At 42.3% G+C, this 56,218-nt stretch carries 67 protein-coding genes and 5 pseudogenes (2 of these 72 only partly in view); 1 reads left to right on the top strand and 71 read right to left on the bottom strand.

The annotated features are described in order from the left end of the window. From JCM10519_RS04095 to JCM10519_RS04075, 6 genes and pseudogenes are all read right to left on the bottom strand, one after another. Positions 1–1,569, bottom strand: the 5' portion of a protein-coding gene (locus tag JCM10519_RS04095) for an ABC transporter transmembrane domain-containing protein (protein ID WP_054738049.1). Its footprint begins 267 nt before the window's first position; only the first 1,569 of its 1,836 coding nucleotides appear in the window; the start codon lies at positions 1,567–1,569; the stop codon falls past the left edge of the window. Next, a pseudogene (locus JCM10519_RS04090) lies at positions 1,566–3,320 on the bottom strand (ABC transporter ATP-binding protein). The gene JCM10519_RS04095 and the pseudogene JCM10519_RS04090 overlap by 4 nt, the downstream one beginning before the upstream one ends. 97 nt (positions 3,321–3,417) lie before the next feature. Continuing rightward, a complete protein-coding gene (locus JCM10519_RS04085) occupies positions 3,418–3,759 on the bottom strand; it encodes a MarR family transcriptional regulator (RefSeq protein WP_054738048.1) in 342 nt (113 codons plus the stop codon). After that, entirely contained in the window at positions 3,756–3,905 is a 150-nt protein-coding gene (locus tag JCM10519_RS26170) for a hypothetical protein (RefSeq protein WP_347843065.1), read from the bottom strand. Before JCM10519_RS26170 ends, JCM10519_RS04085 begins: the two co-directional genes overlap by 4 nt. Positions 3,906–4,189: 284 nt before the next feature. Further along, entirely contained in the window at positions 4,190–4,936 is a 747-nt protein-coding gene (locus tag JCM10519_RS04080) for an SIS domain-containing protein (RefSeq protein WP_054738047.1), read from the bottom strand. Between the two features lie 206 nt (positions 4,937–5,142). Beyond that, positions 5,143–6,525 (bottom strand): 6-phospho-beta-glucosidase, encoded by a 1,383-nt coding sequence (locus JCM10519_RS04075; RefSeq protein WP_054738046.1) that lies wholly within the window; start codon positions 6,523–6,525, stop codon positions 5,143–5,145. Between the two features lie 622 nt (positions 6,526–7,147). Between JCM10519_RS04075 and JCM10519_RS04070 the strand changes: the two are divergent. Beyond that, positions 7,148–8,484: pseudogene (locus JCM10519_RS04070) on the top strand (MATE family efflux transporter). Positions 8,485–8,509: 25 nt separating this feature from the next. Here JCM10519_RS04070 and JCM10519_RS04065 read toward each other — a convergent pair. From JCM10519_RS04065 to JCM10519_RS03775, 65 genes and pseudogenes are all read right to left on the bottom strand, one after another. Beyond that, positions 8,510–8,725, bottom strand: a complete 216-nt coding sequence (locus JCM10519_RS04065) for a DUF6485 family protein (RefSeq protein WP_054738045.1) — start codon at positions 8,723–8,725, stop codon at positions 8,510–8,512. A gap of 868 nt (positions 8,726–9,593) precedes the next feature. Then, complete coding sequence (locus tag JCM10519_RS04055) at positions 9,594–9,923, bottom strand: hypothetical protein (protein ID WP_054738043.1); 330 nt, start codon at positions 9,921–9,923, stop codon at positions 9,594–9,596. A gap of 232 nt (positions 9,924–10,155) precedes the next feature. Continuing rightward, complete coding sequence (locus JCM10519_RS26165; protein WP_347843064.1) at positions 10,156–10,302, bottom strand: hypothetical protein; 147 nt, start codon at positions 10,300–10,302, stop codon at positions 10,156–10,158. A 37-nt stretch (positions 10,303–10,339) separates the two neighbouring features. Continuing rightward, positions 10,340–10,792, bottom strand: coding sequence for a hypothetical protein (locus tag JCM10519_RS04050; RefSeq protein WP_054738042.1), 453 nt, complete (start codon positions 10,790–10,792; stop codon positions 10,340–10,342). 76 nt (positions 10,793–10,868) lie between these two features. Next, the gene (locus tag JCM10519_RS04045; RefSeq protein ID WP_054738041.1) at positions 10,869–11,285 is read right to left on the bottom strand and encodes an immunity 22 family protein; all 417 of its coding nucleotides are present in this window, start codon (positions 11,283–11,285) and stop codon (positions 10,869–10,871) included. Between the two features lie 142 nt (positions 11,286–11,427). Next, complete coding sequence (locus tag JCM10519_RS04040) at positions 11,428–16,794, bottom strand: RHS repeat-associated core domain-containing protein (RefSeq protein WP_347843215.1); 5,367 nt, start codon at positions 16,792–16,794, stop codon at positions 11,428–11,430. Beyond that, positions 16,763–17,512, bottom strand: a complete 750-nt coding sequence (locus JCM10519_RS04035) for a hypothetical protein (protein ID WP_054738039.1) — start codon at positions 17,510–17,512, stop codon at positions 16,763–16,765. The genes JCM10519_RS04040 and JCM10519_RS04035 overlap by 32 nt, the downstream gene beginning before the upstream one ends. Beyond that, positions 17,509–18,771 carry a hypothetical protein gene (locus JCM10519_RS04030; protein ID WP_054738038.1) on the bottom strand — a complete coding sequence of 421 codons (1,263 nt, stop codon included), beginning with the start codon at positions 18,769–18,771 and terminating at the stop codon, positions 17,509–17,511. The genes JCM10519_RS04035 and JCM10519_RS04030 overlap by 4 nt, the downstream gene beginning before the upstream one ends. Positions 18,772–19,041: 270 nt before the next feature. After that, positions 19,042–19,359: a hypothetical protein gene (locus JCM10519_RS04025; protein WP_054738037.1), complete on the bottom strand. Its 318-nt coding sequence runs from the start codon at positions 19,357–19,359 to the stop codon at positions 19,042–19,044. Beyond that, a complete protein-coding gene (locus JCM10519_RS04020) occupies positions 19,352–19,588 on the bottom strand; it encodes a hypothetical protein (RefSeq protein WP_054738036.1) in 237 nt (78 codons plus the stop codon). Before JCM10519_RS04020 ends, JCM10519_RS04025 begins: the two co-directional genes overlap by 8 nt. Positions 19,589–19,769: 181 nt before the next feature. Next, positions 19,770–20,477: a hypothetical protein gene (locus tag JCM10519_RS04015; RefSeq protein ID WP_054738035.1), complete on the bottom strand. Its 708-nt coding sequence runs from the start codon at positions 20,475–20,477 to the stop codon at positions 19,770–19,772. Continuing rightward, a complete protein-coding gene (locus JCM10519_RS04010; protein ID WP_054738034.1) occupies positions 20,449–20,718 on the bottom strand; it encodes a hypothetical protein in 270 nt (89 codons plus the stop codon). Before JCM10519_RS04010 ends, JCM10519_RS04015 begins: the two co-directional genes overlap by 29 nt. Positions 20,719–20,730: 12 nt before the next feature. Continuing rightward, complete coding sequence (locus JCM10519_RS26160; protein ID WP_347843063.1) at positions 20,731–20,901, bottom strand: PAAR-like protein; 171 nt, start codon at positions 20,899–20,901, stop codon at positions 20,731–20,733. Then, on the bottom strand, positions 20,886–21,131 hold the full coding sequence (locus tag JCM10519_RS04005) for a hypothetical protein (RefSeq protein ID WP_054738033.1): 246 nt from the start codon (positions 21,129–21,131) through the stop codon (positions 20,886–20,888). Before JCM10519_RS04005 ends, JCM10519_RS26160 begins: the two co-directional genes overlap by 16 nt. Beyond that, the gene (locus tag JCM10519_RS26155; RefSeq protein ID WP_347843062.1) at positions 21,112–21,255 is read right to left on the bottom strand and encodes a hypothetical protein; all 144 of its coding nucleotides are present in this window, start codon (positions 21,253–21,255) and stop codon (positions 21,112–21,114) included. Before JCM10519_RS26155 ends, JCM10519_RS04005 begins: the two co-directional genes overlap by 20 nt. Then, positions 21,243–21,779 carry a hypothetical protein gene (locus JCM10519_RS04000; protein ID WP_054738032.1) on the bottom strand — a complete coding sequence of 179 codons (537 nt, stop codon included), beginning with the start codon at positions 21,777–21,779 and terminating at the stop codon, positions 21,243–21,245. The genes JCM10519_RS26155 and JCM10519_RS04000 overlap by 13 nt, the downstream gene beginning before the upstream one ends. Then, positions 21,769–22,635, bottom strand: a complete 867-nt coding sequence (locus tag JCM10519_RS03995; RefSeq protein WP_054738031.1) for a pentapeptide repeat-containing protein — start codon at positions 22,633–22,635, stop codon at positions 21,769–21,771. Before JCM10519_RS03995 ends, JCM10519_RS04000 begins: the two co-directional genes overlap by 11 nt. Before the next feature lie 109 nt (positions 22,636–22,744). Beyond that, positions 22,745–24,154, bottom strand: coding sequence for a contractile injection system protein, VgrG/Pvc8 family (locus JCM10519_RS03990; protein ID WP_054738030.1), 1,410 nt, complete (start codon positions 24,152–24,154; stop codon positions 22,745–22,747). 118 nt (positions 24,155–24,272) lie between these two features. After that, the gene (locus JCM10519_RS03985; RefSeq protein ID WP_347843061.1) at positions 24,273–24,917 is read right to left on the bottom strand and encodes a phage baseplate assembly protein V; all 645 of its coding nucleotides are present in this window, start codon (positions 24,915–24,917) and stop codon (positions 24,273–24,275) included. A gap of 142 nt (positions 24,918–25,059) precedes the next feature. Beyond that, positions 25,060–25,617, bottom strand: a complete 558-nt coding sequence (locus tag JCM10519_RS03980; RefSeq protein ID WP_054738028.1) for a contractile injection system protein, VgrG/Pvc8 family — start codon at positions 25,615–25,617, stop codon at positions 25,060–25,062. Beyond that, positions 25,583–25,903, bottom strand: a complete 321-nt coding sequence (locus tag JCM10519_RS03975) for a hypothetical protein (RefSeq protein WP_054738027.1) — start codon at positions 25,901–25,903, stop codon at positions 25,583–25,585. The genes JCM10519_RS03980 and JCM10519_RS03975 overlap by 35 nt, the downstream gene beginning before the upstream one ends. A gap of 43 nt (positions 25,904–25,946) precedes the next feature. Beyond that, positions 25,947–26,234 (bottom strand): hypothetical protein, encoded by a 288-nt coding sequence (locus JCM10519_RS03970; RefSeq protein WP_054738026.1) that lies wholly within the window; start codon positions 26,232–26,234, stop codon positions 25,947–25,949. 88 nt (positions 26,235–26,322) lie between these two features. After that, on the bottom strand, positions 26,323–26,451 hold the full coding sequence (locus JCM10519_RS26150) for a hypothetical protein (RefSeq protein WP_347843060.1): 129 nt from the start codon (positions 26,449–26,451) through the stop codon (positions 26,323–26,325). A gap of 77 nt (positions 26,452–26,528) precedes the next feature. Next, the gene (locus JCM10519_RS03965) at positions 26,529–27,026 is read right to left on the bottom strand and encodes a hypothetical protein (protein WP_054738025.1); all 498 of its coding nucleotides are present in this window, start codon (positions 27,024–27,026) and stop codon (positions 26,529–26,531) included. A 300-nt stretch (positions 27,027–27,326) separates the two neighbouring features. After that, complete coding sequence (locus tag JCM10519_RS03955; RefSeq protein WP_347843059.1) at positions 27,327–27,698, bottom strand: hypothetical protein; 372 nt, start codon at positions 27,696–27,698, stop codon at positions 27,327–27,329. 36 nt (positions 27,699–27,734) lie between these two features. After that, positions 27,735–28,160, bottom strand: a complete 426-nt coding sequence (locus JCM10519_RS03950; RefSeq protein ID WP_054738022.1) for a hypothetical protein — start codon at positions 28,158–28,160, stop codon at positions 27,735–27,737. Beyond that, positions 28,111–29,025, bottom strand: a complete 915-nt coding sequence (locus JCM10519_RS03945; protein ID WP_054738021.1) for a hypothetical protein — start codon at positions 29,023–29,025, stop codon at positions 28,111–28,113. Before JCM10519_RS03945 ends, JCM10519_RS03950 begins: the two co-directional genes overlap by 50 nt. Before the next feature lie 252 nt (positions 29,026–29,277). Then, positions 29,278–29,535 carry a hypothetical protein gene (locus tag JCM10519_RS26145; protein ID WP_347843058.1) on the bottom strand — a complete coding sequence of 86 codons (258 nt, stop codon included), beginning with the start codon at positions 29,533–29,535 and terminating at the stop codon, positions 29,278–29,280. Continuing rightward, positions 29,504–29,806, bottom strand: a complete 303-nt coding sequence (locus tag JCM10519_RS03935; protein ID WP_054738019.1) for a hypothetical protein — start codon at positions 29,804–29,806, stop codon at positions 29,504–29,506. Before JCM10519_RS03935 ends, JCM10519_RS26145 begins: the two co-directional genes overlap by 32 nt. 231 nt (positions 29,807–30,037) lie before the next feature. Further along, a complete protein-coding gene (locus JCM10519_RS03930; protein WP_054738018.1) occupies positions 30,038–31,645 on the bottom strand; it encodes a hypothetical protein in 1,608 nt (535 codons plus the stop codon). Beyond that, complete coding sequence (locus JCM10519_RS03925; RefSeq protein ID WP_054738017.1) at positions 31,642–32,286, bottom strand: hypothetical protein; 645 nt, start codon at positions 32,284–32,286, stop codon at positions 31,642–31,644. The genes JCM10519_RS03930 and JCM10519_RS03925 overlap by 4 nt, the downstream gene beginning before the upstream one ends. Continuing rightward, entirely contained in the window at positions 32,240–32,500 is a 261-nt protein-coding gene (locus JCM10519_RS03920; protein WP_054738016.1) for a hypothetical protein, read from the bottom strand. The genes JCM10519_RS03925 and JCM10519_RS03920 overlap by 47 nt, the downstream gene beginning before the upstream one ends. A 17-nt stretch (positions 32,501–32,517) precedes the next feature. Next, positions 32,518–33,009, bottom strand: coding sequence for a hypothetical protein (locus tag JCM10519_RS26140; RefSeq protein ID WP_347843057.1), 492 nt, complete (start codon positions 33,007–33,009; stop codon positions 32,518–32,520). Between the two features lie 418 nt (positions 33,010–33,427). Continuing rightward, positions 33,428–33,793, bottom strand: coding sequence for a hypothetical protein (locus JCM10519_RS03910; protein WP_054738014.1), 366 nt, complete (start codon positions 33,791–33,793; stop codon positions 33,428–33,430). Further along, entirely contained in the window at positions 33,759–34,307 is a 549-nt protein-coding gene (locus tag JCM10519_RS03905; protein ID WP_054738013.1) for a hypothetical protein, read from the bottom strand. The genes JCM10519_RS03910 and JCM10519_RS03905 overlap by 35 nt, the downstream gene beginning before the upstream one ends. Next, positions 34,288–35,154, bottom strand: coding sequence for a protein phosphatase 2C domain-containing protein (locus JCM10519_RS03900; RefSeq protein WP_054738012.1), 867 nt, complete (start codon positions 35,152–35,154; stop codon positions 34,288–34,290). Before JCM10519_RS03900 ends, JCM10519_RS03905 begins: the two co-directional genes overlap by 20 nt. After that, positions 35,151–35,648: an FHA domain-containing protein gene (locus tag JCM10519_RS03895; RefSeq protein WP_054738011.1), complete on the bottom strand. Its 498-nt coding sequence runs from the start codon at positions 35,646–35,648 to the stop codon at positions 35,151–35,153. Before JCM10519_RS03895 ends, JCM10519_RS03900 begins: the two co-directional genes overlap by 4 nt. 23 nt (positions 35,649–35,671) lie before the next feature. Beyond that, positions 35,672–35,899 (bottom strand): FHA domain-containing protein, encoded by a 228-nt coding sequence (locus tag JCM10519_RS03890; RefSeq protein ID WP_347843056.1) that lies wholly within the window; start codon positions 35,897–35,899, stop codon positions 35,672–35,674. Between the two features lie 23 nt (positions 35,900–35,922). Next, entirely contained in the window at positions 35,923–36,225 is a 303-nt protein-coding gene (locus JCM10519_RS03885; protein ID WP_054738009.1) for a hypothetical protein, read from the bottom strand. 77 nt (positions 36,226–36,302) lie between these two features. Next, positions 36,303–36,719 carry a hypothetical protein gene (locus tag JCM10519_RS03880; RefSeq protein ID WP_054738008.1) on the bottom strand — a complete coding sequence of 139 codons (417 nt, stop codon included), beginning with the start codon at positions 36,717–36,719 and terminating at the stop codon, positions 36,303–36,305. A 245-nt stretch (positions 36,720–36,964) separates the two neighbouring features. After that, entirely contained in the window at positions 36,965–37,447 is a 483-nt protein-coding gene (locus tag JCM10519_RS03875) for a DnaJ domain-containing protein (RefSeq protein ID WP_347843055.1), read from the bottom strand. A gap of 51 nt (positions 37,448–37,498) precedes the next feature. Continuing rightward, complete coding sequence (locus JCM10519_RS03870) at positions 37,499–37,924, bottom strand: hypothetical protein (protein ID WP_024291088.1); 426 nt, start codon at positions 37,922–37,924, stop codon at positions 37,499–37,501. A 33-nt stretch (positions 37,925–37,957) separates the two neighbouring features. After that, positions 37,958–38,385: pseudogene (locus tag JCM10519_RS03865) on the bottom strand (membrane-associated protease 1). Between the two features lie 188 nt (positions 38,386–38,573). After that, positions 38,574–40,742 carry a hypothetical protein gene (locus JCM10519_RS03860; RefSeq protein ID WP_054738007.1) on the bottom strand — a complete coding sequence of 723 codons (2,169 nt, stop codon included), beginning with the start codon at positions 40,740–40,742 and terminating at the stop codon, positions 38,574–38,576. 106 nt (positions 40,743–40,848) lie between these two features. Continuing rightward, complete coding sequence (locus JCM10519_RS03855) at positions 40,849–42,870, bottom strand: VWA domain-containing protein (RefSeq protein ID WP_054738006.1); 2,022 nt, start codon at positions 42,868–42,870, stop codon at positions 40,849–40,851. A 535-nt stretch (positions 42,871–43,405) separates the two neighbouring features. Beyond that, entirely contained in the window at positions 43,406–43,849 is a 444-nt protein-coding gene (locus tag JCM10519_RS03850; protein ID WP_054738005.1) for a GHKL domain-containing protein, read from the bottom strand. Positions 43,850–43,893: 44 nt separating this feature from the next. Further along, positions 43,894–44,400, bottom strand: coding sequence for a hypothetical protein (locus tag JCM10519_RS03845; RefSeq protein ID WP_347843054.1), 507 nt, complete (start codon positions 44,398–44,400; stop codon positions 43,894–43,896). Positions 44,401–44,467: 67 nt separating this feature from the next. Continuing rightward, positions 44,468–44,707 (bottom strand): hypothetical protein, encoded by a 240-nt coding sequence (locus JCM10519_RS03840; protein WP_054738003.1) that lies wholly within the window; start codon positions 44,705–44,707, stop codon positions 44,468–44,470. 3 nt (positions 44,708–44,710) lie between these two features. Next, positions 44,711–44,887: a LytTR family DNA-binding domain-containing protein gene (locus JCM10519_RS26135; RefSeq protein ID WP_347843214.1), complete on the bottom strand. Its 177-nt coding sequence runs from the start codon at positions 44,885–44,887 to the stop codon at positions 44,711–44,713. Between the two features lie 194 nt (positions 44,888–45,081). Next, complete coding sequence (locus tag JCM10519_RS03835) at positions 45,082–45,426, bottom strand: response regulator (RefSeq protein ID WP_347843053.1); 345 nt, start codon at positions 45,424–45,426, stop codon at positions 45,082–45,084. 614 nt (positions 45,427–46,040) lie between these two features. After that, a complete protein-coding gene (locus JCM10519_RS03830; RefSeq protein WP_054738001.1) occupies positions 46,041–46,316 on the bottom strand; it encodes a hypothetical protein in 276 nt (91 codons plus the stop codon). A gap of 541 nt (positions 46,317–46,857) precedes the next feature. Next, positions 46,858–47,466 (bottom strand): histidine phosphatase family protein, encoded by a 609-nt coding sequence (locus tag JCM10519_RS03825; protein ID WP_347843052.1) that lies wholly within the window; start codon positions 47,464–47,466, stop codon positions 46,858–46,860. A 136-nt stretch (positions 47,467–47,602) separates the two neighbouring features. Further along, complete coding sequence (locus tag JCM10519_RS03820; RefSeq protein WP_347843213.1) at positions 47,603–48,265, bottom strand: Gfo/Idh/MocA family oxidoreductase; 663 nt, start codon at positions 48,263–48,265, stop codon at positions 47,603–47,605. Beyond that, positions 48,239–48,394: pseudogene (locus JCM10519_RS26130) on the bottom strand (Gfo/Idh/MocA family oxidoreductase); the annotation flags it as partial. The pseudogene JCM10519_RS26130 and the gene JCM10519_RS03820, both read right to left, overlap by 27 nt. A 45-nt stretch (positions 48,395–48,439) precedes the next feature. Then, positions 48,440–48,565, bottom strand: coding sequence for a hypothetical protein (locus tag JCM10519_RS26125; RefSeq protein ID WP_347843051.1), 126 nt, complete (start codon positions 48,563–48,565; stop codon positions 48,440–48,442). Positions 48,566–48,653: 88 nt separating this feature from the next. Continuing rightward, positions 48,654–49,277, bottom strand: a complete 624-nt coding sequence (locus JCM10519_RS03815; RefSeq protein WP_054738000.1) for an HD domain-containing protein — start codon at positions 49,275–49,277, stop codon at positions 48,654–48,656. A gap of 178 nt (positions 49,278–49,455) precedes the next feature. Beyond that, on the bottom strand, positions 49,456–50,817 hold the full coding sequence (locus JCM10519_RS03810) for an MFS transporter (RefSeq protein ID WP_054737999.1): 1,362 nt from the start codon (positions 50,815–50,817) through the stop codon (positions 49,456–49,458). 323 nt (positions 50,818–51,140) lie between these two features. Then, entirely contained in the window at positions 51,141–52,157 is a 1,017-nt protein-coding gene (locus JCM10519_RS03805) for a serine hydrolase (RefSeq protein ID WP_054737998.1), read from the bottom strand. A gap of 4 nt (positions 52,158–52,161) precedes the next feature. Beyond that, positions 52,162–53,072, bottom strand: a pseudogene (gene murQ / locus JCM10519_RS03800) (N-acetylmuramic acid 6-phosphate etherase). Positions 53,073–53,081: 9 nt separating this feature from the next. Then, entirely contained in the window at positions 53,082–53,936 is an 855-nt protein-coding gene (locus JCM10519_RS03795) for an SIS domain-containing protein (protein ID WP_054737997.1), read from the bottom strand. A 26-nt stretch (positions 53,937–53,962) separates the two neighbouring features. Further along, complete coding sequence (locus JCM10519_RS26120; protein WP_347843050.1) at positions 53,963–54,130, bottom strand: hypothetical protein; 168 nt, start codon at positions 54,128–54,130, stop codon at positions 53,963–53,965. After that, positions 54,130–54,438, bottom strand: coding sequence for a PTS sugar transporter subunit IIB (locus JCM10519_RS26115; RefSeq protein WP_347843049.1), 309 nt, complete (start codon positions 54,436–54,438; stop codon positions 54,130–54,132). The genes JCM10519_RS26120 and JCM10519_RS26115 overlap by 1 nt, the downstream gene beginning before the upstream one ends. Positions 54,439–54,461: 23 nt before the next feature. Next, positions 54,462–54,887, bottom strand: coding sequence for a PTS fructose transporter subunit IIA (locus tag JCM10519_RS03785; RefSeq protein WP_054737996.1), 426 nt, complete (start codon positions 54,885–54,887; stop codon positions 54,462–54,464). 35 nt (positions 54,888–54,922) lie between these two features. Beyond that, positions 54,923–55,654 (bottom strand): PTS system mannose/fructose/sorbose family transporter subunit IID, encoded by a 732-nt coding sequence (locus tag JCM10519_RS03780; RefSeq protein ID WP_347843048.1) that lies wholly within the window; start codon positions 55,652–55,654, stop codon positions 54,923–54,925. Positions 55,655–55,755: 101 nt separating this feature from the next. Then, positions 55,756–56,218, bottom strand: partial view of a PTS sugar transporter subunit IIC gene (locus JCM10519_RS03775; protein ID WP_054737994.1) — the 3' portion only. 326 nt of this gene lie beyond the right edge of the window; only the last 463 of its 789 coding nucleotides appear in the window; its start codon lies off the right edge, out of view; its stop codon occupies positions 55,756–55,758.

The following is a 56,218-nucleotide window of genomic DNA, read 5'->3' as shown; positions in this document are numbered from 1 at the left end:
CGTCCTTGCAATGGTCAAAAGCTGCTTCTGCCCCTGGGATAAGTTGCTGGATTCCTCGTTGATCACCATGTGATAGCCTCCCGGCAATGCCCGGATGAATTCATCGCAGTGGGCCGCTTTTGCAGCCTCTATGACCTCTTCATCTGTTTTATCAAAATTTCCATACCGGATATTATCCATAATGGTGGCATTGTACAGCCATGTTTCCTGAAGCACCATACCGAACATGGACCGTAAATCCCCTCTTGTAAAATCCAGGGTATCATGACCGTCGATCAGAATATGCCCGGAATTTAATTCATAAAATCTCATCAGCAATTTCACCACCGTTGTTTTGCCCGCTCCTGTGGGTCCTACGATGGCGACCATCTGGCCGGCATTTATGGCAGAGGAGAAATCGTGGATGATCATTGTATCCGGCGTATAGCCAAAACAAACATTTTTAAATTCCACATTTCCATGGACCTCCTTAAGCTGGATCGGCGCCTTACATTCCGGTACCTCATCCTGCTCATCTAAAAACTCGAATACACGCTCTGCCGCAGCGGCTGTGGACTGCAGCGTGTTAGATACATTGGCGATCTGGGAAATAGGCTGCATAAATGAACGCATGTATTGGATAAACGCCTGGACATCTCCGATCTCAATCACCTTTTCCACCGTCAGATATCCGCCCAGCAGACAGACACAAACATAGCCCAGGTTACTGATAAAGGACATGATAGGCATCATCATTCCTGATAAAAACTGGGACTTCCATGCCGAACCGTATAATTTGCGGTTGATCGCCCCGAATTTTTCGATCGCTTCCTTTTCTCCGTTAAATATCTGCACCACATTATGGCCGCTGTATATTTCTTCAATATGGCCGTTTAAGTGTCCCAGACTTTCCTGCTGACTCTGAAAATATTTCTGGGATTTCTTTACCACCGCCATGATTAAGGCCATGGAAATGAAGAGGACCAATACAGCCACCAGGGTCATCCGGATGCTGATGGATATCATCATGATGACGATTCCCACCAGGGTCGTCACAGAGGTAATGATCTGGGTGAGGCTCTGGTTCAGCGTCTGGCTCACCGTATCCACGTCATTGGTGATCCTTGACAAAATCTCTCCGTGGGTCCTTGTATCATAATAATTAAGGGGGAGACTGTTCATTTTTGTGAAATATTTTTTTCTCAACTCATAGGTGACCTGCATACTGATGCCGGACATGATATAGCTCTGCAAATAAGAAAATACGGCAGATACCACATATAGCACAACCAAAAGCAGGAGGCGGTTCCGGATGTAGCGGAAATCCGTTAATAATCCAGTGCCCATCATCCAGGCAATCAGACCTTCAAACAGCTTTGTCGTGGCTTTTCCTAAAATCTTAGGCCCTGCAATGGAAAACACGGAGGAACAGCAGGCAAACAGGATTACCACAAATACCGAGCTTTTATATGGCTCTAGGTAACGGGCCAGATGAAGCATGGTTCCTTTAAAGTCCTTTGCACTCTCCGCTTTGCCCTGCATTCCACCGCTCCCGCCCATGGGGGAACTGGATGATTTCTTTTCTGTCATTTCAATTCCTCCTCGCTAAGCTGTGATAATGCAATTTCCCGGTAAACTTCGCAGGTTTTCATCAATTCCCGGTGGGATCCTTTTCCTGCAATCCTGCCATGTTCCAAAACAATGATCTGGTCCGCGTTCATGATGGTACTGATGCGCTGCGCCACTAAAAAGATGGTGCTGCCACCGGTTTTTTTCACGAAGAGCAGCCCGAAGCTTTGCATCCGTTTTAAAATCCAGGGCAGAAAAGCTGTCATCGAACACATTCACAGGTGCTCTTTTTACAAGTGCCCTGGCAATGGAAAGCCGCTGTTTTTGTCCGCCCGATACATTTCCTCCTCCCTGGGCAATGGTTGTTTCAAAGTTCTCCGGCTTTGATTTGATAAATTCCATGGCCTGAGCCGTATCTGCCGCTTCTTCAACCTGTTCCCTGGTGGCATTCCGGTCACCGTACATTAAGTTGCTTTCAATGGTTCCAGAAAACAAAATCCCCTTTTGGGGGACAAATCCTATGATATTACGCAGCTGATGGACCGGCCAATTCCTGATATTGACTCCGTCAATGAGGATCTCCCCTGCTGTCACATCATAAAATCTGGGAAGAAGGTTCACCAGTGTACTTTTTCCGCTTCCAGTAGCGCCGATAAAGGCTGTGGTATGTCCTGGCAGCGCCGTAAACGTGATGTTGTGCAGCACGTCTTCATCTGCATCCGGATACCGGAAGGATACGCCCCGGTATTCCACAACGCCTTTTGGAACCCCTGGGATTTCAGCCGCATCCTCAGGGTCTGCAATGGAAGGTTCTGTCTGGAGAACTTCCACAACACGCCTGATGGACACGATAGCTCTTGGAATCATGATGAACATCATGGTCATCATCAAAAATGCCATGATGATCTGCATAACATACTGCATGTAAGCCATCATATCTCCCACTTCCATCCGGAAGGAGGATACTGCCTTTGACCCCACCCATATGATCAGGAGGTTGGTCAGATTCATGATTAACATCATGGCCGGCATCATGCCGGAGGTGACACGATTGACAAACAAATTTGTCTGAGTCAGCCTTAAATTCACCTTTTCAAACCGTTTTTCCTCAAATCTCTGGGTGTTAAAAGCCTGATCACCAGGGTCCCTTCCAGGCTTTCCCTTACTACCAGGTTCAAACGGTCAATGAGCTTTTGAACAAATTGGAAACTGGGCATGACAGCTGCAAGCATGCTGAAGACCACCACCAGCAGTAATGCCACGGAAAGTGCAATGATCCATGACATTGATTTGTTTTTGTCCAGCGCGTGTATTACACCTCCGATTCCCATGATGGGAGCATAAAATACAATGCGGATCACCATAACGATCAGCTGCTGGATCTGGGTGATATCGTTGGTTGTTCTTGTAATAAGGGAAGAAGTGGAGTATTTCTCCAGTTCCGCATTGGAAAAGCTTTCTACCTTGGCAAAAATGTCCTGACGTAGATCTCTGCTGACACCGGCTGCGATCCTGGCGGCAATAAGACCGACTAGAATCGTACAGCAGGCACTGATTAAGGCTATTCCAAGCATTTGAAATCCAATTTTAAGTATGTATGAGGTATTACCCGTTGTAATTCCCTTGTTTACAATATCAGACATAAAATCAGGAAGTGACAAATCGCAGGTTGCCTGACCAAACAGCAGCGCCACTGACACTGCTATAAATAAAAAATACGGCTTAAAATATCGGAAAAATAATTTCAAATTTATCCCCTCCTTTCCGTTCATCTCTCATACTTTTTTTTAAGTTTTGTAATCCTGTTTGTTTTTTCAAAATCTGTCCTTATCTTCCTCTGTCCTTATCTTCCGCAACTTGCTCTTTTCCTCACAAATCCTTTTCTTTCATCATTAGATCCACTTCTTTTTCCATTAGTTCAGAAAACTTTTTCCATAATTCAATCAATTTGCTTGCTTCTTCTTCTCCCATGCCAATGATTACCCGTTCCAGCAAATCACTCATACTTTCTGAACACTTCTTCCATAGTTTCTCTCCCTCTTCCGTTAAGGAAACACAGATATTCCTGCGGCTTTTAGGATCTATTTCCCTGCAGATCAAGCCCCTTTCTTCCATTGAGTTCAGCATCCGGGATGCTGCCGATAATGCGATATTCATCCTTTTTGCCAAGTCAGATACATGAATCCCCTTCTTTTCCGGATTTTCATTCATGCTGGTCCGTATTTGATGCAGCGCAAAAATTCGCTTCGTGTGACGCCTTCCGGTACGCAGTTTCTATGGATGTTTTGTTTTCTTCCCATCATCGTGGCTAATTCTGATTTAAACTTCTTTATGTATTCTTCCTGTCCAGCCTTCATAACAAAAAAACCCCCTATTTTTTCTTTACTTAACATTGTTAACAATTTTCAATGTTTATCATTCTACATCCGTTTAAATCATGTGTCAATTATTTTTTCCGTTAAAATTTAATTAATAAATGGGAGAGCAGCCAGCATTATCCTTACTCTGGTCTTTGATTTCTTTCCTTCATTATCCTGGCCAGGGATTTATTAACTGACACAAAAAAAGGGACTGCCTGCGGTAATACCCAGGCAAATCCCTTTTCTGAATCTATTGTAATATTAAGCTTTCTTTTCTATTTTCAACCCTGTTTTCTCTGCACCGTTAACTTAGCCAGTGCTTCCACAATATAAACTGCCGGTATCTGAGAGGTTATATCCACCTTCATCTTCTTATAATCCATACGTTCCCCCTGGATATAATAAGAGATATTGTAATCAGAAATCCTGGCCAAGGTACTGTTCTTACGGTTGGTAATGGATACCACTGTACTATTGCATTGTCTGATGATCTCCGAATTTTCAATAAGTATGTCCGTTTCTCCCTCCACAGAAAGAATGATAATAATACTTTCTTCCGGAAATTCCAGACTGATAGGAAACATGGGATTATTGATCCCTGTGGCAAAAATTCCGATATTGCAGAAATACCGGCTTGCATATTCGGCAATAATTCCCGAATTGCCTATTCCAAGAAAAATAATCTGTTTCTTTTCTGCTATAATATTGGCGATAGACTTAAGCTGTTCATGAAAGGACTCTGTCCCGATCTTTTGAAAAAAATCCAGGATTGAGCTGGAATCAAATCCCTGACGGATTGTTTTTGTACTCTCCTGCTCCATCTTAAATCTGATCTTAAATTCAGAAAATCCATTGCAGTTTACTTTCCTGCAGAACCGGGCTATGGTCGTTGTGGAAACATGAGCCTCATTGGCAAATTCCCGAATGGTCAAATAAGGAATCTTCTCACTGTTTTTCAATATAAAATTATAAACCTCATAATCAAGTTCACTAAACTGGTTCAATACCTGATTGGAAAACATCATCATATTCCGCTACCGCCTTTTATATTTATTAATCAACATCTGATATTCCAATTTACCGCTGCAGGTTGTCTCTTTTATTTTAACATAAAAAGGGGGTATTTTCAATGAACAGGAATTCCTTAACCACCAAAAGAAGCCATTGCAGCTGACTTTTATATCAGCATGCAACGGCTCCTTTCACAGCAGAAAAGTAATAGAAATATGGTAATTTAGCTGTTCTTGGCTTCCAAACGATCAATCGTCTCTTTAAACTGCGGTAAATGTTCCTTATGGGCGATTAGCAATTCATCCAGCACTGTCTTGGCAATTTTGCCGCTGGGAACCAGAGGATTTATGGTAAATGCCTGCTGGGCGGTTCCGTAATCTCCGGTTACCGCCGCTTTAATGGTAGTTAACTCCATGTCTTTCATTAACTGCAGCAGACCTCTGCTGGAAGGATCAAAGGAACCCCAGGAAATCGGAACCGGACCGCCTGATGTTATGATACTGCTTACTTCCACTACCACATCATCGGGCAAATCTGAGATGGCTCCATTATTTCTCGTGCTGACTACCATATGGGTACGCTTGTCATTAAAGATGGAATTAATTAACTCACAGGCTGCATCTGAATAGAAAGCTCCGCCCCGTTTTTCTAACTGAGGCGGTTTAACACTCAGCTCAGGATTTTTATACAGCTCAAATAATTCGGCTTCCGTACGTTTTACCAGTTCGGCACGGGTCTCGCCTTTTGCAAAGGCTTCCAATTCCTCCTGCAGCATATCATCTGTAATATAATAATATCTGTGGTACATACAGGGGATAATTCCCAGATTTAAAATCTGTTCCGGTAAAAACGAGATATTGGGGATATTTTGTACACCTGAATTTGCGCTTGTAAAGCTTTTCAGCGCATTTTTCATATTTTCAACACTGGTATAAGCCGTTTCAAGTACCTCTTTGGTCTTTTCCTCACCGGTTTTGTCCCATACTCTGTGCCAGTGAAAATGATTCAGGCCTCCAAAACGGAAGAACAGATCCTCCTCGTTCTCCTTTAAAGCTCCTGCTGCGATCTTTCTGCAAAGAATGGGAACATTACACAGACCTACTACCTTATTCCAGTTGCCATAACGCATAACAGCTTCTGTTACCATGCCGGATGGGTTGGTAAAATTAACAAGCCATGCATCGGGACACAGTTCTTTCATGTCCTTTACAATATCTAAAATAACCGGAATGGTACGGAATGCCTTGAACATTCCACCGGCGCCATTGGTTTCCTGGCCCAGAATTCCGTGGGATAATGGAATTCTCTCATCTTTAATCCGTGCGTCCAACAGGCCGACGCGGAACTGAGTGGTAACAAAATCAGCATCTTTAAGAGCTTCCCGCCGGTCTAATGTCAGATGGACCTCCCAGTCAAGTCCTGCTGCCTTTACCATGCGCTTTGCCAAATTGCCGACGATCTCAAGTTTTTCTTTTCCTGCTTCAATATCTACCAGCCAAATTTCTTTTATGGGAAGGTGATCTTTTCTCTTAATAAACCCTTCCATTAATTCAGGAGTGTAACTGGAACCTCCTCCAATGGTTACAATTTTAATTTTTTTGTTCATATATAAGCCCTCCTTTTTATAAGAGAATTATAATACAAAAAAAGAAGGCAGGAAAACAGAGGCAGCGCATTCAGTGACATTACAAACCGTTTAGGTACATGTTTCTCACAAAAGACACCTTGTATTTTTTCTGCAGGAATTACTTGATATACGGTAACATCAGACTATTAAATTTCATTTGGTGAGCCAAATGCCCTGGCAAAATATTATTTAAATTCAGCTTCGTTCCTCAGCCAAAGCCCTTGGCAAAACCATTAGGCATTTAATTAACATTATTGCTAATTGGTTTTCAATCTCATAGATTTGTTTTTATACTTTACATATATAAAATGGCAGACGTATGCTTTTGCTGGTATACTATTCAAATGATAAAATTGTCAAATATCGTAAGGCAGGATGAAAGTGAAAATGAATCCAGGCAAGAAAAAAGATGTTTATTTCTAAGTGTCCGGTCAAAGGAAAAGAAGTGTGATTTCACTATATTTGTTTCTATAGTAACAATTTCGTGCTTATTGACAAAAGGAGGTTCCAATGGTACCCTTTAGGCATTGCGTAAAATTTTTGTTTGCCAAATGAATTTCCCTGCCGCAATTAACAAATTGAAAGGATTTTATGGATAAACATGAATACTACAAGAGATCTGATCAACGGCAATGAAACAAAGGTCATGATAAATTTCGCCATTCCCATGATCATAGGAAACATATTTCAGCAATTATATAATGTTGCAGATACAGTGATTGTGGGAAAGTTTATTGGTTCCAATGCTCTTGCTGCAGTAGGCAGTTCATTTTCCGTTATGGTTTTGTTGACCTCTATCATCATTGGGTTCTGCATGGGCAGCAGCATGGTGTTTTCCATGATTTTTGGTGCAAAGGAAATTGATGAACTAAAAAACTGTTTTTTTACAGCTTTTATTTTCATTGGAATCGTGACCGTTGTTATCAATGTTTGCTCCATCCTTTTTATTGATGAAATTTTGGCTTTTATCAATATTCCTGAGGAAATTTTCTTGGACGCAAAAACTTACCTGCAGATTATTTTTTATGGGATCAGCTTTACATATATTTATAATTACTTTAGCGCTGCTATGCGGAGCATAGGTAATTCGGTAGTGCCGCTTATCTTTCTTATCCTATCTGCTGTTATCAATATTGTGCTGGATATCATATTCGTTGTTCCTCTTCAGATGGGGATCGCCGGTGCTGCCTATGCCACTATTATTGCACAGGGATTTTCAGCCATTGGCATTGCTCTTTTTTGCATACTGCGTGTTCCTTTGATCCGTCTTAAACGGGAGCATTTATATTTTAATAAAAATATTATAAAGAAAATATCCAATTTCTCCATACTCTCCAGCATCCAGTATTCAGTTATGAATTTTGGAATTTTGATGATACAGGGTTTGGTGAACAGCTTCGGTGTTTCTGCAATGGCAGCTTTTGCAGCAGTCGTTAAAATAGAAAGCTTTGCTTATATGCCGGTTCAGGATTTTGGCAATGCTTTTTCTACCTTTATCGCACAAAATATGGGGGCAGGAAAGCAAAAGCGTATTTACACTGGGATTCGCTCCGCAGTTAAAATTATAACTATTTACTGCGTTATGATTTCCGTCTTAATATTATTGTCTGCAAAGCCTTTGATGTACATTTTATTAATAAAAATGAAACAGAAATATTGAGAATTGGTGTACAATACCTTTCTATTGTAGCTGGTTTTTATTGCCTGATCGGGTATTTGTTTATGTTTTATGGCCTATTCCGCGGGATAGGAAAGCCAGGGGTATCCATTATACTTACCGTTGTAAGTCTTGGTTCCAGAGTTATCCTGGCTTATATACTATCCGCTGTAAACTGGATCGGAATTGTTGGGATATGGTGGGCGATTCCTATTGGGTGGGCTCTGGCAGATGTGATCGGTGTTATTTTAATCAGGTATTATTATGTGAATAATCGCTGATCCGGTTACGGCTTGGCAACAGGTTTTATTCTTTATTATTTAAATAGAATTGGACAAAATTATTGATAGAAAATTCCTTAAGTTGTGATATATCGTCACTGATCATATGAAAGAAGCATCCTGGGATTTCTCCTTCTTTTAAATTCTTTCGGATACATGGATCACAGCCCAGATTGTGATTGCTTGGGTTTAGTTTGCAGGTGGTATCTGTGCAGGTGCAGAAATGTTTTTGGTTTGTCATTGGTTTCGTTCCTCCAGGTTGTATTTTAGTAGTGGATCAGAAAATGCTTGGTGGCATTTTATTCTATAATAAATAGAAACTTTCCAGAGTGCCATTCCAAACATTTAATCAGAATATTCTTCCTTTCTTGCATACCTGGGCGCTATCATTGGATAATCAATGCGAGTAATATTATAATTCCACAAAGAACGATAACGCCTCCTGATACTTTTATCATAACCGGCGATATTGCGTTTGGGAAATAACTTTTAAATTTATCGTATGGAACAAGTAACAGATACAGGCCTGCTGCCAAAAATAATAGACATTTTATTATATTAATTATAGTTCTCATAATTCTCCTTTTTAATTATTAATAGTTTTACTGTTGCACCTTAATTTTTTTATAATTAGACATTAATTTGATTTAAAAAAATTGTATTAATTAATACGAACCCTCAGTTGGGGTACTGGGGTATCCGACTAATAAAAATCTTTATTCAATTTTAAAAATTATAGTACGTCTTTGTTCTAATATAAAAATTACTGTTCTTCTTGAATCACTTATACAAACTACCCCTTTCGAATTCTTTGTTTAGAAATTTACACTGATAAAGTTGGGTTTTTATAATATTATATCAAAAAAACCGCGCATCAAATTACTTGATACCGGCGGAAACATAAAAAAACGAGATTTCTGTGTATCCGGTACGTTTTTTAACCATTTTAAGCCCTGTACACTGTATGTGTATAACGGTTTTAAAAATTCCAACTACAACATCGCATAATCAGGATTTTCTTGAAACAGATTCATTAGTAAACTTGTGGGGATGTCCTATTGCTGTTTAACATAATTCTTTTTATGTCTACTTTTCTATGACTTATCCAATTATATGCCAGCTTTTTTATCTACTAATTTTGTTCTCAATAATTCCAAGTTTTCTAATATAATATTTCCTTTTACTTCATAACGTTTGGAATCCAGATTAATGCTCTCAACGACAAGCTCTTTAACTTTATTTTTAAAGCTATCGGAACAATTACACAACATATGAGAAAATTGTAGAATCGCCTCTTCACTATAACTATTAAGTAACATTCTCAAATACATTCCTACTAAAAACTCTTTTACCACCATGATTTCTCCTAACCCCTTTATCAATTCAGGGAGAGCTAAATTTATCCCATATTCGTTAATAACAAAATAAACCATATCCATAATCTTAGATTCCTGATGAGGTTCCATATAAGGGGAATTTTGTATCTATAGTTCACATTAAGAAACGATATCCTCTAACCGAAATGTATAATTGCCCTCCGTAATACCATAAGAAATTCTATCGAAATTTTCCAAATCTTCGACTGTCTCGTTTCTAGCATATTGATAAAGACATTTTATATCAACAATTTCCTTCATTTCCTGTTTCCTTTCTTTAATAATATTATGGTTATTAACATTTAGTGCCCTCGATTTTCTCCGCTTCTGTTTTCATTGCAAGATCATACTGCTCTTGTAATTTTTGTTCCACAATAGCGTTTGGAACATTCGGTCCAGTTCTTGCATTAATATCTTGGATATCAGCTCTATCAAATTCCAACCTATCTGCGTAAGTTAATGACTCATATAGTGCATTATCATATGGTCTTGAGCTTTCGCTTAACCCATAAGTAAATGTACCTGTGTGTACTCCCCATTACGTTAAGGCAAGAACCATCACTATGATCAATAACATCCATACCTATGAAATAAGTAGACGGCATATAATAAGGAGTTACACCATCACCCGTTCTTGGTACTGTGCTGTATGAATCAACTTCTAACTCATTTGTTCTCAATGGAGTATCAGAGACAACTAACTTACCATTATCCACCTCTCCCTGAACATACTCTTTTTGCCTGGCATACAATGCATCTATCTTTTCATCATACGTCATTCCAGACACAGTAGAAGCCAAACTTTTTTTACGAGTCAGGCCCACTAGGATCAAATACATCACAGGGTTATTATGGAAATAAGCATACAGATTCTGGAATTGTAAAATGAAAAATGGAGATACTGTCAAATACCTATAAAACAGTCTCTCCATATTTTTCACTTATCTTATCTGAATACTTTTCCTACCAAGGAGATAGTAAACCCAAATTTAAACCTACTGTTCATACTTATTCTTCTCGTAACGCACATAAAAATTTAAAATGCCCAAATTCATTATTTTGTATTTCTTTAATGTCACCTTCATAGTTTAATTTTCCCACTACAATAGCAGCATTATAAAAATCCTTCAAATTATTAGGATAACTTGCTTTAAGCTTATCAATATCAAATACCTTTGCTTTTGAAAATATTTCCTCTATATTATTTGAGGACTTTGTATTTACAACTGCAACTAAGTAATCTTCATCATAAGTATTTATTCCAAAATCAATCCCAAATTCAGAACCAATGCAATCAACTTCCAAAAGTTCATAATCTTTTTTTAAATACCTATTAAGTAACTCTTGCGAATTACAATTTCCAACAAAAACAGAAACGAATTCATCATTGCTATAGGTATAATTTTTTTGCTCAACTTCTCTCATATTTCATTCTCCTTATTATTTTTATAAAATTATATTTTCATTTAATATGTCACAAAAAATATCGATAATTTATTCACAACTCCGATTGAAATCATAGCCTTTAACATGACTGAACAATTATAAACTTCATATCTTTTATCTACTATCTCAATACAATTTCAATTATCACATTTTTCTTTACTTTCTTCTTTCTGATTTTTTTTAAATGTTCAGGTATCTCCTCTCCTCGTTTAAAATATCCAGGTAGCTCCTCTGCACCACCATCAATATGGACATCAGCCCAATTTCTTACCTTTTCTACATATTCATCATAATTATTACTTGTTTGAAATAATTCATTTAATTCTTTATGAGCATAAGAACTAGCCGAAGTACCTGTGTGTGCTCCGCTAATCAACTCTCCCGTTTTAGGATTCAAAATATCCTTAAACTCTAAATCTTTTGTTGGTGTAACATTATCCATAATATCAGAGGCTTTTAATCCATATTCTTTAAATTGATCTGCATTAGCTACCATATTCCATTCATGATTTCCACCATCTCCTCGAAGTCGATCTTTTATAACATCTTTGGTAGTCTGCGTCTTATAAAGTTCATCCAACTGCCCCGTTGTTAAACCATCGAACCAACCTCGAAATCCATCATTGTTAGTAGGAATATTAGGCGACCCAGTAACCCTACTAGCAACAATTGCTTTTTCAGGCCATTTGCTTGGATCGACCTTGGTATAATCAATAGGCTTTCTAGCAAATCCACTCGGATCAATATACTTAATTGGATTATTTCTACAGTACGCATAAAGATTTAATCCATCTCCGCGGTACACATCTTCCTGCATAAATCCACCTAGTACTGGATTATAGTATCTCGCCCTTAAGTAATACTGCCCCGCTTCCTTATCATACTGCTGTCCAGTGTACAGAATGCGATTTCGTAAATCTCCTGCCTGCCCTCTTAAATTACCAAAAGAATCATAGGCATAGGCACTTTCTACCAAACCACGATTTCCTGTGATGTACATTGTGCTGATCTGCTCATCCAGATGATAGGCATGGTAGCCGGACTGTTCTTCCACCTCATTAGCTGCCACTCCATATCCCAAGATATATCGGCTTCTGAATGCTTCCCCGCTTCCAGATTCCGTCAGTAGTTCTCCATTGTAGAATACAAAATGGGCACTGTCTTCCTTGGCCGTTATCCCTGCCCTCAGTCCTTCCCCATCATAGCGGTGTTCCTGGACATATCCGTAACAGTCTTCAATCTTTATCTGCTGATTGAATGAATTATAGGAATATCTCCTATTCCCTGCTCCTGTCTCTTCTATCAGATTCCCCTGAAGATCGTAGAAGAAAAACATTCTATCTTTTGAAGTGGTATGTTCTATAAGCTGGTTTCTTTTATTATAATGGTATGTTTCCTGTTCGGCAAGGCTTTCCTTCTTCAACCGGTTTCCGCATAGGTCATATCGGTAGCAAATCGCTTCCCCATCATATTCCTCTTCCAGCAGACGGTTCATGCTGTCATAACGATATTGTATTACTGTATCCTTAATGCTGTCCTCTCCTGGGAAAAGACAGGCTCCTGCTTTTGCTGTACGGTTTCCATTTAAGTCGTATTCATACTGGAAATAGCATAAAGGTTGACCAGAATTTAATAGCGTAACCAGGCGGCTGATGTTTCCGTCCGTATCATATTCATAAGAGGTTCTCACTCCATTAAAATGCACGATCTCTTTTAGCTTTCCATCCGGATAGTGGAGATACTGGACAATCATTGTTCCTGCTTCATCCGTAATGGATGCCAGTTTTCCCCTCCAGTCATATCCGTAACTTACCGTTTTCCCGCTTTCATCCGTTAAAGTCTTTAAGCTGCCATCTTCATGGTAGGTACAGGAAACAAGAATTCGTCCCGATGCCGTTTTTTTAAGAAGCTTCCCATCCGGTCTGTATTCGTAGGCATAGCAGAATCCTCCTGCCGCTGATTTTTCCAACTGGCCAAAGGTATCGTATTCCCAGCTTCTGCTTTCCCGGTTCTTTCCTTCCTTGTCGCATCCAATCTCCAGGACACGGTTGGAGTCCATATTGTAGGCAGTCTTTACCTGGTTTCCGTTGCGGTCAGTGTGCAGAGTCATCCGGCCTTCCTTATCGTAACGGAACGTTTCACTGTTCCCTTCCTGGTCGATGATCTCACAGACTTTCCCCTGGCTATTATAACGGTAGGTGATGACTCCGCCATTGGCATCAGTCGTACTGGTAATGTTTCCGGCATAGTCATAGGTGCAGCCTTCTTTTCCTCCGTCTGCTCCCTGTATCCGGCATATTCTTCCCCAGTGGTCTACATCGTAACCGGTCCGGTTCTGGTTTCCATCAGCCAGTCCGGTGATCCTTCCTCTGGAATCATAGGTGTATGTTTGTAACGCCCGTCCCTTTTCCCGGCTTCTTAAGGTATGGATTTCTGTCTCCTGCCCATTGGCGCCGTATATGAAATTCAGTTCATTTCCATCTGCAGTGATTCGTCTTGATAGATTCCCATCTGGAAGGTATTCGTTTTTCTCTAATACGGTTCCTGCCATATCAGCCTTTTCCAGCAGGTTTCCGGTAAAATCGTAACGGTAAAGGTAACCCCTTTGCTGCTCATGCTTCTCTCCCGCCTGTGGTTGAATTTCTTTCCGGGTCCGGTCATTTTTATCATATTCATATTGGAATACCGGGCCAAGGCAGTCCTTCACATGGGTAATCCGGTCTTTTAGATCATAGGAATAGCCGATCTCCCATGCTTCCTTTCCTTTTCCCTGACGGGCAACCTTTGTGATATTCCCTGCCTTGTCATAAGAGATATGGACGGTTCTGTCAATTCCATTTGTCTTGTCCACGCTTCGCTCTGATATCAAGCGGTCACAGGAATCATACTCTCGTAGGATATGATATCCTTCCGGCGTTATAATCTCTGTACGGTTTCCGTTCTCATCATAACGGTAGCGGGTGACGGCAAACCGTTCCTCTTTGGGTATCGGTGCCAACCCACTGCTTAATTCTTCCTTCTGTTCAACCAGACGTCCAGCTTTGTCATATTCATAGCAGATGACCTGCTTAACCTCATCACTGATCTGCCTCTCCTCATAAACGCGGTTTCCTCTTGCATCATAACGGTAGCGGACCACAGCACCCAAGCCATCTTTTACATCGGTTAAGCGGTTCCGGCTGTCGTAAGCAAAGGACAGGCACAAATCTGTCCCCTCTTGGGAAACCAGTTTTCCTTCTTTATCCCAGTACCCTCCATGTCGGACTTCCTTCTTTTTGTTTCCCTTTTCATCGTAAGAAAAAGTTATGCGCTGATAAAGGATTCGAGTTCCTTCTTCTTTTGCAGGGTGCAGCATCTGAATCAAGTGGTTCTGGAAGTCGTACTGGTAAAAGGCAATGCGGCCCATGGCATTCTGATGAGAAAGCACGTTTCCGCATAGATCATAGGTATATTCCGCTTCTGTATTCTCTTCCGGAGCCACGATTTTTGCCAGGTTACCAGCAGTATCATATTCATAGCAGTAACCAGTTCCATCATCTGTCTCTTCCTGATATGCTTCCGGCAGGACATGCTTAATTCGTTTTCCGGCAGCATCATAGAAAAACCGTTCACACCCTCCGTCAGGATAATGAATGCGGATCTGGTTTCCGTCACTGTCATACTCATAACGGATTCCTTCCCCATCATCGATTTCCTTTTCATAGGCATTAGGGTGCACTTTCTTAAGGATGTGTCCTTCCCCATCCCGCATCTGCCTCTCATGGCTTCCATCCGGACGAATGGTATCAATCAGGCGGTCCAGAAAATCATACTGGTAGCTGTACTCCCCTTTCTGTTCCTTCCATGCCTTGGGAGGATACATGGCTAAGAGCCTTCCCATACCGTCATATAAGTAACGGGATTCATTTCCTTCTCCATCCCGCACCATGGTCCGGAAGTTTTTAGCATTGTATCCGTACTCCATCCGGCCGCAGTCATCCTCTTTTGCCATCAGCCTGCCCATGATATCGTATTCAAATCGGCCCTCTTCCCCATCCGGGTAGGTAATAACAGAGGGTTTTCCGGAAGCCTCTTCATAATGATAAAGGGTCGTATTTCCCAATGCATCCCTTTCCTCCAGGAGCCTTCCTTTCCGGTCATAGATATAGGAGCAGGTAAGCCATTCCCCCGCTTCTCCCGCCTTTTCCTTTGCTTCAATCAGGTTATGGCTTCCGTCGTATTCATAGAGGAACTTCCTGCCGGCATTGTCTGTCTTTTCGACCAGGTCATCGGCTTCATCGTAACGAAAACTCGTCTTAAGCCAGCCCACTCTGCCTTCCTTTATGACCCGCCCTGCTTCGTCATAGGACCATTCTTTCCCATATCCCAGGCGGTCTGTTTCCCGTATCCGGTAGCCTTCTTCATTATAATCATATCGAGTCGCACTTCCATCCTCATAAAGGACCGACAGGATCTCCAACTTTTTTCCATACTCATAGACAATCGTCTGATCTCCTACGCTGCTGTGTACCCTGACTTTCCTTTCCTCATCCAGATATTCCGCTTCATAGGTATCTCCGTTGGCAAGAGTTTGAAGCACCATTCTTCCTCTTCCATCATACCGGTTTTCCAGATAGGTGACCTTTGCCTGGTCTACCGCTTTGGTTAAATATCCCTTTTCATCGTACTCATAATGAGTGATTCCCTGATCCATGTGGATTACGTCGGTTAAATATCCGTTTTCATACCGGTACTGCATGGTTCGCCCCATGTTATCCTTCATCTGAACCAGACGCCCATTTCTCATAGTCAGGCTTAAATGATAACCGAGAGCGGTGGTGATTCCCTCTAAGCCTTCCCCATGATAAGTAAACCGGACAGCCTGTCCGTTCCTGTCCGCAATGGACTGGAGCACCCCATGGGGATTATAACGATAAGTCCTGTGCTCTTTCCGATCCTTAATAAACCAGCCTTCCTTGTCCTTTATAAGCTGGAACCAGCCGCATCCATGAGTCACATTACAGGCTTTTTCCCCGTCCCATTCAAATATCACATGGTATCCGGAATCAAGTACCGTATGAAGCTTTCTGCCATCCTGATAAAGCTTTCCTTCGTATGGGAAGCTCCACCCGGCTCCCAGTATCCCTTCCTGAATGTTGGTGGAGTTGTACTTCCTCTGAATCCGGATTGCTTCCCGGATATCTGACAGGACAAAATCCGTAGCAGTGATCAAAAACGCGCCGGAAGCCACATCCACCGGTTCGGCAAAGAGCTGGCCAAGCCCGCTGGCAATCAGGTTATTCTGGAATGACTGTTTTAAATTAACCTCTCTGCCAGGGAGCAATGCATCCGCAGTAACATCTACAGCCGTACCAAATACGGTTCCTACCGCAGTTCCCACCAGCTTGTTTACAATCTTGGAATCGCTTCCCAGTAATTTTTGTGTCTTTCCTATCAGTGATGTTCCTGCCGATCCTTTAAACATACCAAGTGCCATATTGGTTACCATGTTCTGCACATTGACGGAGCCTGTAGTCTGGTATTCTGTGATTGCCCCAAATATGACAGAGCCTCCCGTCTGTGTAACAAAATTGGCCACCTGAGATTTGGGACACATGAACTTGCTGAACTTTCCTGCGGCAGCAACATTTTTTTAATGCCTTTCCGGTAACAACATCAAACACAATATCAGTTACCATGGACGCAATGTTATAGGCATCTTCATTTCCCTTAAAAACCGTATCCCTTAAAAAGTTTGCCGGCCTGGAGGCATCCAGTGCATTCACCTTGCTGTATCCGTCAAGCCCTTCCGCCATATCCGCCACGGCAAAGGTTGCCTTTACACCTGCTGCAACCAGCAGGGGGGCAGTTGCGCCTCCGGTACATACAGTCAGTGCTGTCAGACCAACTACCGTGGCAATACTTATTACCCCATTCAAAAACTTCTGCTTGCTCTGTTGTTTTCTTGCTACAAGCGCCGAGGTCAGGGCACTGTTATTGGCCTCACGGTCAGCCGCATCGTTCTTTGTTAATTCTGCTTCCAACTCCGCTGCCGATGGTACTGCTTCCGGAAAAGAATCCGCTTTATGGGTTACAAGGCCTGACTTGATATCCGTCTTTTCCTCTAAAGTGACCACATCATCGCCGCCATCTCCAACCTGAAGCACCACCTTATTCTCTCCGGAGATCATCAGGTTCCGTACCGGGGTTTCTCCTCCGGCCATCATCCCTTTCTGGCTTTTATATTGATGTTCTTTCCAGTCAGGGATAGGAATCCTCCCTTATTTAAGTTCAGCAGAATGGAACCACTGGAATCCGGAGCATAGCTTAACGTATCGGAAGTCATGTTCATGGCGCTTCCGCTTGGGTCGGAAAAGCTTTTATTTTCAGGATTTTTGCTTTTTCCCCCGCCGCTTCCGCTTCCAATGGCATGAACAGCGACTGCACTTTGTTCATCATGCTCTGGAAAATAAATATGTACCCTGCTTCCCTCTACCGGCATGCAGTAAAAACTGCTGCTCTCAATGGCATAGGTGAAATACTTTGTCCCAGACCCAGCCTCATAGACCGGATCAATATCAAAATGCACCCGGATCTGGTTTCCGTTCCGCTCTTTTACAGTTGCCGGAATGCTCATTCCATAGATTCTGGGATTCTTCTCCTTTTCTCTCCTAAGACCTTCCCGTCTGGAAAGTGAATACCAATAAACCAGCTCCCCGTTTGTAGTGAAGATTTTCATTCCAGTGACCCAGGTCAGTATTTTATTAAAAGAAACTGCTTCTCCCATCTGCAGATACCGGCGTGTCTGAATATTCCACTTAGAGGCCTCCTGGGATAAAACCCCCAATGGCTCCAGAATTCTTGAATAGTGAAACAGATCCTTTTCCAGAATATAGTCTTCTTTGCGAAGCTCTGTCCCATAGTTGATATCCGGAATGCCAAAATACACCTTTCCGCAGTCGGCAGAAGGCTCAACAAGAAGGCTGGTTCCAAAATGGCTGGCAAGCCTCCGCAGGAAAACCCAGTCGCTTTCCTCATACTGCAAAAGCATTTCAGGGATCAGAGCGTTCCCTGTGATCTCATCCTTAATGTCAAACCGTCCATAATCAGCAAGTACCTTTCGTGCCACATCCATATAGGTCATGGACCCATTCAAAAAGCTTCTGCTCTTTTCCGTACGCTCCCAATCTTTCGTATAGGAATAAGCTTCCAAATACAAAAATGGCAGTCCTTTCTCCACTTTTGTATAGACCGTTTCCATCTTTCCCTGGAAAATCACCCTGCCCCCGGTACATTTGGTTTCCCGGATTATCACTGGAAGGATAGAAGCCATGTTTACAAAATTCTCCGCTTGCTCTCCATCTACCAGCAGTTTCATGGTAAGGAATGCATGGCTGTTAAGTTCCTGTGTAAGCCGGAAGGTTTCCACTTGAATCACGCCTTCCAGTGCCAGCTCAATTTCTAGTTCTTTATACTCCAATATCATATTTCATTGCCTCCTTTATCATGAAATAGAAGGTCATTCTCATCATTTGGCAGCTATATCACACTTTTTTTTAATATTTTCAGTTGTTCTTATTCCTCAACTTTATTCATTGTCTTATTTTGGTATCAGTATACTTCGAACCACCTTCACTTCACTCGAACCTAATTCCATTTCTACCCACTGCTGTGCTTGCCTATTTATAGAGACTATTTCTGTTCTCTCATCGCGAGTAAAACATTACTCTCTCCTCTCCTTTCCACGATTCCAGCTTTACTCAGGAAAGGTAAATGTATGATCAATAAATGTACAATTTTTCATTTTCTCTCGTTCTTTTTCTTTGTTTTTTCCTTGTGCATCTGACCAGGTATTGACTACCACGTCAAATAACATATATTCCTGATACTCTTTGATATTCTGCTCAGTGACTTCATATTTTTTCAGAAGTTCGTATATAGTTTTTGAATCATGATAATGAGTGCCTAATTCTTCTCCCGGCTGGTAGTAAATATCAAGCGGTTCTAATGTCATGACCCTGTTTTTGCGGTCATAGCTCATATACATAATAATAATCATAGTTTCATTAGCCATGTTTACATTTCCACGTATCTTTATCGTATCTCCTTTTGAAGGAAAAAAATAAATCAACTTCAAAATTTTCTTTTAAGTATTCTTGCTTGTACGGAATGGAAAGTCCGCCAAAATTTTCAAAATCGTACAAATCTTCATAATTTACCCATTTTAATTCTGGCACTTTGTGAAATAATTCAAACGCATTTTTTTTGGTTGCCGCCTCATAAATTTGGTCCATAACATTCATACCATTCACCCTCCATAAAAAATGTTGGAATAACCCTATCATCAACAAGCTTAACAATATAAGTACAATTTTGCGCTTCGAAAAATCTTCATCTTTCTTTTTTTAACATGCTTTCTCCCTTTATTTTTTTTCTTAAATTTTTTTTAACTTTATGAGAAAATCGTATGTTCCCTTATATGTTTCATTGTCTTTCAGATCCTCCACGTTTTTTCTTACCATCATGATTTTTATCCTCTGACATAATACGGTCAAAAACAGCTTTCTCTATATCCTCATACGAATTATTTTCAAGAAATTCCTTTGTTCTTAATTCATCTTGATTTCCCGATGAAATATCGCTGTAATACTGTTCCATACAATCCAACAATCCGGTATCATCAGCCGTCCTATATGCAATGTTATCCGCATCTAAGTCTACGATATAATCATCCATTCCAAAAGAAATTTTATTATTATCCCCAGTGTATACTGCATCTCCAAGCCAACCAGTTACATCTTTGCGTTCCTCCGCATTCTTCCAGGAAAGAGACTTTGCTCCTATATTGTTCCATTTATTATCCACTTTATGGCGATTGTCATTTAAGTTTGCAGCGATTGTATACATCATATGGGAATAATCGCCTTTTCCTCCAAAACTCTGATAAAGTTCTTTATAATAATCTAAATATTCCTGGTCAGAGAACGTTTTTCCAGTAGCATTCTCCATATTGCTTTTCCATGTATTGAAATCATCAGTCTTTTTTTTATGTTTTTGCTCTAATGCATCATAGCTGTATTTCAAAGGATCACTGCTCATAAAGTGCTGCAGGCGGACCATCTGTCTTAAATATTGATAATCTTCTTTTTTTATTCCTAAACTTTCAATAAAAAAACTTTTCTTCCTTATCATATTTGTATGCCCACCCTGCTCCTTTCCTCCATGCATGAGTTTCTATTTTAAGAAATAATACATTAACCGTCTTATTATTATAATCCCCCAGCTGACTAATCGCTCTTGCAAACAGCCAGTTCCGTTCCATTTGAGACAATTCTTTGTATTTCTCCTGAATTTTATCATAAACCTCTTTCATGGTTTTAGATGCTTTCTCATCAAATCCAAATTGTCCCTGCATAAAATCAGCATTGCCCATTGCCGGATTATTCTAAGGCATGGTCGATGTCCCGCTTCCTGCCTCAGGCTGTCCCGGATCAACAATTTCAATCTCTCCCCCATATATGCAATGCAGCTTGGCTCCGCCCATCAAAGGATGTTTTTCATCCGTCTCCACCCCGTCCTTACCATAGTCCCATTCCGAAGCTATAATACGGAGCATACATTCTCCCAATACCTGAGGAACTCCTTCCTCCGCGGGCGCAGCTCTTCCTTCTTTTTCTTCCCTCCAGTGAAAAAACCCATTACTTTATCCAGAAAAGTATTCGGGCAGGCTTCCTCTACATCCTTACGCACCTTTTCCGCCGCCTCCTGTGTTTTAGGATTCTCCATGCTGTAGCATCCTCCAAAGCAGATCACATGATCATTTGCCTTACAGTCCTCCACCGTCATCTGAGCCTGCTCTTTTAAGAAAACTCCGTGTGTTTTTTTGAAGAACAATCTGGCTTGGCCTCATTCCCATACTACAGGTCGCACATGCTCCATGGACAACAAACGTATCCTTTAGCTCCGCCATTCTACCTCAGCCTCCTTCCAAGTAATTCCGATCACTCCCCTGCGCAGCAGGCTCTCCACAACCTCTAAACTTACAAAAGGATTAGGAAATCGTTTATCATTTAACAAAAACACTTTGTGTTGCCCAATCTTTTTCGAATCCAAAACCAACCTTTTTATGCTTCCATTGGAGTAAAACTCCGTCTGATCGGAAAACATGTCCATGCGGTCTAATAGAAGATGGTGGTAAACCATAATTGTCTCCCGTTCTTTACTTGCAATGGTCACTGTCTTGAACACCATCTCATCCTCATACATATCAAGTACCTTTTTCACCTTATCCGAAACTAAATACACCGGACTCTGTATGAAATCAGGTGCTGCTTCCCCGCAGTCTGGCGTCAGGTACATCATATTGGAATCGTCTATTTCCGCTGCATCTTCTTTATAGAAAATATGCCTGGGACCGCAGATATCAAAATCCCGGAATTGGATCATATCCTGCAGGGATTTATCCTGCTCCATGGTAAAAACCTCATTCCTCACCCCTCCTGTCGATCAAAATGGTTTGAAGCTGCTCTGGATCCAGGTGAAGAAAAGGTACATCCTTCTCCATAAAGATGGAATACTCCAGGTCTGCTCCTTTAAAATCATTATCCTCCCACCGGCAGTTCACGAAATCAGCCTGGCGGATCACCGCATTCTGAAAGCTGCACCCCTTTATGGTACAGTTTTTAAATTGTGCCCCGGACAATACGGCTTCCTCAAAGCATAGATTGGTTAAAGAGCAATTCTCAAACTGGCTGAAAAGAAGCGCCTTTCCCCTGCAGTCTGAATTCTTTAAATCAGCTTCATACCAGAACTTGGAAACCATAGCCCCTTCCTGTTCCTCTGTCAGATGCAAGGCTCTGTCCCAATCTTTTTGTTCCTTCTTCTCCCGGTCCACATTGGCGATGAGTTCATTGGCATCCCTGTATTCCCCCCAGTAGATTCCCCAGGTATCAAGCTTGGGAATATCTGCAAAATCCCTGTTCTCTTCTATATCCCGAAACAGAAACCGAAGTTGTCCTGCCAATATCTGATTCCATTCCATAAGAATTTCCTGCAGAAAATTGGATATATCATACTTGTTGATCTTTCCCATATATTTTCTTCGGTCCAGTTCCAACTGCTCTTTTATCTCATCCATCATGGAAAAGAAAAACCCGATGGAACATGTCACCTCTGCTGGTTCTGTGTCCAAATACCACCTGGCATCCAGTGCCTGGGCCAGAACATTATAATCTCCGTTCAATGTGTCAATCCGAAGAAGGGAAAAATAAAAAAACATGATTTTTTCTTTCCCTTCAGCCTTTTCCCGAAGAGCGGAGACTGCCTGCTGGATTGCCTTTGACAATTCCAATGCCTTATCCTGTATTTCCAGAAAGAACTGTCCTTTTTTTCTCTTCCAGATATTCCCGTTCTTCTTCTCTGAATCGTTCCAATGCTTCCTGTCTTGTCATGCGGACCTCCTAATTCACTTTTACTTCAGTTCCCTGGATATACAGATTTCCATCAGCAGGCATATTAACGGTGCCTCCTTTTACGCAGGATATAACCGCCGCCTCAAGCGCCTGAAGAGAAACAGCCTCTTCCGCTTCAATTTTCAAATCTTCTTCAGCAGCAATATTGATTGTACCCATGGCACTTAAGGAAATGTCACCTCCATTACTGATCTTCACACTGGCTGCCCCTCCGCTGCATGCAAGAGTAATCCCATCTTCCGCCAGCTTCATTTCCTGCCCGTAAGGATTGCTTAAATATTTTGTAGAGGGACTTCCCATCCGGTCGGGCACTCCCCCGCTTTTTCCATCATATGAACTTACGGCACTGACTCCTATGACATCTTTTGTATATTTAGAAGGAAAATAGACCCGGACATTATCCCCTTTCTCCGGCATATAATACCAGCCGCTCCCGTCCGGGGATTCGGACAGGGTAGAAAATGGGAACCAGTACACGTCCTTACCCCCGGCTGCATGATCTATATCCAGATGAATCCTGATCTTACTTCCTGCTATTTCAAGAACGGTTCCGCAAAGAGCGGTTCCGATTAAATGCATGGGATACTGGACTTTAGCCAGTATTCCTTCTTTCTTCTGCATTTCCATGCGGCAGTGAAGCAGCCCCCGTTCCAATTCATAAGACAAACGGCGGAGAACAAATTGCCTGCCTTTATCCCCTACCTGTTCAAAGAGTTCCGGTATATGCCCGGTTTCGATTTTCATGATAAGAAAGTCATTATCATTGACCGATGCACCCTGCATAAGCCAATAGCTGTACTCTCCCATTTCTTTTTGAAACCCTGTCTTTTTGTAATTCCACTCCCCGGACGGTATATCCGGAACCCCTCCGTACAGTTTCATGGATTCCTCACCAGGGTGACACGCCAAAACCGCATTTAGCATAGAGAGCATGCGCTTTAGAAATTCCCAGTCCGTTTCCTTATACTGAACTGCAATTTCCCCTAAAGGCCTGTCCGGTATGGACAGTTTGATATCACTTCCTGGGTATTCAGACAGGATGATCTGAAACAGACTGCCGTAAGTCATGGTCACATCCTGAAAAGACCGGGACTTCTTTTTTTGGTCCATCAATATGCTTCTGCTTTTGGCCTCCGCCGATATTTTCACCGTGTCCCCTTCTCCTTCTACACTGACCTTAGTCAGTATTCCGGAAAATATGGGTTTTCCTTCTCCTACATATACGTTTATGGAGTCATTCTCCGAAAAACCAAATAATGTCTCTTCCCCATTTTCTGCTGCCAGATAACCACAAAGCTTCAAACTTCCATGATCACCTGGTAAGCAGTCTATTTTTAGTTCTGTCAGATTTTCTACCGGAATTCCTTTTATTATGATCTGTTCCAAGCCATATGCCATAAAACCGCCTCCTAATTCTCATGAATCTCGCTTCCATGAAGTCCCACTGTTCCCTTTTTCACCTCAATATCAGCACCTGACCCACAGGAAACCTGGATGGAAGTCTGTGACTTAACTGTCAGATCTTTTTTTTAGCCGTAATGTTTAAATTTTCTGCAGCTGATATGGTGATATCTTTCTGTGCGTCCAAAACCACTTCTCCGCTTTTTTTCAAGAAGATGCTGCCCTGGCCATTCCCTGCTTTAATAAGAACGCCTTCCCCCGTCATCTGGACCTGGTTCCCCTGGGCTGTCTGAATATTTCTATGGTTTGGATTTCCCATGGAGTCCGAGGAATTTCCTGCCTGAGGCTTATGGCCTTTTACATTGGTAACCACATAGGCTTCCTTTTCATCGTCTATTGGGAAATAAACCCTGACACTTTCCCCGTTTTCCGGCATACAATACCAGCCGCTTCCATCCGAAGAGGCTGCCACAGTGGAAAATGGAAACCAGTATTTTTCTCCATCCCCTGCCTCTATCTCCATGTTCACCTGCACCTGGCTTCTCTTTACAGAAGCAATATTACCCTCAATGGATATCCCGGTAATATTCCCATTATAGTAGGGCAGCACCTTAAGACTCTCCTTCTGCCTGAGGCAGTAGCGATTTTTTAGCAGGCCGTCCCTCAGCCTTCGCTCCGCTGATTCAATATACCAGGGAGTACCTTTATATGTAATCTGGCTTCCAATGGAAACAATGTCATAGGATTCTATCTGATACACCGTGTTTTGAGATCTTGTGAGCTCATGAATTCCATTTTCTTTCATGGATTCAAGCCGAATAAAATCCTGAGAAAGCTTATATGGAAGCTTGTCCCAGTTCTGATTCTCAGGTTTTGGGGACAGCCCTGCCTCAAACCGGATATCAGGAAAGGCCGGATCCGGATAAAGGTTTTCCTTGTATTTTGATAAAAAAACGTCTTAAAAATTCCCAATCTGTTTCCTCATACTGAACCAGAAGCTGTCCGACCGGTTCATCCGGCAGATGGACCATGTGGTCAGACCCGGAATAGCTATCCATGACCTTGGAGATTAGCTGGCGGACACTCATCTGAGGGTTTTGAAAGATCCGCTTTCTTCGTTCCACATCCATCTGGCAGGTTCCATCCCTGGCTTCCAGCCTGATCAGCCATTCACCACCATCCTTATTCATGAAAACCTTATCCACCACGCCATAAAAAAGCACATGTTCTTTCCCTTCTTTCCGGTACATCAGGGAAACCGTATCCTTAATTTCATGAAAATCATTTTCGTTCGTATCACTGTCTAAGACGGCTTCTACGTACAGGGAAGCATGTTCTCCGGCCTTTTCCGTAATCTTGATCCTGCGAAAATAAACCACTCCAACTGACCCCAGAAACATATCCTTGTAAGTAATGGCACTCTTATCATTCTGATGATTGCTTCTTGTTATACTCTCCACTTAAATCTCCCCTTTCCCTATCAGCCAGCCAGTTATTAAACGTTATAACCATTGCTTCCAGAAAGATTCCATAAGTATCCTTTTCCGCCTTCATGCAATTATAATTTCCCGTAAGCTGCCCTTCTCTGACCCGGAACACAATGTTATAAAGCCAGCCATTTCCTGTTGGTACGTCAAAACAGATATATTCCACGTGATCAAGCTGTTCTTTCTTCCCGATTTTTACATGCATCCCATTGGCTGCCATACCATTGACAAGCATGTTGGCCCATTGATTCAAAGTCATAGATTTTACTCGTTCCTTAGGCCAGGATATGATTTGGCTGACTTCATGGGCACGATTTAAATGGATAACGCCCTCGTCGTCTTCCTGGGTTGCCTGATAAAAGTTTTTTAAATAAGACAAGAGGCATATTTTGGTCCGAATATTTTCGCGTTTCAAACTCAAATAAATCTCCATTCACAAGCCTCATTTTCCCTGCCTTGATTCCATCAAGAGCATCGCTTAAGGTCAATGTTTTTGCCTCTTCCTTCCGTTGTTCTGCCTGTTCCTTTTCTTCTCTTACCTTCTGTCTTCTGGCACGCTCCAACAGTGCAATCTTTTCATCCAGATTCATTTATTTCCCTCCCGTCTACAACAACATAACACTTCTCTTCCCCCGGCTGACTTCACCTTTTCTCACTTCCCCATTCCTCTGATTTTTTTTAAAATCTCCATAAGTCCCCTATAGAGCCCTCCATTTCCCCTGTCTCCATAATCTTCTCCCAATCCGGCAAACAGATATTCCGGATGCAGTCAACCGTCACAACTCCATGAACGGCCAGGGCCGTCATGGAAAAGCTTGCATCAAGGGGATCTAAAGGTCTGCTTCTTATAATCTCCTTTGAAAACTGCCTGATGATCCTGGGATTTAAAGTACTCCCCCTTCTGCCGCATAGGGCTGGTGAATTAAGTTCACTGTGTCATACTCTGTGGAATAATCCTGGAAATTCTCATAACAGCTGCGAAGCCTTGCTCCTTCCTGAAGCCGGAACCTGCACAGCTCCATTTCACAGGCCGGATCCGGCTTCTTATCCTCCAAAAAGATCCTGGTATTTCCCATGATCTTTCCTGCCTCCCTGATTTCGGTCAGAAACTGCACCTTTAAATACCGGATCTTATCCTGGGCACTGCACTCCATCATATAGGGCTGTTCCATAAAATAAAGCTTTCCCTTCCAATAAATCATGCCGGGGGAAATGGTCAGCTGTCCGTCATCCCAGACAATGTCACATCCATTTATAATTCCATCACCAAATCCCTGAAACTGCAGATCCAGAAAAACCTTAGGATAGTCCCTAAGCTTATCCAGCATCTCGGCCCTTAAAAGACGCTTTTTTTCAAATTGGGGATAATCATACTGAAACATTTCACTTCCTCCATCAGCACAAGATAATTTCATCTATTTCCATGGTTTCTGCCATTTCGATAATTCCAAAATGGTATTCATAATAAATATCCACATGATAAGGCAGCTCCAAAAACATATTGATTAAAAAAATCCATTTTCTTTACAATTTCTTTCTCTTTTTTTTCTGTCCGATATAAATCAGGATCTCATAGGAGTTTTGGTTGCTGTGATATACAATGTTGCCTGGAATCAGCGCCTCCATCATGTCCTTAAACATATCCAGGGAGCTCCCGGTTTCATACTGCTTTAGCAGGCCGCTTAAAATAATTTCCTGCTCTTCCCGCAAAAGAGAGCCATGGTCTCTCTCGCCTGAGTTCCAAAAGCATGGTCTTCCAGATCCTGGTAAAGCAGCTTCTTATAATACTCTTCCCTTGACATTCCGGAAACTGCATCATTTTGCATCAACTGATGAAAGATCAAATGAAACAGGTTTTCTTTAAGCTTGGGAAATTCCTTTTGATCCGGCCGGAAGAAATCCTTAAATATGTTGTAAAACCGATAGTGGGGATTAATTTCAATAATCTCTCCCTCCTCTATCTCCTTTTGATTCAGATAAGAACCAGACAGTTCCATATAGGCACTGAATTCACGGGGCATCTGAAACCGAATGCTTTTTTTTCGGCACCCCACTCTTCTTTAACGCCAACATAACTTCCCATAAATAATTCATACAAGCTTTCCTCCACATTCGTACTCAGGAAAATATTCCTGAACCTCAGAGGAGATAAAGCTTGCCAAATCCCGCAAAAGCCATGTTTCCTTTCCTTTTGGCTTAAAATAGAGGATCAGCTGCTTTTTTCCTTCCCTGTCCCGGATCTCATCCTCTATAAAAAAGTTCATGGAGTAGGTTTCTAAGAATTCCATTCCATTTTCCTTCAAGGCACAATCCTGGTATTCAATAAAATCCTCCAGGCCAAACCCCCGGATAAAACGTTCCAGTTCTCCTTTTGTTTTTACTGCCTGCCCCATTTTTCTCTGAAAACGCTCTGCAAACCCGTCTTTTCTTAAGTTTTCCATAAGAGGATAAGTATAGCGGTCTATTTTATGATCCCCGCCGCTTCGTATCATATAAATGTCCCACTTTTTTTGCATTTTCAACCTGCCCGGTGACCAAAAGCTTATCTCCGCTCTGCCTGACGCTTCTAATACCGGCCTTTTCTTCTACCAGATAAGCGTGTTCTGTTCCATAATCCCGGATGGATATCACATGCTCAAAATTTTCATGATCACTGCAGGCAATGGGAAAGCCTACGCTTTCCAGCTTTAAATGGCGTACATTCCATATGGGGATCATGTCGTAATGGACAAACCGGTTATACTTCCCGAAATCGGCTCCGAAATTTGTCACAGACTCCCCATCCCCCGCCTCTTCCGGGAGACCGGTAATGCAAATGTCCGCCATTTTAAAAAGATAGGGAGCATTGATGGTTTTCCATGGGATTCCATTTTTCATGAACAGGTGATAGAGATGCTCTATTTCTTTCCCATAGCGTTCACTCCGTTCTAAGCGGATATTAACCGGATACTCTTTGCCTGCCCGTAAAATTCCTGTGAAGTCTTCCTGGTTCTTTAATATCTCTTCAACCGTCAAAGCATCACATTCCAAAAACACGGTAGCCAGGCAAAACTTCCCCTCAGTCTTAAGCGTCTCCCTCACATCGTAAATCTTATAAGAGGCCGTTTCTAAATCTTCTTCACATATGGGAGACATTAAATGATGGGACTTATCCAGATAGGTTCGTTCCATAAGTCCCGTACGGATAAGATAACGGTTGATGTCATACGCAAGGTCATTCATCACCCGCTCCTCTAACATCCGGTACATCTTTACGTTTGTTTCATACAGTTCTAAAAACACGCCTTCCATTAAGCTTTTAAATACGATCCGCTCCTCTAAATTGCTGATTGACTGGATCTCATCCCTGATCATTGCTTTCATTTCTTCTATCTGATCCATCTTTCCTTCACCTCCTTATTTTGAGGATAGCTTATTTATTGAACCGGTACGCACGAACTTATGATTTCGTCTAACGTCGATTTATTTTTCTCAAAATTACTTGGAAAGCAAGCTTGTAATGTAACTGCAAATTCCTCAAACTCCTTAAATTCTACTAAAGAGAAAACATAATAATATTTCACAGAGTCCAAATCACCGGAGTACACAACAGTTTTTATCCTCTTATCTCCAATTTCTACATCTTTTATTTCCTCAATAAATTTGAAATTTTTTTCTTTTAGATTGTATGTCATCAATATGATAAGTTAAAAAATCTTCAGGACTTGCGCTTTCCGAAAGATCTGTTTTTTCATAAACAAAAACTCCTGTTGATAAGTCTTCAAAACGTGAAACGCACTGCAAATCATAAGGATTTTCCTCTTCATATAATTTCCAATCATCAGGGAAACTAAATACTAAATCATTTGCTGTAAAAGATTTAGACTCCGCCGTCTGTGAAAAAAATTTCATTCTCTTCTGTGGGATAAAAGGCAATTCCAACTATAACCGCAATGGCAAGAGAAACAGAAATCAGTATGGTAATGAAAATGCTTAAAACGCTTGTACCGCCGTGCCTGCTTATGTACTGTTCTGCCTCTCCCGCTGTCATTCCTGAGGTTTGAACAATGATTTTCATTCCTTTTTTGCGGTAATAAGAGTTTGCAAATATTCCCACAAGTATACGAATAATCAGTCCGCTCCCCGGAATGATCACTGAAAAAAGAGAGATCACCACATACAAAAAAAGCCTCTAAATACATTTTTCTGTATGCCAGCCAGTAAACCGGAAAAAGGAAAGCAGGCCAGTTCCAGCTTGAAAAGCTTTGGCGTTCCGGTTTGTCACGCCATTTGTTTTTGTAATATTCGTAATTATTCCCCACGAATAATTCAGTACTCCAATCATCTAAGATCTTGTGTTCTTCTGTCATTGATAATCCTCCTGCTATATTAAGAAATTCCTTACTTTCTACCGTCAAAAAAAGTTCTCTTCCCATGTGTCATCCTCAAAATCAAAGAAGGTTTCCTTCCCCTTATAAAGCACTTCATTTTCCCGCAATACCGGAAGCACCACAAATCCCCAGCGCTTTCTTGATACCCATACAAAGAACTTCATTTCCCCTTCCAGTATGGTATCCGTTTCCTCCTGAATCACGCTTCCTCCATACTGTTTGTCAATCTCCTCCTGTGTCGTCCGCTCAAATGTTTCAGTATCATACTCAAAGTAATAAGGTTTCAGGCGTTTTCCTTTGTCATCATTTAAGTAAAGGTCCAGCTGCTTTCCAATCATGAAGCGGGAAATGCACCCGATATGTTCCTCCGGATCCAGACTGCGGATCAATATCTTTTCCTGATTTTCATGAGTATGTGCCACAATTTCATAAGGAAGGGTCCTCACCTGGTAATCCTGATTTACCTTCATATAACCTCGTTTGCAGTTCATAAAATAAGCAAGAGCCCCCTTTAAGCAGCACATCTTAAGCTCCGACTCATCCTGTCCCTTTTTTGCACTTTGGATCAGCTTACCGGGAACATACTGCTTCAAAGCCTCCATAAACAAGCTGGATCTGCAGGACTGTCCGGTCAGCTTGATCATTTCATATTCCTGCAATTCTCCCTGTTCAAATTTTTGATCCAGAAAACGCTCCATCAGATGATAAATATCCGGTCTTAAAATCGTCTCAATCTCATTTAAATACAGGGGAAAGCGTATTTCCCGGTCAATATGGGTAAAGCAGCCCTCATCAAGTACTGACAGCTTCCATTTATCCAAAAACATTCCCCTGCTTTCCCTTTCCCTGCTGGTTTCAATCCAAAGCTCATACTGGAACCTGGACCCAAAAAAGGACTTCTTCACCTCTTCTGCAAGCTGAAACAGATAATAATAGTTGTTCTTCACATGAAAATACTGCTCCCTGCTTTTCTCCTCATAATCCTTAAACCGGGTCGGAAGGAATCCCTCTGCCCTGTGATAGTCCTCTTCCAGCTTCTGCCCGTAATTTACATCAGACGAATCAGAGGAATCCTCCTGTTCCAAATATCCCAATGCCCGTGAAATCTTAATTTTCAACATCTGCAGGAGGCGAAATGTTAAATTATTCCCACCAAAATTCGTATCTCCATTTTCATACCGGGTCTCCAAATCAATGGTATAAGACACCCGGCTGTTATCAATACGGAATCGCCCGGAGGTCAAATCTGTAGTTCCCCCTCCGCAGTCAATGATCAATGCATGATACCATCGCCCTTTCTCATAGCGATTCTCACCTACCATCCCGTAGATGCTGTTAAAAAGTACAGCCATCCCTTCATCCAGCTCACAATTTACATGAAATTCCGGAAGCAGCTCCTCAAACAATTCCCGGAACTTCTCCTTTTGGCGGATAGGGGCCAGAAACTGAATGTTCTTAAACTGGCATTTAAACTGCTGTTTCGCCAGGTCGATTAAGTATTCCAAGTATGCTTTCAGCATGTCCCTGCGAGGAATCTGGTATTTAAACCCGCTTTTTAAAATGACACTTTCCATCCGTTCTGCATCGCTGATCCATCGCTTAATATCAAAAAAACACGGGGACATCTTCATCTAAGTACCCTGGCCACCCATGCAAGGGCCTCGTTTCCAAATTTGAATCCGTGCCCGCCTTCCCGGCATTCCTCCACCCCTATGACACTGGGGATGACAGAATGTTTTCCATCCATGGCAATTTTCACACTTCCATCAGGGAGGCAGATCCCCATTGTCGTATTGGAGCTTCCAAAGTCAATGACCAAAGGAAGATCTGTCTCCGCCACTTCCCGTACCTCAATATCAAGAAGAGGGATCCGGATTCCATCCATATGGCCCGGAATGGATGAATAATCTCCCTGATAACAGTCATAAAGGAATTCCGAATCTCGTTCATTGGGAAAATATAAAATAAAATACTGGTGCTTCCCAAGAGGCAGGACCTGCATATCTTTCCCCTGAAACAGATAGAAGGTATTTTCCACCTCTTTTATGTAAAAACAGGTATAAATCCGGAAATTCTCGTCTATGAGCAACAGGTTTCCTTCATATAAGGTCATGTCCGATTCTACCTTGTAATGATCCAGTTCATTTAATCCGGTTCCACGGTAAATTACCATGGTTCCCGGAATTCTCACCTGCTGGTTGGAACGGATATCTATGAGATTCCGGTCAAAAAAATTCCTGAAGACGTTCCAGCCCGCCTTTGCATTCTGCATCAATATGCCGATAATCCTTCTGCCCCCTAAACCGCAGGATCAGCCGAAGGAGTACTTCCCGATCCATGCAGCCTCCGGAGGGCATGACCAGCTTCTCCTTTCGGCAGATTTCCTTAAGCTGAAAGGTGGTCATCGTTTCCAATTTGCTTCTTTTATAAGTATTTTTTTCCGGTTCTGTCTTTCCCGGGTGTAAGGTATAGGTATATCGGCTCATTTGTATTCCTCACTTTGTCATGTATTTCCCGTAAATGGTTTCCGGCAGCTTAACGGCCCACTCCCGGACCGTTTTTTTCCGGCATCTCCATTCCCGGTTCCCGTCCCGCTGCCTGACTCGGACGTTTTCTGATCCCTTGTCTTTATACCGGCCTTTGCTGCCGCAATCTTATCGTTGATCCCATCCGCCAGCTCGTACATCTCCAAACGGATATAGATCGTTTTGGCCGTCTGATAATAGGTAATGGCGCTTTCATACTTTTCCTCCGCCAGAAGTTCATTTCCCTTATTTTCCAGATCAATGGCATTTTTCTGATCATTCAGCTTCTGCTGGTTTTCCAGCTCCCGCTTTTCCTCTTCCTCTTTCTTCGTCTTTTCTTCGTCTGCCTGCTTCGATTCTTCTTCCGACTTTTTAGCCGCCTGGGATTCTTCCTTGGCCGCCGCCTCTGCGGCTTCCTGCTTTTGACTGTCCTTTTCCATTTTTTCCTCGGCCGCCGCCTGCTTTGCCAATGCTTCCTCTTTTCCAGATGAAAAATAAAGGCTGCCGCCTTATCTCTCGCCTGGCCGTAAGCTTTCACGGCTCCTTCCATGTCACCGTATCCCTCTTTTTGCTGTCCCATTTCAATCAGGTCAAATACATCAATATAATCTCTTGTTTGCTTTAACCCGGCATCAATATATCCTTTTCCCGTATTTCCTGCTTTTATGGACAGTTCCCTGGCCTTTAAGTATAGGTTTTGGGCCTTCTGATATTCTCCGCCCATCATTGCCTCATCCGCTAAAAGAATCTGTTCCGCCAGTTTTTTATACTGGTCTGCCTCCTCCCCTTCCCTTTTTTTCTTTAAACCAGCCGCCAGCTTCTTTGCCTCTCCATAATCCTCGGAAGCTTTCAGGTAATTATCATATTTCAAATATTCCTGGCCGCTGTTTAAGTGTTTTTCCAAATTGTATTCCTTGTTTTTTTTATGCTTCTATGATGCAGATAAAGCCCAAGGCTGATCCCGCCCACCCCCAAAACAATGGGTATGGCAGCCATTAAGATTTTTTTTAAGGACAACTTCTTCGGAGGCTGGTAAACCTTTTCAATAAAGGTCACCGCAAGGCTGTAATTGTCTACCTCCCCGGTCTCCTGCTGCCCTAAGATCACATCCTCGGCCTGATCCAGAATCTCCTTAGGCTCCTTGGCTTCTTTTGCAGCTTCCAGAAACTCTTCCTCGCCAAAGTTCTCCCAAGCCCCTCTTGTAAAAAGGGCGAAGATATCACCGGCTTCCAGCCCGATCTTTTTTTGATACAAGGATTTCCGGCTGTCCCCGCTCTCCCAAAAAGGAATAAAGATTATTTCTTTCCTCATGGGCCGCCGCCTGATCCAGGGTGATCCTTTCTTCTTTCAGCAGATTCTCAGTCAGGGACTGGTCCCTTGTCCTGGCCAGGATCCTGCCGTTCCGGAGCAGATAAAACCTGCTGTTTCCCACATGGCAGCAGAGAAGCTTTCTATAATCCGTGACCACCATGGTGACAGAGGCCTTTAAGTGCATTCCACCCCTGTGTTTTAAGAGCTCCCTGTGAGCCTGATTCATACTGTGCTTCAGTTTCCCTGGATTCATGGAAGGTCCTTCTACAAAGCTTCGGATCAGGCTTTCCACCACAAATTTTGCGCTGTTGGTCTCCTGTTCTCCATCCAGGCTGTCCGCCAGCACATAGCAGGCATAGTCATCCATTTCTACAAATCCAAAATAATCCCGGTTCGTGAGCTTCTGCCCTTCTTCTGAGATATACTGTGTCCGAAAATCAGAATTCATTCTTCTCATAAGTCACCTCCGCTCTCAGAAGCAGAACGCTCCCGTTTTCTTTCTCCATCCCATTTTTCTTTTCCGACTCCATGACAATGCCGTCTGCTTTCTCCTTCAAAGTAAGGTCCTTTAACAGGATATCTTCCATCTCCGCCCAGGATACCGTTTCAAAGATTCCCTTTGTCGCAAGCACCACCACATCACCGGGTTTTAACCGGATAGGCCTTTCTCCAATCTCAATTTCATGAAAACCGTCTATTCCCAGATAGTTCCATACCCGTTTTTCTTCCATGGTCCAGATGGTTTCAGGCTTTGATAAGATTCCTTCCTGATAAGCGTTTAAGGCAAGCACATTAAGAGTCTGGCCTTTGCTGATGGGGATCAATTCCTGATTCCGAAACAAAGCAATCCGGATATCTCCCGCCAGACCGTAATGCATAGACCCTCCATTGACAAATACCGCTGCCAGGCATGTACCTCCCCGCCGTTCCCCAATGGTCCTCTGAATCCTCTGACTTGCTTCACGAAAAGAAGTCTTAAAGAAATATTCAGGGTTATTCAGCACATGGCAGGGCTGGTATCGATCCAGTAAAGTATCCACTGCAATCTGGGCACACACTTTTCCTGTGTTCGCTTTTCCAATCCCATCGGACAAAATTGCCAGGGTCCCTGCGTTATTTGTTTGGATTCCCGCTATATCCGCCTGAATTTCTTTGCCGCCAGTGGTCTGGCTGACGGCAGTTTCATCTGAAGGTTCTCTTTTTTTATTTTCTTCTTTCCTTATATCTGAGGCCGCCAGAACCAGCCGGCCTAACACAGAGGCCGACAGCATGATCCCTAGACCTCCCATGATCATCACAGTCATTTTTTATCATTCCATTCAAAATTTTCTCCGCATAATGGGGCAAATAAAAACCGGCTTTTCCCCAGCTCAATCACATCGTAAGGCTTTAATTCCGTTGGCACATAAACAGCTTCATCATTCAAATAAGCAAGCCCTGCTGCATCTCCCGGCAGGATGACCGTATTCCTCTTTTTCTCATCATAGACAATGATGGTATGGTTTTTCCGGTTGATCTCGTTATCTCCCAAGATCTGTATATCCATATCATCTCCACGGCCCACAAAGTTCTTTCCGCTGTGTATCTTATAATCCATTCCAACCCTTGCGCCGGAGATACACACGATCCAGCCACAGACGGGCCGGACCTCTTCCTGTAAAACTTCCATAGAAGGCTCAAATCCCACAGGTTTCTTATCCTCTGTCTCTTCTTTTAACTTCATCTGGCAATAGGGGCAGGTCTTTCCATAACGTCTTGCATTAAAAACGTGTCCATTGGGGCATCTTACTAAGCTCATATTTCAATCTCCTATCTATGTATTTATGTCAATAAAAGGCGAGTGCTGGCAATATAAATCACATCTCCCGCCAAAATTCTGCATGGCCTTCCAGTCACCTGATAACAGATGCCATCCTCTGCCTTCCTGATTCTTACACCGTTTTGTGAACCTAAATCTTCCAAATACCAGGAATCCAGGCAGTAATTCAGTACTGCATGCTGGTTGTCAATGAAGGCACTGTACTCGCAGTCCTCCAAATCCACATCCACATCCTCCTCTTCGTTTTTCTTCCCTATAATAAGAGCTGTTTTTTTTCTGCTATATCCCAAGATTTTAAGGGTTTATCATGCTCGTCCAAAAGCATGAGCTGAGTAGCCCTGACCTCTTCCGAGTATCCAACTGAATTCTCCTTTGGCCTGACCCCTTTTTCCCTTATCTGGCCCAGCAGGTCAGCGGCCGCCGCCAGTCCTGCAAAGACCAGCACCCCGATCCATAACCGGTCATTTCCCTTGGAAAAAAGGCCAAAAATTAAAAGTATTGCACAAATCAGGATGGAGATATCCAATCCTATTTTTATCTTTCTTCTGCTCTCCATGCTTTACCTGGTTTCCTCCTCATTTTCTCATATCTGGTTCTCTCAATGATCTCCTGTATTTCAAGCATCGCACGAAATCAATACCATTGCGTAAGGGAATCGCTTTGATCCAACAACTTAAAAGAATCCGTATCCTGATAATGTTCAACCAAAAAGGAAAAACACTCCTCTGGTGTAAAAGAACCAAGCGGAGAACTGGCATTCAAGCCATAAACTTTGGTCCTCTCTCTATCTAAAAAGCATTCTGAATCCTCAATTTTACTCCAGCCCAAGTAAATCTCAAATGATACCTCACCCGTCGAATGTCTCATTGCCGGTTCACCCCCGCCATTCTCATCGGCAATCGATTCCAGCACTTCTTGCATTGCCGGGTTCTGATTCCGGTTGGTTTCTCTATCCAAATTCTTACATGAGCTTAAAAAAAACTGTTGCAAATACAAAAATTGTCGCCATAGCAATATCCAGACACAGCCTTTTTTTAACTTATTTCTCATTAAATACCCCTTCAGCCTTTCGTATCGTTTCAGTCATAGCAGCAATACTGTTTTTCCAAAATGCATAACTTTCTTCTCTCATATTAAGATCAAAGATAACTGTTTTATTATCTAAACAGAATAAAATGATCTAGTTTACCTGATTTTGATCCGGCATGGAATGAATTGCAGTAAAATAAAAGATTTCTATTCCAGCACCATCCTATTTCCGGTTAAATCAAACCGGGGTTGTTGTTCTGATAGAATCATCTGCTCCTGACAATTTTTTTCACAAGTTCTAAATCTACCGGCTTCCTCCTCATTTTTTTCACCCCAAAAAATGCTGAAAACAGCTCATTGGTATTGACTGGCCCATCATGTTTCTTCGCCCCGTCCCCGTTCCCACGGTATGTCTCCATCCCTTTTCCCGGCTGAAATCCAAAGAAGCGTTCAAACTGGCTCATATCCGGAGCTGCATTTCCCGGTTTCTCTCTTTGTTCCCGGGAGTCTTCCCTTTTAGCCGTTCCTCTTTCCTTTTTCTCTTTTCGGAAAGAATCATATTGTTTCCTTTTCTCTGCATCACCCAGAACCCCATAGGCTTCCTGGATCTCATACATCTTTTTATTTCCATCCGGGTCATCCTGCACCACATCCGGATGATATTCCTTAGCCAGCTTTCGATAAGCGGCCTTAATATCTTTTTCTGTTGCCTGAGGAGGGACCCCAAGGATTTTATAGTAATCAAGCATCTTTTCTTTCCTTATCAAAAGGGGGCTGCCATTTCGGCAGCCCCTGCATGTTTACACGCTGTATCCGCCTTCCACAGCGATCTGCGCCATCTTGTCCTTTTTCTGTTTGATGATGAGCCGGAATGTTCCTACACCTTCCGTATCTCCGTAGTTTTCTTTATAATCCACTACAAATGCATTGGGATATGTATATTTTCTCACTACCTGAGAAGCTGCAATCACCTCAACGGTCACCTTACGGTAACAGTCAGACTTTTCTGCGGGTACTAAGGACCAGAGTCCCAACTGTCTTGTAGAATCAAAAGGATCTCCATCTACTGCAGTTAAAATCTTTCCTGAAATTTCCACAGTGCTCCCCAGATCGGTGGAACGTGCGTTGGAATCAAGGGGAATATCTGTCTTAAACTTTACTCCTGTAATACTGATGGTCCCTAAGTCAATGGTAGACGGGCCTTCTACTTTTAATGTAAATCCCATAATCTGTTCCTTCCTTTCTTTTATTCTTCCTGATTATTCTCCGCTGAATCCGCCTTCAAATTTAAGGGAAGTCATCTTGTCCTTCTTCTGCTTAATGAGAAGCTTGAATACTCCGGTTCCTGTTTCATCAGTAAAATCTTCTCTGTAATCAACACAAATGCATTGGGTACCGTTATCTGACGAACCACCTGGGAGGCACTTACCACGTCGATCTGAACATTCCGGTAGCAGTCTGAATTTTCTGCCGGAACTAAAGACCATCTGGCCAGCTTGCTGGTATCATCAGCGGCCTCACCGCCTACTGCCGCCAGTATCTTCCCCTCAATTAACACGGTTGAACCAAGATCGGTTGATCTGGCATTGGAATCATGGGGAATGTCTGCTCCAAATACTACACTGGTAATGCTTGTCTCACGCAGCTCTACGGTTTCGCTGCCTGTGATTTTCATTCTAAGTCCCATATTACGTCCTCCATTCTTATTAAATAATTTTTATAATCCATAAAGCCGTTTTATTACCGGCCTTCGGATGCCTGGTGTTTAATAATAAAGCTTTTATTTTAATATAATCGCCACAATTGTGCTGACGTTTCCATACATGGCTGTTTCCACCTTCCATATAATTGTGTGTGGACAATACCTGGTATTATTTACGCAGTCTGTCCTTTTCTTGTCAGTTCTACCTTAAGATTTCTGGTTGTGTTGCTGAAGGTCAGCTGTATGTTGCAGATGCCGTTTTTCTCATCGATGCTGAAATCCAGCTCATCTCCATCCTGGAGCAGGGAATTAACATACTGGCGGTTTGCATCCCATTTGCTCTTCTGGCTGCTGGGGTTATTGCTGAAAAACTGTAAAATCTTATCCTGTTTAAAGTCTCCGCTGTAAAATCTGAGCATTCTTTCAATATAAGTAACCAGAAGGGTTTTATAAATGGGTTCAAATTCCGTCCCATTGCTTAATAAATTTCTGGCTTTGTAGACCATGACATTCTTAATTTCCCTGCCCTTATGCTGAGCATTGTCCGAGGTGAAAACAAATCCAAAGCCTGTGTTGTTAATGGAATTTTTAATGGCATTGGTAAATCCGGATATCTCCTTTGTCATGCTGGTCGTGACTAAAAGAGCATTGTCTCCTGCTTCTATGTCATAACGCACTCCAGGGTATTCCATGGTGGTATTAGGAAACCTCTGCTTTAGGTATTCCGGGCACTGCCATGCTGCAGCAATACCGGCAGCCCCGTATGCAGCTCCCACATATACTCCCTCGATCCACATCTTCATAATGTCCTCTTTTTCCTGGGAAAGAGTCACATTTCCATCGTCATCAATGACCATCCGCTTATCCAGGATAAGTCCTGACTTATCCTTTGGAATGATGGTAACATTGGGGATGCAGGGAACTACGAATTCACTGTAATCCCTCTTCATGAGAGGAGTACATTTGTCCTTAAAAATACCAATTCCCTCAGTGGCTACATAATTAAACGTACTCTCTTCTCCGGTAGCGAAGCTGAAAAATGTTGTAATCTTATAGGGGTTAATGGCATTCATCAAAATAGCAAGGTTTTCCATGGTATTGGTTCCCGGTTTCTTTACCTTCTGGTTTCCGGCAAACCGCATTCTCTGAAGCTTGCCATCTCCTGACTGATTTAGTTCTACATCCGGAACAATTCCAAACCAAAGTGTATTCTCAAATTCATTCTTATCATTTGTCGTATTTAAATAAGTTAAAAGTCTTGGCAGATTGCTGGATTTTATCATCATTTCCAAAGGAGTGTTGGTGATCAGAAGCCTTGGCTGCATCCCCTTTTCTTTTACCTGGTACTGATCAAAGAACGCCTTTACACCCAGGATTTTCTCAATCAATGGTTTTACCGCTTTTATAAAATCATCCTTGCTCTTTTTATAAAATTCAAGATAGGTATTGTAATTTTGTACTTCTACCTCCCGGTCTACAGAGCTTTCCATGGTGGAAGAAAGGGGGCAGAAAGTCCTGACCACCAGCTCTCTGACATAGTCAGACTTGTCCTCATTAAGGGCATCGTAATCATCCCGGAATGTCTGAATCAAACTGGTATTGATGTGGTCATCCACGATCGCAAGCTGGGTTCCTTCCTCCTGCTTCATTTCCAGGATTTTCAGTTCTCCGTCATCTCCCATGCTTAAAAGCCCAGCCTTAAATTCCTGGCCTCTTTGTGCAGTTTCCCCATTTCCAAGAAGCAGGCGGGTCTTGATATCTTCAATCGCAAGAGGGAGCATAGCCAGCACATTATTGTAATTGTGGCTTGCCTGTTCGAACTGGTAATTCAGCTTGTCCCCCAAATCAAGACGCTTGGGATCTTCCTCATCTAACTCCATGTAGTTCCCATAAGTATACTGGATCTCTCTCCGCACCTGACGGATATCCTCCATAATCTTTTTAGGGGAGATCATCTCTAAAACATTGCTGAATTTAAAATCTACATTTGCAACTCCCAAAGAGCCTCTTGCATCCTGCAATGTAATGAGCATATTGAGTAAATCATTCATTTCATTAAGCGGTATTTCTGTAATGCAGTTATCCGGTATATTCTCCGGTTTAATCAGACTGTACTGAATACTGCCGGTATTCGCATCGCACCATGAATAAACAACTGGGGCAAACTTTTCCAAAAAATCCTCAAAACTTTCTACCAGAAGCGTTTCATTAATTTCCTTAATCTTGTCATCATCAAGGCTTGTCTTCCCTCTTACATCCCCAATCAGGGTCAGAAGATTCAGCTTTTCAGGATTCATTTCGGAAAACAGAATAGTCCGGTTGGTTTGTGTAATAGTTTCCATACGCTTTTGCTCCCTCTTTCTCACTTTTATTCAATCGTTTCCATCAGCTGCCGCCAACGGAAAACGTGAACATCACAGTTCTTATTTCAGGCTGTCTCAGCCTCATTTATTGAATCATAGAAATATAGTGGACCTCCAGATCATAAGCTCCATCCGGAGATGTAATGGATATGATATCACCAAAGCTTACGCTATACTGTATCTTTCTGCACACAATGGAATTTCCGATCATAAGGGAAGACTCCGATGAATGATATAAAATCATCCGCCTGTCCTCATCCGCTATGAGAAATATGTGGTCCAGTCCCAGAGATGCAGAAGCATCCGGATATTCTTTCATTAAGTCTCCAAGGCTTACTCTGTTATCCTTGATCTTATACATAGGGAATGTAAGGGGCGGGATCTCAGCTTCTCCCTCAGGCTGCTCCATAAAATAGGCATCCATCTTTCCCTGGAATCGGTTCTGGGCTTTCTTTTCCGTAATCACTTCCAGTTCAGGCTTTGGTTTATGGAACAGTCTCCAAAGGCCAGCACCTGCGGCTGCCAGAATGAGAACAATAACCCACCAATATGCCTTCCACAATGGGATTATCTCTAAGGAATAGGTATAGGATATTGCTGCCTCTCCATCGGATATCTTCAGTATCAGATTCCGGCTTCCTGCTTTTAATGGTTTAATAGTAAGGATTCCATTATTAAGACCGACCTCTGCCAGATCACCGGCCTCCTGTTCCAAAGTGTAAAGAATACTGTCTCCATCCGAATCGGTAAAATAATCGTTAAGTACCAGCTGTTTTTCCCTGGTTAAAGGATTATAATGAACGTTCTTTGGAAGCTCTCCTGCAGGAGGCGTGTTAATCACCTGAATTCTTGCTGTATTAAAGATGCAGGACTCCATCCTGTCATCCAAACGGGCTTCTATGTAATAAGTCCCTGACTGGGGGAAAACCATTTCTCCTGCAAGAATCCCTTCCTTGACGGCAGTTTCAATATCTCTTCTGCTGCTGTCCGACTGTCCGTCCGGATAAACCACCACCTTTGGAGTGAAGTTGGAATAAAAGGCTTCGTCTTTAATTACAGAACCGCTTTTATCCTTAAAATAAATCTTATAAGACAATGGATTGTTTCTCGCAACCGTTGTTTCTATTTCCATAACAGGAGTCAAGTCCCTGTAGCTGATCAAATAAATCTTTAGTTCCTGATTCTTTCTTGTGTTGGTCTGTATGGTCATTTCGCTGATATCTCTTTTTATGTCCGATACCTTTGCCACAGAATAGTGAACCAGATTAACCGGTTTTATCTGCTGCTCTCCGTAAACAACCGTAGTATCTCCAATTTGCTGAGGCGATATCATCAGGACATCCATCTCATCTAAATGGGAATCATCAAGCTTAATGCGCAGACTCTGACTGCCTTCCCCATAAATGCCGCCCGCAATTTCCTGAATGCGGTAAGCCATGTTGTCATGAAAAATCCCATACAACACATCAATTAAAGTCTCCGGTTTTTCAACCGTATAATTTTGTCCGCCTGTCTGGCTGGAAATTTCCTTCAGGATCTCCTTGCTGCCGTCATATTTGCCGAAAGCCACCGTATAAAGCGGTATATTCCGGGACCGGCTGGCCTCTACCGTATTTCTCAAGTCCTGATCAGAGATTTCTCTGGTCCTTCCGGCCTGGGAACCTTTTAAATCCGTTTCTCCATCCGATATTAAAACAATCATGCACTTTCTTCCGTTTTCCTGTCCGGTCAGGCCATATGCATAATTTAATCCTAAACCAATGTCCGTATTGCCCGAATACCCGGCGGAATCCATCAGGGCTTTTAATGAGTCCCTTTCTTCCTGAGTCCTCACAGATACCGGAGCAGCAGATGACACAATTTGGTCATTATATGCCACAAAACCGATCCGGATATCAGCACTGTGCACGGTATCAATAAACGCTTTTACCATACCGATGGCAGTGTGATCCGGATCATTGGCAGACATGGAACCGCTATAGTCCATGACAAACATGACATCCAGACCGTTTTTCCCACTTGCTATTTCCTCCCCGGACGCACAAAACGAGGCAGAAATAAAAACAAGAAAACTTAATAAAAATGAAACTGCCTTTAATCTTTTCATAAATTCTTACACACCTTTATTTTATGGTCTTTTCTTGTTTGTTCTATTCTCAGAATTTTGTTCTGTGTAATGCAGTCAAAATCATTAACCTGTTTATTAAACAACATTCATATCACTTTCTTATTTATCCACTTTCTTAAAATCTTAAGTATGGATAAAACTTAAACTTTCTAACATCCATTGTCATCTTTAGCTGATGAAATATCCAGCAGCAGCCGTTTACACTAAAACGAATTACCGGCAAAATCAAAAAAATCAAACACCGAATGACTCTTTTTTAACTTTTTCATGACCCCCAAAAAATCGCCTCCCCTTTGTTTTATTACAATATACTACAGTTTTCGCCATTTTTTTTCGTTATGTAATTATTAACGGTTTATATGTAATAATTAGACATGCCATTTAAAAAATAATAATGAAAAAAAAGCCTTTTGCAGCATCCCCATGTACCCAATAAAAAAGACAAAATGACATCCGGTTTATGCTCCAATGTCATCTTATCTTTCATACAATCTTTCTTTTTTATTAATTTTAACTATATATCATCATATAATATGGTTTCCAGTGAAAATATATCTTCCTCCCAATTCAGTTCCATATGCCCATGATATTTTTTTGCGATCTTCTCCATCGAATATATCCCCCAGCCATGAAAAGCCTCTTCTTTCCGGCTTACCAGTCTGTGTCCCTTAATATGCTCTATTTTCCCCTGATAGCGGTTTCTGACAAAGATATACAAATAACCTTTTTCATGGGTTATCTCTATCCAGATTTCTCCCTTACCCTTTTCTACATATTCAGAGGCCTCTACCGCATTATCGAAAGCATTTCCCAGCAATACCCCCAAATCTTCATCTTTTATGTTCATAACCCGAGGCACTTGAAGCTTTGTATGCAAAAGAATCCCCTTTTTACAGGTTTTTTCCCATACATGGTTCACCATAGCATCGATAATCAAACTTCCGGTTTTTGACTCCAATCGCCCAATGCTCCCTGATTTACCTATCAAATTTTCTAAAGTTGTTAATAGTTTTCTTTTTGGCCGGATTTCACAAGCTCTTGCAAATAGATCAGGCGCTGTTTCATATCGTGCTTCATTTCCTGTATTTCTGCCGATGCTGCTTTCTCCAAATCATGCTGCCTTCCATAGTATTCCAATTGCTTTACATACATATGGGCATTTTTCTTCACCTGAATCGTTTCAACTAATCTTAAATAAATTGGATAGATGGATAGATTCATAATTGTTAATATCAATCCTGCCATCAGCAGCCAGCCAAAGGCATCCGTTCCTTTTCTATCCGATGTTTCTACTAACATGTAAAATACAGGATACAGGACCAGTCCTGATAGAAGAAATAAGGTTAAATAGGCACCTCCGCTATAGGGCATCCTTCCGCCTCCATGGCGGTTCATGAACCAGCGGATTCCCATTACTGCTAAAAACAGTAAAAATTTTGCAAAAATAGAATTAAGGATAAATGGCGGACTTTGCCCATTATTCAGAAACACATAGCCAGCTTCTCCCATTCCCTCCAAAAGCATCCACATCATTACGAATGTAATGGGGAATATACACCGCTTCCACAATATCCCTTCATAAGAAATAATACCAACTATCAAAATTGTCGTTAATGATATCATCAGGTTTATTACCGGATGAAAAAAATACCACTTTCGTATTAATGCCAAACTGCCAAAGGAAAAAAAGAGACCAGCCGACCAGCCGCACATATCGGCTCTTCTTTACAAGAAAAATATCCAGATACACTTTCAGTAAAAGTGTAGAAAACAACGACAAGCTTAAACTTGTAAACATCATTTTAACTGTATTCATTTTTCACCTCTTTTTGAACTGCCTCAATTTATCATCCACCGTTTTTTTATACGCCCTGCTTAACGGTAAAATGATTCCATTCGGCATTTCAACCTCTTCATACCCCATTCGGATAACATGCTGGTAATTTACCAGATAAGACTTATGTATCCGTAAAAATCTCCCCTTGCCTTGATCCAGACTTTTTTTCTATCTTATTCAAGGCTTTATATTCTTTTAAGCGGCCATTCTGCAAAACAATTTCCGCCACTCGAAGCTTGCTTTCAAAATACAGAATATCACGTATTGCCACTTTATAATCCGACTTCATATACCGGAAACGATAATACGAATCCTGTTCTTGCACAATTCTTAAAACACGATAAAAAGTTTCTTCAAATTCTTTCTTTTTTTATAGGCTTTGTAAGAAATCCAATTGGAGCTGCCCGGAAGGTTTCTTTCATATAACCATCATGGGATGTTACATACACCATCTGAACCATACGGTCAATTTCTCGTATTTTATACGCCGCTTCCAGACCATCCATATATTTCATCCGCACATCCAGATAGATTATATCATACCGCTTTCCTCCGGTTACCGCATTAACCAAATCACCTCCATCTTCATAACATTCCACTTCTACTTGAATTCCGGCATCCTTCCCAAGTTCAAGTAAGCATTCCTCCAACTCTCTCAGCAAGTAAAGCTCATCATCACAAATAGCTATCTCAATCACAATCATTTTCCCCTGTAAATAAAACTTTCCTGCCCTGCCAGCCTGCAGGACATTTTTTCCGTCAAGCTGTAAATAACTTTATGGCAGTCATTTCTTAACATATCGTAGACCAAAACAAACCATAGACCAGAACAAATCACAGATTAGAACAAATCATAGATTAGAACAAATCATGGACCAGAACAACACTCATTTATCTAAAATTAATTCGGCATTTCTTGTTAATTTAATTATCGGCACAACTGCCTGTTTCCATAAATTTCCATGCACCAAATTAATGATACCATTATAAGTTTAACAAAATTCCATGTCAATACGTATTCCGTTTTAGCAGTTTTAGTTTTCCCTATAACGCTTCATCTATTTTACGGTATATAAGGCGCTTTTGTCTCATATACAATATTCTTTTAAAGCCAAAAAGGAACCGTATCTTACAGTCCCTTTCATCTTTCCTTTATATTCTCCTCCTTCCGTTTCCCTCCCTATTCAGTTCCCCTTCAGGCTTATGATGAACTAATTTACCAATATCCAGATGAAAGGGATCAATGCCGGAGGCGGTGAACCAATAACGACAAAACAGATACTCCATATGAGGTATCCACTTAATTATATCTTTAAGACGTAAAAACATTGTCTATTATGTATTGATTTATATCGTTAGTTAACGGATAGCCATTTATATAACCAGAACCTGACCCTTCTACGGCATATACCTGCCCATCAATTAAAACAAGATAAATATGCCTGAACGCCATTTTATCTTTACTATAAACATAAAGTTCTCGTTCATCATATCCGAAGATGGGTGTACCGGCAACCGCTGCTTCGTCAATTTCATCATACTTTTGAAGAATATCAACGCGCACAAGCCCTTGTTCATCATCAAACATTTAGCGTAGTCTTTCAAAAGTTCCAGAGTTTAATGTGACTGTTTTTTCGATATTGATGTATGGGGAGTCGTGCCGTTTGCCTGACCATTGCTCACCATCAGTGTAGACCGCATATTTGCACACGATATTTTGTGTATCGTAATTAGCTATGTCTGCATAATAGCCTTTTATAGAATCGAGTTCACTCTCAGAGCAATAAGTTCCGCCTGCCATAGTTGCACTGTCCGGACTATTTTTGACATAGTAAAATGCAAACCCATTGTCATTGTTAACAGAATATACTGTCGATATATTTTGCTCGGAATAAGTTATTCATTCCAAGTTCTTTCCGGAAAGACAACGCCATGCCTTACCCCAGCCGTCCGGCTGCCCACATGCCAGGCTCAGCTATTATGATGTTTGCACGGGATCCTGCAAATCTCCTTATGTGATTTACAGTTACCGGCCAGCTTCTCTTGGGAAAAAGCCTGCGTTTGAGACCGGCTCGTCTGCCGCATATAAATGAGACGTATCCCCCATTCCCCTGCACCGGAAATAAGCCTCATCCTCTATTCTCTCCTCCGTCTCCAGTGTAGTGACCGATGAAGGCGGCAGAAAAAAAGCCCTGCCACAGCAATGGGGCCGGCATTCCCAGCAGATGAGACAGCATAACACAGATCACGCCAAAATGACAGAACAGGACGACGGTGTCATCACTTCCCGGTACAGCCCGGTACATTCCGCCTTCCCTCTGATATCCATGCTTCTTTAAAATTCCATCAAGACCGGCAGCTACCTTTTCATACTCTTCTTTTACAGGCCCTGTTTTCATTCTCTCATTTTCAAACCATAAGTCTCTGTCATAAAGCTCCTTCTGGTTTGTCCAGTATCCTGGCATAAAATCCCAGGGTATGGTTTTTGCTTCACTAGCCCCGTTATTAACCGGCGCATGGAATTCTCTAAGCCATGGCAATATCTCCGCTTCGGCATGGAATGCCTGCAGTGTTGCTTTTGCAGTATCATTTGCTCTTCCAAGAGGTGAGCAGTAAAAAGCGGAAACAGAAAGCTTACTGACCCTTTGAGAAAGCAAATCAGCCTCTCTCCAGCCTTTTTCTGTGAGAGAGTCAATGGAATAGTCCGGTTCTCCGTGTCTTATTAGAATTAACTTCATAACTGTCCCCTTTTATGCGTTTATTTTAATTCTTTTTATCATAGCATTTATCATAAATAAACACAACAAAACCCTGATAGCTGAACACAGAAATATAGGCTGTGCTTAACTATCAGGGTATTTTTGTATAATAAAATTAATCAATGCATGCATAGGAGTCTGCTCTCCCCTGCTGTCTGTCTAAGGATTCCACTACCTGATCCACAAGCCCACAGCAGCGAAGTGTTCTTTCAGCAGTCATAACCGGGCTCTCCGTCAGGCCCTGTCTGATGCATGCTTCCCCATGTGCTGCCTCATATTTCATTTCAAAATCAACCGTTTTCTCAATCAGCTCAACGCCCTGGCCGGTATGTATTTCACAGCGGTCCGCTTTCCAGTATTCATTGGTCTTTATAAACCCCTTCTCAAAATAAAAAACTGCAAAACTTTCCGCTGGACCACGCATGGAAATACGGCTGCTGATCAAAACATCATCCATTTTTATATTAAGGCTGACAGAGTCCTGCACTCCGGTTTTCCCCCTGGTCCCCAGTGCCTGCACGATTACATCGGCAGGCTCCAGCAGATAATCGAGATATTCAAAGGTATAGGAAGCGCTGCCATAAACAACTCCCCCCTGATCCTTTTCGTGCATCCATGAAGCCTTCGGGCTTTGAAAGGATGCACTCATATTCACTTGATGGAGTTTTCCTAACATTCCTGAATCAATATACGTTTTAATCAGTTCAGTGACAGGGAGAAAAAGGCTCTTTTGCATTTCCATCACAAACAGTCCCTTTTCCTTTGCCAGCTGAAAGATTTCTTTTGCCTGCTGTCTTGAGAGTGTAAACGGTTTCTCACAAAGCACATGCTTACCGTAATTTAAAGCCTCCTTCATTTCATAAAAATGCTCCCGGTTTACTGTGGCAATATACACAGCAGTGATTTCCGGTCCTGATAAAGTTCTTTATAGGAACCATAAGCCTTCCCGATATTATTTTCCTGACAAAACGCCCTTGCCCTGTCCAGTGACCTTGATGCCGCCGCAATCACCGATCCTCCATTGCCCCTCACCGCACCGAGAAAGCGTTTCCCGATGCAGCCGTTGAAATAATTCCATAATTTACTTTCATAATAAGCCTCGTTTCCTCCTGAATGAAATTAATGATTCAACTAATCACAAGAGACTCAAGGAAGGTATCACAATTTCACATATTCCGCATTTTCTTCAGAAATTGTCTGACCGCCTTTGTTTCATCTTCCGGAACGCTTCCGCCCCTTCCGATCCGGTCACAAAGCCCCAGCAGTGCAACTTCATTGATATCTGTCTCCCGCTTCATACCATCAATATCGCCGAAAGGAAGCCCGCCTGTCACATACAGAATGTGCATATGATACCGAACCAGTTTTGCCACTGTCCCGATCCACTTAGCATCGCCGGAAAAACAGGACAAAAAATCCTCTGTGAGATGTTCTCCCTCTGCATCATGATTATATGCGGTAATTTTCTCTTTTCTGATTTTTGTCACCGCCGGTTTGCCGATATCATGAAGCAAAGCCGCCCACATGAAGGTGCGGGCATCCTTACTCTTTTCCTTCTGTTCCGCCGCCTGATCTACTACCATCATCGTATGATTCCATACGCTTCCTTCCGGATGATATCGTTTTGACTGCGGGGTTTCCTTCATCCTGCCCAGCATGGAAAACGGGTAGTCCAAAAACCACGGTTCCCTGCTGATCTGTTCTAAATATTCCGATGGGTGTTCGTCATGAAGCAAATGATAATCCATCTGCCGGAACAGTTCTTCCTTATTATTATTTTCCTCTGCCATAACATCTGCCTTTCTGTTTATTGATTATCACTTTAATATCCAGCTTACGCTAGTATCTATTATTTCAAATATTTACTGAAATAAACAACATACTCACTTTTGGCAGATGCAGATGGGATCTTTCCACATACAGACCGTCAAACGGACTGTTTATAGGCTTAAAAGGAAACAAAAAAATTTAAACATAATTCTTCTTTTTCAATGCTGAAAAAGCAACAATTGTGCTTGTTACCAGTAATAAGGAGAAAATCAGAAGCACAATCCATGCTCCGGAGGCAGTACCGGAAATAAAACCATATTTATTTTGAAAAAAAGAAAAGATAGCGGCGACCAGCGCTGTAGCCACAGCGCCTATAAACTGCTGAAACGTATTTACAAAGGCATTCCCATCTGAAATTTGACTGGACGGCAATGCGCTTAAACTGCAGGTCATCAGATTGCTATAAGAAAGGCCAAGACCTGTCATTAGAATAAGGTGAGCGCCTATGAGGAGCACCAACGAATTAGTATGCAGCAGAGCAATAAGCATAGCTATCCCAACCATGGTTGTAAAAAGGCCTGTCAAAATAGGCTTGCTTGCACCAATTCTATCTAATAGCCTCCCCGAAAGAGGAGCAAGTAAAGCACCCATCAAAGCACCCGGAAACATGAAGGCCCCTGCGGCAGATGAACTAAAGCCGGCAGAAATTTGCAGATAATTTGGCAGAACGAAAGACAACCCCAACAACAAAGCCTGATATATAAGAAGGCTGAATAAAAATGCGGAAAATCTACTGTTTTTTAATACCGATATTTGCAGTAAAGGAGTTTTGCGGTTAAACAACAAAAACAAAAGTGCACTTCCAAACCCAATTACTAAAAACAACACAAAAGCAATCCCTGATCCGGCACTTAGAGCCATTATAAAGGAAGTAAAGGTAATGGCCAAAAAGAAAACACAGCGAAAATGCAGATGCTGCTTTTCTTTTGTAACCTCATTCGGAATAGAGTACAGACCAAGAGCAAGGGAAAGAATCATAAGAGGAATCAAAAAAATATAAATATATCTCCAGTCCAACAGGTTGGAAATAAGTCCACCGTAAGTGGGGCCAATGGCGGGAGCGATTGAAGTTGTCAGAGTCCCAATTCCCATCATCATTCCTCGCTTTTCAGCCGGAGCTTTTGTGAGAATGATGTGGAACATAAGAGGAAGACCTATGCCTGTACCCACCCCTTGCAGCAAGCGCCCCAGCAAAAGCAGGGAAAATGTCGCCGAAAAACAGTTTATCAAAACTCCCAGTAAAAAGAACAGATTTGCTGTGATAAATAAATTTCGTGCTGAAAAGTTCTGGTTCAGATAAGAGGAAATTGGAACAATGACGGAAATCATAAGCAAATAAATGGTAGTTACCCATTGAATTCCTGACGTAGTCACACGAAACTCCTGTATAAGCAATGGGAATGTTACATTCATTGCCGTTTCAATTAATACTCCTGAAAAAGCTAAAATACCTGCGGCGATTATCGCCCCAAACAAGTGAAAAGTTTTGTTTTTATCCATATTGTAACTTGCCTCCTTAAATATAAATAGAGGCGGGATTATTATTTTAAAATAATAATTCCGCCTCTATATCAACACGATACGTGTTCTCTGTACGAAAAATATAACTGTTTGATTATAGCTATTAAGTCACAAAAAGTCAAGTATTGAAGTCATTTGAAGAAATATGCAGAAGAAACACGCAGAAAAAGTATGTTAATTTATTATTTATGGAGCAGATTTTTTTGTACAGCTATTCAGCGCAGGGGGAAGCCTTGGGAAAAAGCTAATCAGTATGGCAGGAGTCAAAGGGGCGGCCCTTTATGAAAGAGCCGCCTCCATTTTTATAAATTCATTAAATCCATATTCAGATAAACTTCATTCATTTTCTTTCTCATCTTCAGGAACTCCTGATTATTCCGGCTGGGATGGATCCGGTTCGTCAGCAGAATGAAACCTTTTCTTCCCTTTAAATCCATCAAAACAGAGGTTCCTGTAAATCCGGTATGATAAAGCGTATCCCTTCCATACTCCTTGCTCCAGCCCAGAGTGCGTTCAAATCTTATGATGCTGCAAAGTTTTTCAAACGTCTCCTCACGAAACAAAAGCCGGGATTGTTCCAGATAAGCCTTAACAAATTTCGCCACATCCTCCAATGCGGAAAACAAACCGGCACTGCCGCACTGTCCAAGCAAATATGCCTTTTTGTCATGAACCTCTCCGCAGATGCAGCCCCTTTGCTCCGTACATTCCGTTGGAATGCAGCGCTCCCTGCTGCCATGAATCAAATAGGAGGTATCCATCATCCCAAGAGGACGGAAAATATTCTCCTGGAATGTTTCCTCAAGAGTTGTTTTGTCCAGATTCTCAATGATCTTTCCCAGCAGGATAAAACCCACATCCGAATACAGGAATCCTTCCCCGGTTTCCCTTTCCCTTGGTGTGGTGAAGAGATATTCCAGAAGATTTTCCCTGCTCCAGCTTTCTTTGTTCCGTATCTCGGCAGGAAGGCCGCTTGTATGAAGCAGCAGGTGTTCCACCGTGACATCCTCATAGGAAAACCTGCCCAGGATCTCTTTTACCGGAGTTGTAAGGCTTATGGCTCCTTTTTCTACCAGCTGAAGGATCCGGGTGGTCGTTCCAATTACCTTGGTCATGGAAGCAAGATCATAATACATACCCGCTTCCACCTTCCTGTCACAATAGGGAACTATTGCTCCCTGCTTTCCGTAGTACTTTAAGCGGCTTCCCTGATCACTGACAAAGCCCAGGCTGGCTCCCCAGATCACCTGATCCCGAATCAGCTGTTCTGTCATTTCTGCCAAAACCATCTCTGTTTCATCATTACAGGCTCTTCTCATATGCCTAAACTCCGTTTTTCACAGCCGCAATGGCTTTCCTCACCTGACCGCCGGACTCTGAAAGAGCTTCCCTGGCTGATCTTTTCTGCAGCCGCATTCGATCATTACAATAGCGGCTGCCACGTCCTTATCTGCCTCGTAAAGCGTCTTAAGAGCCAGCTCCTCTTTCGCACCTGTCAAATCCACAATCATCTTAACAGCCCGTTTCATAAGCTTTTCGTTGGTGGGCTGTACATGAACCATATAATTCCGATATACCTTTCCAAGCCTTATCATGGCTGCAGTGGAAAGCATATTGACCACCATTTTCTGAGCGGTCCCTGCCTTCATCCTGGTGGAGCCGTTGATTACCTCTGGTCCCACTACCGGAGCAATGGATACATCCGCGATCTTTGCCATAACGCTGGCCTGATTGCAGGTAACGGAAATGGTAAAGGCACCTGTTTGTTTTCCGAATTCCAGGGCCGCCTTTGTATAGGGAGTCCTTCCGCTGGCAGCGATACCGATCACACAATCATCGGCCGTAAGCTTTACCCGTTTTAAGTCCTCAACTGCCAGTTCTTCCGAATCTTCTGCCCCCTCCACTGCTGTATACATGGCCTCATCACCGCCTGCAAGAAGGCCGAAGGCCCGGGACGGCGATACGCTGTAAGTAGGAGTCAGTTCCACCGCATCAAGTGTACCCATCCGGCCGGATGATCCTGCACCGCAGTAAATGATCCGTCCGCCCTTTTTGAAACGCTCCACAATGGCATCCACTGCTTCTGCGATCTGGGGAAGTACCTTTTCTATGCTTCCGCCACTTTTTTTATCTTCATTATTTATTAACGTAACGATTTCAAGTGATTCCAGCCTGTCAATGTTCAGGGTGGATTCATTGGTTGATTCCGTTGTAAGCTTTTCTATATTGCACATAAAACTCCTCTATTTTTTTATTTTCAGCCCTTCCACCATTTTTCTGGTTTTGATCAGCTCCACTTCATAATGCTCTAAGTTCTCCTGGATCACTCCCATATACAGAAGATCTGCCATCATGATAGAGGTATGAAGAGAGGTAAACGCACCGATCCGCATGACCCTTTCGTTGTCCGGCACATGAAGGCATATATCTGCAATATCCTGAAGGGGAGAATCTCTTCTGCGGGTGACCGCAATGATGGATGCTTCCTGTTTTTCTGCAATCCCGCAGGCATAAAGGACTTCCTGGGACTGCCCGCTGTAGGAAAATGCGATCACTACATCCCGTTTATCAATGTAGTTGAAAAATTCCACCATCATATTGATATCCTGGTAAAAATTCGCATTGAAGTCGGCCCGCTTCAGTTTATGGAACAGATCATAAGCAGGCAGCGAGGAACTTCCAATGCCCACCAGATAAATGCGCCGGGCTTTCTTTATTTTGTTGATTGCTTTCTTTAATGCATCTTTATTCAGCTGATAGAAAAAATCCTGAAATGCCGCGTCCACCAGGGCATCCATTTTCCGGCACAGCGTATCTAAATCATCTTCTTTGGAAATAATGGGGTCTACCATATCTTCCTTATCATTTTGGGCATCGGCTGCAGCAAGTGCCAGCTTAAAACCTTCCACCCCATCAAAACCAAGTTTTTGAACATAACGGATCACAGAGGCGGAGGATACCCCGCTTTTTCCTGCAATATCCACTGCCGTCATTTCAAGACAGTTTTTGGCATCTGACAATACAAAATCTGAAATTTTCTTCTCTGCCTTACTCATTTCATTGTATTGTCCTCTTATCTTCAACCAAACTGATTCCATTCCGCCTCCTCCTGCATCCGTTTATTTTAAAGCATATTTACTATGGACTGGTCCGATTCATTGGGCAGCATCTGAGCCGTTACACTTACTCCAAGCTGTATCATTTCCCGAATATCCTTTTCGTCATCTTCCGTCAGATTCACTGTTTTTTTTAATGGGTCTGCTTCCTTCTCTTTTTGCCACATTTCCCACATTAAAAGCCTTGATCGGAACTTCTGAACGGATCAGCGCTGCCATATCCGCCACGTTTTTTTGTTATGAGAAATACCTTATCCTCTTCGTAGGCCTTTTCTGCAAATTTTTCAGCAGCCCGTTTTATCGACAGAATGGAAAGCTTTACGCCTGCCGGTTTTGCCATTTTAAGACCTGCAATGATCAGTTCATCCTTTACTGCTTCATCGTTTGCCACAATGATGCGGGACGCTCCTACGGTATTGGTCCAAACCATAGCCACCTGACCATGGATCAGTCTTTCATCTACTCTTGCATGCACAATTGCCATGGATCTTCCTCCTTTTCTTCTCCCTATTCTTCCAGTTCACATGCTTCATCTGATGTTTGAAAATACATCATATGCTGTTTTCCCATCTCCAGGGAGGCATCCAAAAGCTCCCGGATATCCGAGAACATCGCTCTGGACATGTAGGCATGAAGGACCAGCGGAAGGCTGATGCCTCCGACCACCTCCATATTTTCATGGATGCCGGACATTTTCAGTCTGGAAGCCATATTAAAGGGGGAGCCTCCCGTCAGATCCGCAAGCACTGCCACAGCTTCGCAGTCCTTAAGTCTCTGGATCGCTGACCTCAGATTTTCTGTCAGAAGTTCCGTGGAATCCTCCGCTTTAAAATCAACAGCTTCATAACATTCCGTCTCTCCGGCCAGCAGCTTTAACCCGCTGGTCAAACCGGAGGCAAATTCACCATGACCGGTTACTATGATTCCAATCATACCACTATTTCCTTTCCTGTTTCAACTTCCATTTTTTAAAATATACCAACCACAAAGGTAAGCATGGACTGCAGGTTACCAAGTATCATGCCCAAGCCAATGAGAATAAAAATTAATTTTGTAGAATCCACCTTTTTCTTTCCCAGAAGCCAGTAGGAAAACCCTACGATGGCAAGGGGAAGCAGGGATGGCATGATTTTGTCCAGCATATCCTGAAGGGCAAAGGTCACTTCTCCCATAGTAAACTGCAGATCCGTATTGTATTTGATTACAGAAGGGATCAGTGCCCCTACCACAGTCAGTCCCAGGATGCTGGCCGCCTCTGTAATAGGAGAAATTTTATCTGCAAACCCGGTTGCAAGCTTCCGCCCGGACTGATAACCGATACAGGTGAATTTATACCTGATCCATAATACCCCGGCACAGGCAATGAGGGGTATGATAAGCCCAACAGGATTTCCCTGCATGGCGATATATGACGCAATGGAGAACACGATTGCCCGGTAGATGGCGATGAATAACGTATCACCGACTCCTGCAAAGGGTCCCATAAGCCCGGTCTTTAAACCGGTAATGGCCTCCTCTGCCTCAATTCCCAGTTCTTCCTCCAGAGCCATATCAGCACCCACGATCAGATGAGACATTGCCGGCGTGGTGTTAAAATAGCCCAGGTGCATCTTCAGTGCCCGTTTCATCTTCTCAGGATCCCCCGAGTACAGCCGCTTCAAAACCGGCATGATGACATAGGCATATCCAAGCCCCTGCATCTTTTCATAATTCCAGCCAAACTGTATAGTAAACAGATTACGCAGATATACTTTTTTTGATATCGCTTTTTTCTAATTTCCCGATTCCTGTCTGGTTTTTGTCAGCCATCGATTTCTACCTCCTCATCATCCATAGTCTCCACTGCTGCCCGGTCCCTTACTCTTGTAAGATGAAGAGCAGCCAGTGCAAAGCCGATCAATGCGGCAGCCATAACGGTAAAAGTAGCGCCTCCAAAGGCAATCAGTACAAATCCGATGATAAAATATGGATAATATTTTTTAATGGGCAGATAGCGCATCAGTATTGCCATACCCATTGCAGGAAGAATGGCACCTGCGGTTTTAAGACCTGTCATGAACCAGGCAGGGATAATAGCATTTACCCCATTGACCACAGCTTCTCCAAAACACAGTCCCAATGCAACCGGAATCACTCTTGAAAGGACCCAGGGCAGCAGTCCCAGCAGATTTGCACGCTCCACTCCTTTGTAATCCCCATTCTCTGCACAGCGGTCTGCGTAATGCTGGAAGAATGAGTTGGTCATCCTTCCCAGAATATCCATC

This window comes from Clostridium sp. NkU-1 (genome assembly GCA_001312405.1).
This window is presented reverse-complemented; position numbering and strand designations above follow the sequence as displayed.

Excerpts from the sequence above, each read along its gene's own strand:
- JCM10519_RS03945 (WP_054738021.1), bottom strand. The coding sequence starts at position 29,025 with ATGGATCAGATAGAAGAAATGAAAGCAATGATCAGGGATGAGATCCAG.
- JCM10519_RS03900 (WP_054738012.1), bottom strand. The coding sequence starts at position 35,154 with ATGACTGTGATGATCATGGGAGGTCTAGGGATCATGCTGTCGGCCTCT.
- JCM10519_RS03785 (WP_054737996.1), bottom strand. The coding sequence starts at position 54,887 with ATGATTGGAATCATAGTAACCGGTCATGGTGAATTTGCCTCCGGTTTG.
- JCM10519_RS03880 (WP_054738008.1), bottom strand. The coding sequence starts at position 36,719 with ATGAGAAATAAGTTAAAAAAAGGCTGTGTCTGGATATTGCTATGGCGA.
- JCM10519_RS26155 (WP_347843062.1), bottom strand. The coding sequence starts at position 21,255 with ATGGCGGAGCTAAAGGATACGTTTGTTGTCCATGGAGCATGTGCGACC.
- JCM10519_RS03840 (WP_054738003.1), bottom strand. The coding sequence starts at position 44,707 with ATGAATACAGTTAAAATGATGTTTACAAGTTTAAGCTTGTCGTTGTTT.
- JCM10519_RS03965 (WP_054738025.1), bottom strand. The coding sequence starts at position 27,026 with ATGTTTCAGTATGATTATCCCCAATTTGAAAAAAAGCGTCTTTTAAGG.
- JCM10519_RS03810 (WP_054737999.1), bottom strand. The coding sequence starts at position 50,817 with ATGGATAAAAACAAAACTTTTCACTTGTTTGGGGCGATAATCGCCGCA.
- JCM10519_RS04020 (WP_054738036.1), bottom strand. The coding sequence starts at position 19,588 with ATGAATGTTATGGACCAAATTTATGAGGCGGCAACCAAAAAAAATGCG.
- JCM10519_RS03780 (WP_347843048.1), bottom strand. The coding sequence starts at position 55,654 with ATGCAGGGGCTTGGATATGCCTATGTCATCATGCCGGTTTTGAAGCGG.
- JCM10519_RS26120 (WP_347843050.1), bottom strand. The coding sequence starts at position 54,130 with ATGTGGGAAATGTGGCAAAAAGAGAAGGAAGCAGACCCATTAAAAAAA.
- JCM10519_RS03895 (WP_054738011.1), bottom strand. The coding sequence starts at position 35,648 with ATGAGCTTAGTAAGATGCCCCAATGGACACGTTTTTAATGCAAGACGT.
- JCM10519_RS26115 (WP_347843049.1), bottom strand. The coding sequence starts at position 54,438 with ATGGCAATTGTGCATGCAAGAGTAGATGAAAGACTGATCCATGGTCAG.
- JCM10519_RS04055 (WP_054738043.1), bottom strand. The coding sequence starts at position 9,923 with ATGGATATGGTTTATTTTGTTATTAACGAATATGGGATAAATTTAGCT.
- JCM10519_RS03920 (WP_054738016.1), bottom strand. The coding sequence starts at position 32,500 with ATGAGCCGATATACCTATACCTTACACCCGGGAAAGACAGAACCGGAA.
- JCM10519_RS26150 (WP_347843060.1), bottom strand. The coding sequence starts at position 26,451 with ATGACGGCCCTGGCCGTTCATGGAGTTGTGACGGTTGACTGCATCCGG.
- JCM10519_RS04025 (WP_054738037.1), bottom strand. The coding sequence starts at position 19,359 with ATGGCTAATGAAACTATGATTATTATTATGTATATGAGCTATGACCGC.
- JCM10519_RS03930 (WP_054738018.1), bottom strand. The coding sequence starts at position 31,645 with ATGAAGATGTCCCCGTGTTTTTTTGATATTAAGCGATGGATCAGCGAT.
- JCM10519_RS04040 (WP_347843215.1), bottom strand. The coding sequence starts at position 16,794 with ATGGTAACCAATATGGCACTTGGTATGTTTAAAGGATCGGCAGGAACA.
- JCM10519_RS03875 (WP_347843055.1), bottom strand. The coding sequence starts at position 37,447 with ATGCTTGATTACTATAAAATCCTTGGGGTCCCTCCTCAGGCAACAGAA.
- JCM10519_RS03905 (WP_054738013.1), bottom strand. The coding sequence starts at position 34,307 with ATGAGAAGAATGAATTCTGATTTTCGGACACAGTATATCTCAGAAGAA.
- JCM10519_RS04030 (WP_054738038.1), bottom strand. The coding sequence starts at position 18,771 with ATGATATTGGAGTATAAAGAACTAGAAATTGAGCTGGCACTGGAAGGC.
- JCM10519_RS03970 (WP_054738026.1), bottom strand. The coding sequence starts at position 26,234 with ATGAATCTGGATGAAAAGATTGCACTGTTGGAGCGTGCCAGAAGACAG.
- JCM10519_RS04080 (WP_054738047.1), bottom strand. The coding sequence starts at position 4,936 with ATGATGATGTTTTCCAATCAGGTATTGAACCAGTTTAGTGAACTTGAT.
- JCM10519_RS03860 (WP_054738007.1), bottom strand. The coding sequence starts at position 40,742 with ATGGAAACTATTACACAAACCAACCGGACTATTCTGTTTTCCGAAATG.
- JCM10519_RS03845 (WP_347843054.1), bottom strand. The coding sequence starts at position 44,400 with ATGGGAGAAGCTGGCTATGTGTTTCTGAATAATGGGCAAAGTCCGCCA.
- JCM10519_RS03990 (WP_054738030.1), bottom strand. The coding sequence starts at position 24,154 with ATGGCATATGGCTTGGAACAGATCATAATAAAAGGAATTCCGGTAGAA.
- JCM10519_RS03975 (WP_054738027.1), bottom strand. The coding sequence starts at position 25,903 with ATGACTTTGAATCAATGGGCCAACATGCTTGTCAATGGTATGGCAGCC.
- JCM10519_RS03925 (WP_054738017.1), bottom strand. The coding sequence starts at position 32,286 with ATGCAGAATGCAAAGGCGGGCTGGAACGTCTTCAGGAATTTTTTTGAC.
- JCM10519_RS04015 (WP_054738035.1), bottom strand. The coding sequence starts at position 20,477 with ATGATAAGGAAGAAAAGTTTTTTTATTGAAAGTTTAGGAATAAAAAAA.
- JCM10519_RS26170 (WP_347843065.1), bottom strand. The coding sequence starts at position 3,905 with ATGAAGGCTGGACAGGAAGAATACATAAAGAAGTTTAAATCAGAATTA.
- JCM10519_RS04050 (WP_054738042.1), bottom strand. The coding sequence starts at position 10,792 with ATGGAGAGACTGTTTTATAGGTATTTGACAGTATCTCCATTTTTCATT.
- JCM10519_RS03825 (WP_347843052.1), bottom strand. The coding sequence starts at position 47,466 with ATGAAGTTAATTCTAATAAGACACGGAGAACCGGACTATTCCATTGAC.
- JCM10519_RS03795 (WP_054737997.1), bottom strand. The coding sequence starts at position 53,936 with ATGGAATCAGTTTGGTTGAAGATAAGAGGACAATACAATGAAATGAGT.
- JCM10519_RS03815 (WP_054738000.1), bottom strand. The coding sequence starts at position 49,277 with ATGGCAGAGGAAAATAATAATAAGGAAGAACTGTTCCGGCAGATGGAT.
- JCM10519_RS03805 (WP_054737998.1), bottom strand. The coding sequence starts at position 52,157 with ATGAGAAGAGCCTGTAATGATGAAACAGAGATGGTTTTGGCAGAAATG.
- JCM10519_RS26145 (WP_347843058.1), bottom strand. The coding sequence starts at position 29,535 with ATGAAATTTTTTTCACAGACGGCGGAGTCTAAATCTTTTACAGCAAAT.
- JCM10519_RS03855 (WP_054738006.1), bottom strand. The coding sequence starts at position 42,870 with ATGAAAAGATTAAAGGCAGTTTCATTTTTATTAAGTTTTCTTGTTTTT.
- JCM10519_RS03830 (WP_054738001.1), bottom strand. The coding sequence starts at position 46,316 with ATGTTTGATGATGAACAAGGGCTTGTGCGCGTTGATATTCTTCAAAAG.
- JCM10519_RS26125 (WP_347843051.1), bottom strand. The coding sequence starts at position 48,565 with ATGGAATTATTTCAACGGCTGCATCGGGAAACGCTTTCTCGGTGCGGT.
- JCM10519_RS04065 (WP_054738045.1), bottom strand. The coding sequence starts at position 8,725 with ATGACAAACCAAAAACATTTCTGCACCTGCACAGATACCACCTGCAAA.
- JCM10519_RS26160 (WP_347843063.1), bottom strand. The coding sequence starts at position 20,901 with ATGCTCCGTATTATAGCTTCGGAATGGGACTATGGTAAGGACGGGGTG.
- JCM10519_RS03950 (WP_054738022.1), bottom strand. The coding sequence starts at position 28,160 with ATGCAAAAAAAGTGGGACATTTATATGATACGAAGCGGCGGGGATCAT.
- JCM10519_RS03885 (WP_054738009.1), bottom strand. The coding sequence starts at position 36,225 with ATGGAGAGCAGAAGAAAGATAAAAATAGGATTGGATATCTCCATCCTG.
- JCM10519_RS04085 (WP_054738048.1), bottom strand. The coding sequence starts at position 3,759 with ATGAATGAAAATCCGGAAAAGAAGGGGATTCATGTATCTGACTTGGCA.
- JCM10519_RS03870 (WP_024291088.1), bottom strand. The coding sequence starts at position 37,924 with ATGGGATTTACATTAAAAGTAGAAGGCCCGTCTACCATTGACTTAGGG.
- JCM10519_RS04035 (WP_054738039.1), bottom strand. The coding sequence starts at position 17,512 with ATGATGGCCGGAGGAGAAACCCCGGTACGGAACCTGATGATCTCCGGA.
- JCM10519_RS04005 (WP_054738033.1), bottom strand. The coding sequence starts at position 21,131 with ATGACGGTGGAGGACTGTAAGGCAAATGATCATGTGATCTGCTTTGGA.
- JCM10519_RS04045 (WP_054738041.1), bottom strand. The coding sequence starts at position 11,285 with ATGAGAGAAGTTGAGCAAAAAAATTATACCTATAGCAATGATGAATTC.
- JCM10519_RS04075 (WP_054738046.1), bottom strand. The coding sequence starts at position 6,525 with ATGAACAAAAAAATTAAAATTGTAACCATTGGAGGAGGTTCCAGTTAC.
- JCM10519_RS04010 (WP_054738034.1), bottom strand. The coding sequence starts at position 20,718 with ATGGGCAATGCTGATTTTATGCAGGGACAATTTGGATTTGATGAGAAA.